Raw genomic sequence first — 57,671 nt, 5'->3', positions numbered from 1 at the left:
CGGAAAACGTCGCGAAGGAATACGGCATCACGCGCGAGCAGCAGGACGCGTTCGCGGCGCTGTCGCAGAACAAGGCGGAAGCCGCGCAGAAGGCGGGCCGTTTCGACGACGAAATCGTGCCGGTCGAGATTCCGCAGCGCAAGGGCGAGCCGCTGCGTTTCGCAACCGACGAGTTCGTGCGCCACGGCGTCACCGCTGATTCGCTGGCGGGCCTGAAGCCGGCCTTCTCGAAGGAAGGCTCGGTCACGGCGGCCAACGCGTCGGGTCTGAACGACGGCGCGGCGGCGGTGCTGGTGATGTCGGCGAAGAAAGCCGAGGCGCTCGGCCTCACGCCGCTTGCGCGCATCAAGGCTTACGCTACCTCGGGTCTGGATCCGAAGGTGATGGGTATGGGCCCGGTGCCGGCTTCGCGCCGCTGTCTCGAACGCGCGGGCTGGACGCCGGCCGACCTGGACCTGATGGAAATCAATGAAGCGTTCGCCGCGCAGGCGTGCGCCGTGAATCAGCAGATGGGCTGGGACACGTCGAAGATCAACGTGAACGGCGGCGCGATTGCGATCGGCCATCCGATCGGCGCGTCCGGCTGCCGGATTCTCGTCACGCTGCTGCACGAAATGCAGAAGCGCGATGCGAAGAAGGGTTTGGCGTCGCTGTGTATCGGCGGCGGCATGGGTGTCGCGCTGGCGATCGAGCGCGCTTGAGCACGCCGCGCTGATCCGGCGCCGCCAGGCATCGGAGAACCGGCATCGGGCAGGTTGCCGCGCGCCGCGTCGACACAGTTGGCGCGCGGTGTCAGCAGCGGCCTCGCCGGCCGGTCGCCCGGCGGCAGCGACGAGGAAGCATCAGGCGAACAAGAGGTGGTCGGTCGGGGTGGCCGGTCGGCGCCTCGAAAACGATAACGGAGTGTGGTTTATGACACAGCGAATTGCGTACGTAACGGGCGGCATGGGTGGCATCGGCACGAGCATTTGCCAGCGGCTGCACAAAGAGGGCTTCAAGGTGGTCGCGGGCTGTGGCCCGAACTCGCCGCGCCGCGTAAAGTGGCTCGAAGAGCAGAAGTCGCTGGGCTTCGATTTCGTCGCCTCCGAAGGCAATGTCGGCGATTGGGAATCGACCAAGACCGCGTTCGAGAAGGTCAAGTCCGAAGTGGGCGAGATCGACGTGCTGGTGAATAATGCCGGCATCACGCGCGACGTCGTGTTCCGCAAGATGACGCATGAAGACTGGACAGCGGTGATCGACACCAACCTGACCAGCCTGTTCAACGTCACCAAGCAGGTGATCGATGGCATGGTCGAGCGTGGCTGGGGCCGCGTGATCAACATTTCGTCGGTGAACGGGCAGAAGGGCCAGTTCGGCCAGACCAACTACTCGACCGCGAAGGCCGGCATTCACGGCTTCACGATGGCGCTGGCGCAGGAAGTGGCGACCAAGGGCGTGACGGTCAACACCGTGTCGCCGGGCTACATCGGCACCGACATGGTCAAGGCCATCCGTCCGGACGTGATGGAAAAGATCGTGGCGACGATTCCGGTGCGCCGCCTGGGTCGGCCGGACGAAATCGGCTCGATCGTCGCGTGGCTCGCGTCGGAAGAATCGGGTTTCTCCACGGGCGCTGATTTTTCGCTGAACGGCGGCTTGCATATGGGCTGAGTCTACAGCGCGCCGCTCACAAGGCGGCGTGCTTCGGCTCAGATGGTTCGGCGGCGTGCCGGCTGCGCAATGGCCCGATTGCGCAGCCGGCACGACGCCGTTTTCGCGCTTAACTCGCGCTCAAAGGCGTTACATGACCACTACTACAAAGAAAACAGCCGAACGACTGATCAAGAAATATCCGAACCGTCGGCTCTACGATACTGAGACAAGCACGTACATCACGCTGACGGATGTCAAACAGCTCGTGCTCGATCAGGAGGATTTCAAGGTCATCGATGCGAAGAGCAACGAGGACCTGACGCGCGCCATCCTGTTGCAGATCATTCTCGAAGAGGAGAGCGGCGGCTTGCCGATGTTCTCGTCGTCGATGCTGTCGCAGATCATCCGTTTCTATGGGCATGCGATGCAGGGCATGATGGGCACGTATCTGGAAAAGAACATCCAGGCTTTCATCGACATTCAGGCGAAGCTCGCCGACCAGTCGAAGAATCTGTATGAAGGCAAGGCGATGAATCCGGAAGTCTGGTCGCAGTTCATGAACATGCAGGCCCCGATGATGCAGGGCATGATGACCAGCTATATCGAGCAGTCGAAGAACATGTTCGTGCAGATGCAGGAGCAGATGCAGAACCAGGCGAAGTCGATGTTCGCCACGTTCCCGTTCACGCCCGGCGGCCCGGTTAATGCAGGCAACGCACCAGCCGTGCCGCAAACGAATCCGGAGCCGGAGAAGAAGTAACGCCAATAATTGTGCGAGCGGCGGCGCGGGCGCCGTCGTTGTTGTCGTTGTCCCGGTGACGCAGACCGGCTCCGATTGCGCATGGCAGCGGCGCGGACCCGTGGGTTCGCGGCAGCCTCGCAGCCGATATGCACCGCAGCGCCAGGCAACGTGCGCACGCTTCACTTCAGCTCACCTCAGCGTGGTTCATCGCCGCCAGCGCGGTACAATCGCGACTTTCGCGCGCAGAGCGCTTTGCGCCACGGCCGGATTTTCACGGCCCTTGAACGTCTGTCGTTCCTGTCGCAGCGCTCTCCATCGCCGCTATCGTCATCGCTCCACGCCGGACCCACCCTATGCTGCAGATCATCTCCCTCACCGCGCCGTCCCCTTCGGCTTTGAAGGCCGGCTGGGTCTGCCACGCTTGACCCGCCGATCGCATAACCGGATTTGCGCATGAGCCGGCTGTTTCTCGCCCCGATGGAAGGGCTTGCGGACTACGTGCTGCGCGACGTGCTGACCAGCACGCGCGGCTTCGACGGGTGCGTGTCCGAATTCGTCCGCGTGACGGGTTCCCTGCTGCCTGCACGCGTCTACGAGCGGGAAGCGCCCGAAGTTCTCGACGCAAGCCGCACTCCCAGCGGCACGCCCATGGTGATCCAGTTGCTCGGCAGCGATCCCCAGTGGATGGCGCGCAATGCAAGGCATGCGGCGGCGTTGTCGCCGTATGGGGTCGACCTGAACTTCGGCTGTCCCGCCAAGGTGGTCAATCAGCACGGCGGCGGAGCCATGCTGCTGGCCGACCCTGAACAGCTGCACCGGATCGTTTCCGCGGTGCGCGCCGCGGTGCCGGCCGGCATCGCCGTGACGGCGAAAATGCGCCTTGGCGTATCCGACACGTCGCGGGCGATCGATTGCGCAGTGGCGCTCGCGGAAGGCGGCGCGGCCTCGCTGGTCGTGCATGCGCGCACGCGCGATCATGGCTACCGGCCGCCGGCGCACTGGGAGTGGATCGCGCGTATCGACGACGCGGTGGACGTACCGGTCATCGCAAACGGCGAAGTCTGGAGCGTGGCGGACTGGGAGCGGTGCCGGGCCGTCAGCGGGTGCGCGGACGTGATGATCGGACGCGGCGCCGTGTCGGATCCGTTCCTCGCATTGCGAATCCGCGGATTGATGGACCCGACCCCTTCTGCCGGCGAATTGCAGCGCGTGCTGCGCCAGATCGCCGGCTATCTGAGGAAATTGCAGGCGCGCGCCTCGTCCAGCCACGAGCACGGACGCGTCAAGAAGTGGCTGAGCTATCTGCAGCGCACCTGGCCGCAGGCAGCCGAACTGCATGCGGCGATCCGCCGGGTGCAGGATTCGCACGAAATTCTGCGGGTGATCGAGGCCGCGCTGGCATCCCGCGAATCCATCCGAAGCCAGCGATCCGACGCCGTCGAACAGTTCGATCCGGCCGAGGCCGTAGCCGGTTGAGGGCTAAAATTCAAAGACTTACGAGCGGTGGCCGTGCCGAACCGCTACAATTCAAGGTTTAACGTCTTCAAGCGGTCCCCCATGTCTGTCACCCCCACGATTGCCCCGATTGCCGCGCCGAAGGTCGGCTTCGTTTCGCTCGGTTGCCCTAAAGCCCTGGTCGATTCCGAACAGATCATCACCCAGTTGCGCGCCGAAGGTTACGAAATCTCCGGCACGTACGACGGCGCGGACCTCGTGGTCGTCAACACCTGCGGCTTCATCGACGAAGCCGTGCAGGAAAGCCTCGACGCGATCGGTGAAGCGCTCAACGAGAACGGCAAAGTGATCGTCACCGGCTGCCTCGGCGCGAAGAAGAGCGCGAGCGGCTCGGGGCTGATCGAAGAGGTGCATCCGAAGGTGTTGGCCGTGACCGGGCCGCACGCGGTGGGCGAAGTGATGCAGCACGTGCATTCGCATCTGCCCAAGCCGCACGATCCGTTCATCGATCTGGTACCCGCGGCGGGCATCAAGCTCACGCCGCGCCACTACGCGTACCTGAAGATATCGGAAGGCTGCAACCACCGCTGCACGTTCTGCATCATCCCTTCGATGCGCGGCGACCTCGTGTCGCGTCCGGTCGCCGAAGTGATGCTCGAAGCGGAAAATCTGTTCAAGTCCGGCGTGAAGGAATTGCTGGTGATCTCGCAGGACACCAGCGCTTACGGCGTCGACGTCAAATATCGCACGGGCTTCTGGAACGGCAAGCCGATCAAGACGCGCATGACCGATCTGGTCGCGGCTCTCGGCGAACTCGCCGCGCAATACGGCGCGTGGGTGCGTTTGCACTACGTGTATCCGTATCCGAGCGTCGACGAAGTGATTCCGATGATGGCCGAAGGGCCGTTCAAGGGTCACGTGCTGCCGTACCTCGACGTGCCGTTCCAGCACGCGCATCCCGAAGTGCTCAAGCGCATGAAGCGGCCGGCCAACGCGGAGAAGGTGATGGAGCGCGTGAAGGCATGGCGCGAGATGTGCCCGGATCTGACGATCCGCAGCACGTTCATCGCCGGGTTCCCGGGCGAGACCGAAGAGCAGTTCCAGACGCTGCTCGATTTCATCCGCGAGGCGCAGCTGGATCGGGTCGGCTGCTTTGCGTACTCGCCGGTCGAAGGCGCGAGCGCCAACGAACTCGACGGCGCGCTGCCCGATGAAGTGCGCGAAGAGCGGCGTGCCCGCTTCATGGAAGTGGCCGAGGAAGTGTCGGCCAAACGGATCGCGAAGAAGGTCGGCAAGACGGTGAAGGTGCTGGTCGACGAAATCAATGCCGACGGCGGCATTGGCCGCACTGCGGCGGATGCGCCGGAGATCGACGGCGTCGTGTATATCGCGCCGGCCACCAAGGCGTCCAAACGCTACAAGGTCGGCGATTTCGTGTCGGTGAAGATCACCGGCGCAGACGGCCACGACCTGTGGGGCGAGGTCTGAGCGATGACCATCAAGATGGCAGCCCGGCCTGAAGGCCGCCCCACGGATGGCCGTCCCGCCGCGATCCTCGCGCTCGGCGAGGCGATGATCGAATTCAACCAGTCCGGGAAAGATCAGCCGAACTACCTGCAAGGCTTCGGCGGCGACACGTCGAACTTCTGCATCGCGGCGGCACGGCAGGGGGCGCGCACCGGCTTCGTATCGGCGGTCGGCGCGGATCATTTCGGGCGCCTGCTGATCGATCTGTGGGAACGCGAGCAGGTGGATACGTCGCTCGTGCGCATCGATCCGGATGCGTCCACCGGCGTCTATTTCGTTTCGCATGGTCCCAACGGCCATGCGTTCGACTATCTGCGCGCGGGCTCCGCGGCGAGCCGCTATGCGCCGCGCGATCTGCCGCTCGAGGCGATCGCCGCGGCCAAGGTCGTCCATCTGTCCGGAATCAGCCTCGCGATCAGCCTGAGCGCTTGCGACGCCGCGCTCGCAGCGATCGCGCATGCCCGCGCCAACGGCGTGCGCGTCAGCTTCGACACCAACCTGCGCCTGAAGCTGTGGCCGCTCGCGCGGGCTCGCGCAGTGATGCTCGAAGCGATCCGCCAGACCGACATCTGCCTGCCGAGCTGGGACGACGTCACCGAGCTCACCGGCCTGACCGGCCGTGACGAGATCGTCGACTTCCTGCTGTCGCACGGCCCGCGCGTGGTGGCGCTGAAGCTCGGCAAGGAGGGCTCGTACATCGCGACGTCCGACGAGCGGCGCGTCGTGCCGGGCCACGTTGTCAATGCGGTCGATGCGACCGGCGCGGGCGACTGCTTCGGCGGCGCATTCATCGCGCGCATTGTCGCGGGCGACGATCCTTTTGCGGCGGCGCGTTACGCGAACGTCGCCGCGGCGCTGTCCACGCAAGGCTACGGCGCGGTGGCGCCGATTCCTTCGCGCGCGACCGTCGAACAACTGCTGGCGGGCTGACCGCCGCGCGCCACGACGCGCGACCCGCCGAGGTAAGATCATCCTGCAGATTTTCAGAGACTGGAAGAGGAGCTAGCGATGCAACGGGACGTAGTGGTGGTAAGCGGTGTGCGTACGGCAATCGGCGGATTCGGCGGCAGTCTGAAGGACTTTGCCCCAACCGATCTCGGCGCGCGCGTGGTGCGCGAAGCGCTGGCGCGCGCCAGCGTGTCGGGCGACGAAGTCGGTCATGTGGTGTTCGGCAACGTGGTGCATACCGAGCCGAAGGACATGTACCTGGCGCGCGTGGCCGCGATCAACGGCGGCGTCGCGCAGCATACGCCCGCGTTGACCGTGAACCGCTTGTGCGGCTCGGGCCTGCAGGCGATCGTGTCGGCTGCGCAAAGCATCCTGCTCGGTGACGCCGACATCGCGATCGGCGGCGGCGCGGAAAACATGAGCCGCGCGCCTTACTCGATGCCCGCCGCGCGCTTCGGTCAGCGCATGGGCGACGCGCGCCTCGTCGACATGATGGTGGGCGCGCTGAACGACCCGTTCCAGTCGATCCACATGGGCGTGACCGCCGAAAACGTCGCGCGCAAATACGACATCTCGCGCGAAGCGCAGGACGCGCTTGCGCTCGAATCGCATCGCCGCGCGGCCCACGCGATCACGAGCGGCTACTTCAAGGAACAGATCCTGCCGATCGCGCTTGCGTCGAAGAAAGGCGAAGTTGTGTTCGACACCGACGAACACGCGCGCATGAACGCAACGGCGGAAGACTTCTCGAAGCTCAAGCCGGTGTTCGCGAAGGAAAACGGCACGGTGACGGCCGGTAATGCGTCGGGCATCAACGACGCAGCCGCCGCGCTCGTGCTGATGGAGCGCAGCGTCGCCGAACAGCGCGGCATGAAGCCGCTGGCGCGGCTGGTGTCGTACGCGCATGCCGGGGTCGATCCGGCGTACATGGGCATCGGTCCCGTGCCGGCGACCCGCAAGGCGCTCGAACGGGCCGGCCTGACGGTGGCCGACCTCGACGTGATCGAGGCGAACGAGGCGTTCGCCGCGCAGGCCTGCGCGGTCAGCAAGGAGTTGGGCTTCGATCCGGCGAAGGTGAATCCGAACGGCTCGGGCATTTCGCTCGGCCACCCGATCGGCGCGACCGGCGCGCTGATCGCCGTCAAGGCGCTGTACGAATTGCAGCGGATCGGCGGGCGCTACGCACTGGTCACGATGTGCATCGGCGGCGGCCAGGGCATCGCGGCGATCTTCGAGCGGATCTGACGCTCGGGGGGAACCCGGGGGAAACTCCGGGTAAGCCGCCAGTAGATATGTATCAGGCAATAAGGAAGGAACGGATGCGGGAATCGAAAGCGATGAAGGGCGCGGTGAAAGATACGCTGAAGCACTCGGCGGCGCGGCGCGGTTGGGCAATCATCAGCGCGGCCTCGTTGCTGTGTGCCGGCACGGCGGCGTTGATGCCCGCGCCGGCCTGGGCGGAAAGCGATGCCGTCAAGGAACTGGCGGCGCCCCCGCCGATTCAGTTGCCGCTCAAGCCGAGCCCCGAGTTCGCGAAATTCCCGCGCTACGCCGGCATGCTGGGCAAGCGTCAGATCGTGCTGCGGCTCGGCGCGAAAACCGACGATCCGTCCGGCGTGCACGGCGAGTACCAGTTCACCGACAACGGCGAAGTGATCCTGATCGCCGGCGACCGCGACGGCGATACGCTCGAAGTGGAGGAGTCGAACGACGGCACCCACATCACCGGCAACTGGGTCGGCAAGTTCGCGACGGACGGCTCGGTTGCGGGCGACCGGATGAACGTCGACGATTCCGATCCGCAGCCGTTCGACCTGAAGCCGCTCGCGGCGGGGCAGGTGGTGCCGCCGCCCGGTGCGCCGGCGGCCGCACAGGCTACCCCGGCTACCCCGGCCGCCCCCGCAGCGGGGCCGGCGCCGCAAACGTCGGCAAGCGGCCACGCCGCTGCACCGGCTCCGGCTCCGGCCGGCGCGCACCCGGTGGGCGGCGTCAGCAACCTGCAAACCGGCGAGTGAAACCGCTGCCGCGCGAGCTGGCCGGCTCGCGCGCCGTCCGTCTGGTTCGGTCCCGCTGACTCGTCTACTCTTTCTCAAGCGGCGCACGCCATCACTGCGTGACCGCCGCTTCCTTTTCGCTCTGTCAGTTCCTGTCTGCTTTCACAGAACTTCATCATGACCCAATCCAAACTCAAACGCGCTCTGCAAACCCGCACCGTACGCGCCGAGGACCAGATCACGCCGGGCTTCGAGTCGTTTTCGACGCCGGTCACGCGCGCCTCCACGGTCGTGTTCCCCGATCTCGCCGCCATGCGCGCGCTCGACTGGAAAAACGACGCGCAATGGCGCTATGGCCTGCACGCTACGCCGACCTCGCTCGCGCTGGCACAGCGCCTTGCCGCCATCGAGGGCGGCAATCATGCGTTGTTGCAGCCGTCGGGGCTGTCGTCGATTTCGAACGTGTACTTCGGCCTCGTCAAGGCAGGCGACGACGTGCTGATTCCCGACAACGCGTACTCGCCGAATCGCGATCATGGCGACTGGCTGGCGCGCGATTTCGGCATCACGGTGCGCTACTACGATCCGATGATCGGCGCGGGCATCGCCGATCTGATCCAGCCGAACACGCGCCTCATCTGGATCGAGGCACCCGGCTCGGTGACGATGGAAGTGGCCGACGTGCCCGCCATCACGGCGGCGGCGCGCGCGCGCAAGGTCGTCACGGCGATCGACAACACGTGGTCCGCGGGGCTTGCGTTCCGGCCGTTCGACCACGGCGTCGACATCTCGGTGCAGGCGCTGACCAAATATCAGTCGGGCGGCGGCGACGTGCTGATGGGCGCGACGATCACGGTCGAGCGCGAACTGCATCTGAAGCTGAAGGCGGCGCGCATGCGCATGGGGATCGGCGTCTCTTCGGACGACTGCTCGCTGATTCTGCGCAGTCTGCCGTCCATGCAACTGCGTTTCGCGCAGCACGACCGCGCGGCGCTCGGATTGGCCACGTGGCTGAAGAGCCGTCCGGAAATCGCCGCGGTGTTGCACCCGGCATTCGCTGACTGTCCGGGCCACGAGTTTTTCAAGCGCGACTTCACGGGGGCGGGCGGGCTGTTTTCGGTCGTGTTCGACGGCCGCTACAGCGCGGCGCAGATCGACACGTTCTGCGAGTCGCTCGAACTCTTTTCGCTCGGCTGGAGTTGGGGAGGCGCGCACAGCCTCGCCATGCCGTACGACGTGGCGTCGATGCGCACCGCGGGGCAGTGGCCGCATCGCGGCACGCTGGTGCGGTTTTACATTGGCCTCGAAGAAGAGGCGGATCTGCGCGCGGATATCGAGCAGAGCCTCGCCGCGCTCGCCTGAACCTCTGAGCCTCATTTGTCACGACGATGAGTCGGCCCATCGGGATATTTTCCCGGTGAGTTTTTTTTGTCCAGATAGCCGGTAAGCCTAACCATTTGGCTGAATGGCCGAAGCCGGATCTCGACGCTACGATGGTGCGCATTCCGCCTCAGGGCTGCCGCACGAAGGTGAGCTTCGATGATTCTTTTCTTCTGGATGTTGCTGAATCTTGGCATGCCGATTATCGGCCCGATCTTCACGCTTGCGCTCGTCGCACCGGCGCACGGGTGGCGCGTCGCGAAGGCGTTGATCGCTGCGTCGGTGAAAGACGGTCAGCTGTTCTGGTGTGCAAGCGGGCTGTGCGCTTGCGCCGCTTATGAAGTGGTGGCGGCGTTGGAGCGGGGCGGTCGCGAGGTGCCGATTCTCGCCTTTTGCATGGTTGGACTGTGCATCATGGGGTTCGTCTGTTCGGTCCTCGTGATGTTGGGATCGGTGAACGCCTATCGCGATCGGATTGGCAAAGTCGTTCGCGAGGGAAACCCGCCAGTCATCGTCTATGCGTTCTCGCGTATCGAAGTGAGTTTATCCGTTTTGCTTACGCTCATTGCCGCCACTCTGTTTGCATTCCTACACGTGCACTTTTCCTGATTTATTAGATAGTGCGGCATTTATACTGGTCTGGTCTTTTCAAGGAGGCGTCGATGAAAAAGTTATCCCTTTATCTGGCATCCGACGAAATTTACCCGCGTGTTTTGAAGTGGTCCGGCATTGTCGTCAGTGTCTATGCAATTTTCCTGTTTGTAGTAATCCTGATCGACGGTCTAATGAGATAACGCGTCGCCGGCGCCGGGCCGCCGCTCAAGCGGCCCCACGCATCAAACAGACACTACACGGGCACCACCCCACGCGTTATCCGGGCTTCGCGCCGGCATCAGAACAACCGCAGCAAGCCGTCCAGTCCAACATGGTTGAACGCCACGCTGGCCGCTTCGCGCACCACCGGCTTCGCGCGGAATGCAACGGAGAGTCCCGCTGCGGCCATCATCTTCAGGTCGTTCGAGCCGTCGCCCATTGCAATCGCACGAGTCGATTCAATACCTAGCGTGGCGCATGTTTCGCGCAGCGTGCGCGCTTTCACGTCCGCGTTGACGATCTCGCCGATCACGTTGCCGGTCAGCTTGCCATCCACGATTTCGAGTGTGTTCGCGTGCGTAAAATCAAGACCCAGGCGTGCCTTCAGCTTTTCGGTAAAGAACGTGAATCCGCCCGACACCAGCAGCGTTTTCAATCCTGCTTCTTTCGCGCCGGCCAGCATCCGTTCCGCGCCCGGCGAGAGTTGCAGCCGCTCTTCGTAAACGCGTTCGAGCGCGCTTGCGTCAAGACCCTTGAGCAGCGCCACGCGGCGCGTCAGGCTTTCGTTGAAGTCCTTGATCTCGCCGCGCATCGCCGCTTCGGTGATCGCGGCCACTTCCGCTTTCAACCCGCAGAAGTCGGCAATCTCGTCGATACACTCGATCGTGATCAGCGTCGAATCCATGTCCATCGCGACGAGGCCGAAGTCACGCAGCTGCCGGCCGGGCTCGATAAACGCGTAGTCCAGTTGGTGAGTGCCGCAATAGACCTCGAGGTCGGCGCGCTGCGCGAGGTTCGCGTCGGCGATACGCAGCGCATGCGCGTCGATCATGGTGGCGCGCGAACCGCGTGCGAGCGCGACGAGCGTTTTGTGGTGGTCGGCGCTAAGGGGCGCGGAGCTTTGAATGACGAGGTTCATGGACGACGCAGTAACGCTGGAAAGATGAAGCGCGCGGCGCGCGCGGAAAATGCCGCTATTGTATCGGTTCTGCGCGATGCGCCGCCGCGCACGGCCGCGGTGCGAACTGTTGGGCGCGAGCCTATCGTGCAATCCCGCAAGGCCCGGTTCATACTGGCGCTTCCAACCGCGCCTCGCAGCCACTGCGTTTTCTGATCGCGTCACGCGCAACGCACAGCGTGTCTGACGGGAAGTGCATCGCACAAGCAAAAACGCCGCGCACGAGGCACATACAAGCACATACCAGCGCGCACCCAACGTGCACCCACGGAGACGACGCATGACCCAGGCGACCGCCAGCGACGCATCCCTGCTTGCACGCGACTTCGATCTGCGCCACCTGAGCCCCGCGTTCTACGCCGATCCGTATCCTGTCTACCATGCGCTGCGCGCCCACGAACCCATCAAGCGCATGCCCGACGGCTCGCTGTTTCTGACCCGGTATCGCGACGTGCAGGCGGTCTACCGCGACCCGAAAGCCTTCAGCTCTGACAAGACCGTCGAATTCAAGCCGAAATACGGCGACTCGCCGCTCTACGCGCATCACACGACCAGCCTGGTATTCAACGATCCGCCGCGCCACACGAGGGTGCGCAAACTGATCGCCGGCGCGCTCACGGCGCGTGCCATTTCGGCGATGGAGCCGGGTCTGGCGCGCCTCGTCGACGGCCTGCTCGACGTGGCCGCCGAACGTGGCCGCATCGACCTGATCGGCGAGTTCGCGGCGGCGATTCCCGTCGAGATCATCGGCAATCTGCTCGACGTGCCGCATGCCGGGCGCGGGCCGTTGCGCGACTGGTCGCTTGCGATACTCGGCGCGCTCGAGCCGTCGCTGACCGACGCGCAACTCGAACGGGGCAATCGCGCGGTGAGCGAATTCATCGACTATCTGCGCGGTCTGGTCGTGCGACGCCGCCGCCAGCCCGGCGACCCGCAGCACGACGTGCTGACGCGGCTGATCCAGGGCGAGGAAGGCGGCGAGCAGTTGTCGGAAGCGGAGCTGTTGCAAAACTGCATTTTCATTCTGAACGCCGGGCACGAGACGACCACCAACCTGATCGGCAACGGCCTCGTCACGCTCGCTGGCTGGCCCGAGCAGCGCGCCGCGCTGCTGCGCGAGCCGTCGCTGATCGAGTCGACGGTCGAGGAGTGTTTGCGCTTCGAAAGCTCGAACCAGCTCGGCAACCGCATGGCGACCGTCGACACTGAGATCGGCGGCGTCGCAATCGCGCGCGGCACGCCAATTACGCTGTGCATCGGCGCGGCCAATCGCGACCCGGAACAGCTTCCTGAGCCGGACCGCTTCGAGATTCGCCGCGCTCCGAACCGGCACCTCGCGTTCGGCTTCGGCATTCATCAGTGCGCGGGGCTGTCGCTCGCACGGCTTGAAGCGCGTATCGCGATCGGTCGGTTCGTGCAGCGCTTTCCGGCTTATCGCCTCGATGGCGAGCCGATGCGCGGCCCACGCGCGCGTTTTCGCGGCTTCGCGGCTGTGCCGCTCGAACTGGAGCCGCTGCCCGGGCAAGCCGGATAGCAAGCCGCTAGCGCCGCACGCCGTAGCTTTTGCCGGCCTGTCGCAAGACTTACAGCCCTGGTCGTTGGCCGCCCGCACGGCGCCACGCGTTGTCTCAGGCCTGAAAACCGTGGCACGCTTGCTGCTTCGCTTCAGTTCTCAGCCCCATGGGAGCGCACGATGGCACACATGATCTGGAAGGGCGCGATCAGCTTCGGGCTCGTCCATGTACCGGTGCAACTGTATCCGGCGACGCAGTCGGAGAAAGTCGGCTTCAATCTGCTCGACAAGCGCACGATCGATCCGATCGGCTACAAGCAGATCAACAAGCGCACCGGCAAGGATGTGACGCGCGAGAACATCGTGCGCGGGTTCGAGTACGAGAAGGACAAGTACGTGGTGCTCTCGGACGACGAGATCCGCGCGGCGAATCCCGAATCGACGCAAACGGTCGACATCCTTGCGTTCGTCGACGCGCCCGACATCTCGTTCCTCTATCTCGACACGCCGTATTTCCTGACGCCCGACCGCAAGGGCGACAAGGTGTATGCGTTGCTGCGCGAAGCGATGAAGGCGTCGGGCAAGATCGGCGTTGCGAGCGTGGTGTTGCACAACAAGCAGCATCTGGCGGCGTTGATCCCGGTTGGGCCGGTGCTGGCGTTGAACACGCTGCGCTGGGCCGCCGAGGTGCGCGACTTCGACGAATTCAAGCTGCCGCCCGAAGGCATGAAGGCCGCCGGCGTATCCGCGCGCGAACTCGACATGGCGAAAAAGCTGATCGACGACATGAGCGATAAGTGGGATCCGTCGCAGTATCACGACACGTTCCGCGACGACATTATGGCGCTCGTCGATCGCAAGATTCGCGCGGGCAAGACCGAGGAGATCACCGAGGTCGAAGCGCCGCGCGAGTCCCGTCACTCGGCCGACATTCTCGACCTGTCCGACCTGCTCAAGCGCAGCCTGGACCGGGGCAAGGGCAAGCAGCCGGCCAGCGGCCGCAAGCGCGCGGCTGACGATGACGACGAGAGCGACGCCAAAGCCGATAACGAAGCTGCTGCACCGGCTCGCAAGAAGCCGCGCGCGGCAAGCGCGGGGGGCACCTCGCGCAGCCGCGGCGGCACTTCCGGCGCTCGTGCCGCGACGAAGGCCGCAGCGAAAACCGCCGCTGCGCCGGCAGCCCGGAAGCGGCGCGCGGCGGCCTGAGCGCACAGCTGATGACAGCCGGGCGTAAGCGCCGCGCCCACCCACAAGCGACGATGTCACCGCCATGGACGAGAGACTCGATCTCTACCACCGCAAGCGCCGCTTCGATGAAACGCCGGAGCCTTCCGGCGCTCACGCGGCGCGCAAGCGCGCCGGCCGGAAAGCGGCGCCGTGCGCCGTGGACCACGCGCTTTCGTACGTGATTCAGGAGCATGACGCGCGGCGTCTGCATTACGACTTCCGGCTCGAACTGAATGGCGCGCTGCTGTCGTGGGCGGTGCCGAAGGGGCCGAGTCTCGACCCGTCGGTGAAACGGCTGGCGGTGCACGTCGAAGACCACCCGGTCGAATACGGTTCGTTCGAAGGAGAGATTCCGCCCGGCAATTACGGGGCGGGCACTGTGATCGTGTGGGACCGCGGCACGTGGGAGCCGGTCGGCAGCATTGACGACGCCGCGCGTTCCTATGCGGCCGGCAAGCTCAAGTTCAGGCTTCACGGCGAGAAGTTACGCGGCGGCTGGACGCTGGTGCGCAGTCATATGCGCGGCAGCGGCGACAAGGAGCAATGGCTGTTGATCAAGGAGCGTGACGACGAGGCGCGCGACGAGAGCGAGTACGACGTGCTGAAAGAGCGGCCGGGAAGCGTGCTGGGCGAGGGCGCGTCGGCGGGCAGGAGCGCGAAGGCAGGGGGTGTGGCGCGCGCGAAAGGGACCGGTAAAACCGCGAGCAAAGTTGCAGGCAAGCGCGCAAGCAAAGCCTCAGCGAACCTTGAAACCGCCGCCGCTTCGAACGCATCCACCACTGCCGCGAAAGGCGCCAGCAAGCGCGGCGCGTCAAGCGCTTCGTCAGGCCGGGCCGACCCGAAGCGCCCGGATATCGTCGCCACACGCACCACGCAGTCGCTGCGCGAACTGGCCGCATCCCCGTCGATCGAAGGCGCTGTCAAAGCCCGTCTGCCCGCCTCGTTCAAGCCTCAACTGGCGACCCTCGTCGACGCCGCGCCGCCCGGCGACGACTGGCTGTATGAAATCAAGTTCGACGGCTATCGGGTGCTGGCCCGCATCGACCGGTCGGGCAAAGGCGGCGCCGTCAAGGTGTTCACGCGCGCCGGCAACGACTGGACCGCGAAATTCAGCAAGCAGGTCGAAGCATTCGATCAGCTTGCCCTCGATAGCGCATGGCTCGACGGCGAAGCGATCGTGCTCGACGAACGCGGCGTGCCGAGTTTCCAGGCGCTGCAAAACGCATTCGACTCGAACCGCCCGCAGGACATCGTCATCTATCTGTTCGACGTGCCCTTTCTGAATGGCTATGACTTGCGCGGCGTGCCGCTCGAACAGCGCCGCGCGATTCTGCGCGCGCTGCTGGAGGGCTTCGACGACCGCGTGCTGCGCTTCTCGAACGACTTCGACTTCAGCGCCGACGAGCTGCTCAAAAGCGCCTGCGACATGTCGCTCGAAGGGATCATCGGCAAGCGGCGCGATAGCGGCTACCTGTCGGGGCGCTCGCAGACGTGGATCAAGCTGAAGTGTCGGCGGCGCCAGGAGTTCGTGATCGGCGGCTATTCGGAGCCGAGCGGCAGTCGTGCGGCATTCGGTGCGCTGCTGCTCGGCGCCTACGATGGCGAAGGCGAGCTGCGCTATGCCGGCCGGGTCGGCACCGGTTTCGACGCCGCCTTGCTGCGCTCGGTCAAGAAGGCGCTCGACGCGCACGAGACCTCGCGCATGCCGTTCGCCAGCGCACCGCGCGAGCGCAGCCGCACGCCGGTGCATTGGGTGAAACCCGTGCTCGTCGCCGAATGCAACTTCGCCGAATGGACGAGCGATGGGATTGTGCGTCAGGCGTCGTTCGTGAGTCTGCGCAACGACAAGCCGGCGCGTCAGATCGTCAAGGAAGCACCCCGTCAAGGAGCCGACGTGCAACAGCAAACCGACACCGGGTCCGATGCTGCGCCGAAGAAGCGTGCGGCGTCGAAGACCGCGACCGCCACGTCCACGGCCGCCAAGACCGCGATCGCCAAGTCCACGGCCGCCAAGACCGCGACCGCCAAGACCGCAATCGCAAAAACCGCGACCGCGAAGACCACAGCCGCAAAGTCCACCGCAAAAACAGCCGCCGCCGCCGAAGTCGCCGGCGTGCGGGTGTCTCATCCCGATCGCGTGATCGACAAGAGCACCGGCACGCGCAAAATCGATCTTGTGCAGTACTACGAATCGGTCGCCGACTGGATGCTGCCGCATCTGCAGGACCGGCCGGTGTCGCTGGTGCGCGCACCCGAGGACATCGGCGGCGAGCTGTTTTTCCAGAAGCACAGCCAGAAGCTGTCGATTCCCAACGTCACGCAGCATCCGGGTCTCGACCCCGGTCATCCGCCGCTGATTACGGTCGAAACGCTCAAAGCGCTGGTCGGCGCCGCGCAGATGGGCACGGTCGAATTTCACACATGGAATGCGGTCGCGTCGAACATCGAGAAGCCCGATCGCATGGTGTTCGATCTCGACCCCGACGCGTCGCTCGGCTGGGAGCGCATGATCGAAGCCGCGCAACTCACGCGCTCGCTGCTCGAAGAACTCGGCCTCGAATCGTTCTGCAAGACGAGCGGCGGCAAGGGACTGCACGTCGTCGTGCCGCTCGCGAAGCAGGCGGGCTGGGACGAGGTGAAGGACTTCTCGCAGGCCGTCGCGCGGCACATGGCGACGACCCTGCCCAAGTACTTCAGCGCGAAGATGGGCGCGCAGAACCGCAAGCAGAAAATCTTCGTCGATTACCTGCGCAACAACCGCGGCTCGAGCACGGTGGCCGCGTTCTCGGCGCGCGCGCGGCCGGGCCTGGGCGTGTCGGTGCCGCTTGCGTGGGACGAAGTCGCGTCCACCACGGGCGGCGATCAATGGAACATCGAGAACCTGCACGAGCGCCTCGCCAGTCTGAAGCGCGATCCGTGGGCGGACTATGCGAAGACCCGTCAGCGCATCACGGCCGCGATGAAAAAACGTCTGGACCAAGCGCAATGAGCGCTTGCCGGTGGACCTCACTCAAACGACAAGGAGCACGTCATGAAAACCGCACCGCAATCGTCGGATGGCGACAAGCAGGCCGATCCGCATGCGCAAAAGCAGCCGCGTTCGTTGCAGGAAGCCGGCGCGCCGCTGCCGAATGAAGCCGACCAGAATCCGGAGTCGCAGCACGAGGACGAGCCGCGCCATGTCGGCAAGCAGGCGCACCGCGACCTCGAGCGCGGCCTGAAGGACACCGACCGCCGCGGCGGTGACGAGTATCAGCAGATGACGCAGAACGATGCGCACAGCGACGTCAATTCGGACGAAAAGCGGGCTGGTAAAAAGCGGTAGCTCAGGCCCTGACGGATGCAGGGACGGACGGTGGCAGCGACAGTCGCAAAGCTTCGACTGTCGCCGGCCGGTTTGAGCCGGGGCCATCACTGGCGTTGGCGCCTGCGCGGCGCGATCCAGCTCGCGCCATCCTCAAGCCCAACAACCTCAACCCGGCTCCGCATCCCCACGCGCAATTCTGCCGCCGCGCGCATCAACTTCTCGAAGAAGGGCGCGCTCGGCAAGCTGGTGCCGACGGGGTTCTGAATCGCGCATTGTGTTGATCGAAGATGGCCGGCGTTGCAGCGAGGCGCGCCGGCCACGCATCGTTCGATGCCCGATGCATGATGCCAGGCGCCGCGGGGATCGCGGGCAAAGAGTCGGGCGTCTCGCCGGCCATCGCTCACGCACAACAAACACACACAGAAGAAAACACACGCAGAAAACGCGTCCCCGCAAGCGGGTTAACACCCGAGCGCGCGCGGCACGCGCAGCCTTAAGCTTGGCGTTAGACTGGCGGTGCATCATGCGAAAACGGTTGCGTGTCCCGCGACCCGGCTGGCCGCGCATTCACCGGCTCCAGTCAGGCGGTGCGCAGGCAGTAGCGCTGAAGCGGGCGCGCAGCGGCACAACAACGAGGTGACAGTATGAGCTCCAGCTTCAAACTCTCCGCCGTTTCAGTTGTGGCTTCTCTCGCTTGCGCGCTCGCGCCCGGCATGCTCACGCCGGTGGCGCACGCAGCCACGCCGATCACGGTGACGTCCCAGGCCGCGCTCGACGGTCCGATCCGCTATACGGTTCGCGTCACGTCGAAGCAGTTCGGCAATTCACAGGAAACCCGCACGATCCGCTCCGGCGAATCGGACGACTTCACGTGGAAGACCGTGCCGCCGGGCGGCCCGGTGGCGGGCACGGATGCGTGTCCGAACTATGCGTCGCTGCCGGTGGACGCCAACGGCGCGATGATTCGCCAGACGCAGATCCGCTTTGCGCCGGTCGTGTCCAGCGACGGCACGGCGAGTGTGCAGATGAGCTTCCAGGCGCAAACGCCGCACGGTGTGAAGACCGTCACGAGCGGCGGAAAAACGATCAAGTGTCCGAACGATGTGAGCGTGAGTCAGATTCTGCGCTTTACGATGCCGGTCAACGGCAGCACGAAAACGCTGACGCTCAACGACGGCACTGAAGTGGCGGTGAGCGCGAAGCGTTGAGGCGACGCGCCGCGAGAGCGGCGCAACGCGAGCAACGTCCACGAGGTAGTCGACGCGCAGGCGCCGCATGCAGCGTGCGGCGCCGGTTCTCGTCAGGCCGCGCCGCTCACCGCAGTTTCGCCGCGCGCTCCACCAGTCGCGCGGACAGAAACCGGTGCTCCGCCGAGAACAGCCGCCGGTACGTCAGCAGCACCGCGCCCACGGTCCCCAATGCCGACGCCGCGGCGATCAGAAACATGATGACGATCTGATAGCGCACCGCCTGCAACGGCGACTGCCCGGCCAGCACCTGGCCCGTCATCATGCCGGGCAGGCTCACCACGCCGACCACCGCCATCTGATTCAACACCGGCATCATGCCCGCGCGCACCGCCTGCCGCGCCGGCGCCTGCGCCGCTTCCCAACGCGTCGCGCCGAGCGCGAGCGCCATGTCGACGCGGTCGCGCCGCGCGGTCAATTCCTCGGTCATCCGCTCGATGCCGAGCGAGACGCCGGTCAGCGTATTGCCGAGGATCATGCCGAGAATCGGAATCGCATATTGCGGCTCGTACCACGGATGAATGCGGATCACGACGAAGAGCCCGACGGCCGCGACCAGCCACGAACTGGCCCAGATCGACAGCACGCTGTCCGCGCGCTGTCCGGCATAGGTGCGACTGCCGCGCTGCGCGCCCGCGAAGCCGGCGATCAGCGTCATCACGATCATCAGCGGCAGCACGACGAACCAGCGGTCGTTGCGGAACACCCAGCCGAGCACGTAGCCGATCGCCAGCAACTGGACCACGGTGCGCAGCGCGGCCCACGCGAGCTTGCGTTCGAGATCGAGCTTGAGCACGACCGACACCGCGCCGTTCACGAAGATCAGCAGCGCCGCAATCGCGACGTCCCACAGACTCAGGTTTTGCAAGGTCATTGGCCGGCCTCCTGATGCGCGGACGCTGCCTGCGCCGCTTCGTCGAGCACGCCGGCGCGCATCGTGAGATGACGCTCGCTCATGCGCGCGGCCTGCGCGGGATCGTGGGACACCCACATCGATGCATGGCGGCCGGGGTCGGCATCGAACCATGCATGCACGAGACCTTCGATCGCCCGCGACGACTCCGGGTCGAGCGACGCGGTCGGCTCATCGAGCAGCAAGACCTCGGGCGCCAGTTGCAGCACGCGGATCAGCGCGGTGATCTGCGCCTCGCCGCCGGACAGTTCGCTTGCGCGCTTGTCGAGAAAGTCGGCGGCGCGGCCCGCCTGGGCGGCAAGGCTCGCCGCGCGCGCGCGCTCGAAGCGCGAGTCGCGATAGGAGCGCAGCTCGAACGGGTAGCGCAGGTTGTCTTCGACGCTGCCGTCGAGCAGCGCGGGCCGTTGGCGGATATACGCGACGTTGCGCCGGTAGCGTGGAATCGCGGCGCGCTCGACTGCGGCGCCATGCCACAGTATGCGTCCGGCATCGAGCGGATCGAGCAAGGCGAGTGAGCGCAGAAATACGCTCTTGCCCGAGCCAGACGGTCCGGTGATCGCGACGCGGTCGCCCGCATGGAGTGCGAAGGTGGTCGACTGCAACAGCGTCTGGCCGCGCAGTGCATCGCGCCGGACGATGCCGTCGGCAAGGACGAGGGGAACATCGGTCATGAGTTGGATCGTATTGGGGTGGGCGTGACGGCGACGCGGCAACGCGTATTCATGGTGGCGCGCGCGCGGCCGATCTGTTGTCCGGCTGTGCAGCATGATAAAACGGCAAGCACAAAGGTGGCGCGCCACCGAGGTCCGGGCACGATATCTGCTGCTCGGTGCGCAACCAGAACAATCGCGGAGCCTCTCAATGGCAGGGTCGAGCAGTATCGGACGGCGGATCGGAAAAATCATCGTATGGCTGCTGGCGACCATCGTCGTCCTGATCGTCGCGCTCGCCATTTTCATCGTGACGTTCGACTGGAATCGCGCCCGGCCTTATGTCAACGACAAAGTCTCGCAGGCTATCGGCCGGCCCTTCGCGATCAACGGCGATCTGAAAGTGGGCTGGCGGCATCCGGTCGGCGAGACCGGCTGGCGCGGCTGGGTGCCGTGGCCGCGCTTTTCCGCGGCCAACATCACGGTGGCCAATCCCGACTGGAGCAAACAGCCGCAGTTCGCCACGCTCGACGAAATCGACTTCGAGGTGAAGGTGCTGCCGCTGCTCGCGCACGACATCGTGATCCCCGCGATCAACCTCGTGAATCCCTCCGTCGATCTCGAACGTTTGCTCGACGGGCGCGACAACTGGACCTTCAAGCTGGCGTCGTCGAGCGGGCCGTCGGAATGGAAGCTCGATCTGCACGACATCGCGTTTGCGAAGGGCAATATCGCGCTGTCCGATCAGCAGAAGAAGGTCGATCTGCAGATGGTCATCGACACGCTCGGCCAGCCGATCCCGATCGGCGAAGCGATGAAGCAGCAGGAAGCGGTCTCGCGCAGCGAGTCGGCGCAGGCAATCGGCAAGGCCGGCGCCAGCAAGCTGACCGCGCAGGCCAATGCGCAGGCGGCGTCCGAGGCGGCCGCCGCGTCGGCGGCGGCAGCGTCCGGCGCGTCGTCGACGGATATCAGTGCGTCGGGTACGACGGCGGCCAGTGGGGCGTCGGGGGCGCCGATGGCCGGTGGTTCGCGTGCGGCAAGCGAAGCGAGCCGCAGCGTGGCCGCGTCGGAAGCGAGCGGGACGAGCGCGGCGACTGGCACGCAACAGCAGACGCCGTCGTATGCGATCGGCTGGACGGTCAAGGGCACCTACGACAAAACACCGGTGGCGGGCAGCGGCAAGGTCGGCGGCGTATTGGCGCTGCAGGACGCGAACCGGCCGTTCCCGGTGCAGGCCGACGTGAAGGCCGGTGATCTGCACGTGGGCCTGGTGGGCACGATCACCGACCCGGCGCATCTCGCGGCGGTCGACCTGCGGCTCTGGCTGCAAGGCAACAGTATGGCGCGCCTCTATTCGCTGACCGGCGTGACCTTGCCGGACACGCCGCCTTATGCAACCGAAGGGCGGCTGATCGGCCAGTTCAAGTCGAGCGGCAACGTTTTCAAGTATGAAAATTTTACGGGTCGGGTGGGCGGCAGCGATCTGAACGGGTCGCTCATCTACACGGCTCGCGAGCCCCGTCCGCTGCTGCAGGGCGAACTGGTGTCGCACCTGCTGCAATTCTCCGATCTGGCGCCAGTGATCGGTGCGGACTCGAATGCGAGCAAGGCCAAGCGCGGCGACGCGACCCGGCAGCCGGGCGACCGCGTGCTGCCGGTCGAGGAGTTCCGCACCGACCGCTGGAAGGCGATCGACGCCGACGTGAAGTTCACCGGCCGACGCATCGTCAAGACCACGGACCTGCCGATCACGGACCTGTACACGCACGTCGTGATGACCAACGGCGTGCTGTCGCTGGAGCCGCTGAAATTCGGCGTCGCCGGCGGCTCGCTCGCGTCGGACATTCATCTGGACGGCAGCGGGGTGCCGTTGAAGGGCCGCTTCGCGACGTCGGCGCGGCATGTGAAGCTCAAGCAGCTGTTCCCGAACTTCAAGACGATGCAGAACGCGCTCGGCGAAATCAATGGCGACGCCGCGCTGACCGCGACCGGCAATTCGCCGGCGGCGTTGGCGGCCACCTCCAACGGCGAAGTGAAAGCGCTGATCACGGACGGCACGGTGAGCCGTCTGCTGATGGAAGCGGCCGGGCTGAACGTGGCGAACGTCGTGTATGAAAAGCTGTTCGGCAATCGCGACGTGAAGATCAACTGCGCAGCCGCCGATTTCGTCGCGACCGACGGCGTGCTCGAGTCACGCGTGTTCGCGCTCGATACCGACGACGCGGTGATCAACATCGACGGCCACATCAATCTGCGCGACGAGACGATGGACCTGGGTGTGCATCCGCATACCAAGGGCTTCCGGGTGTTTTCGCTGCGCTCGCCGCTGTATGTGAAGGGCACGTTCAAGGATCCGCACGTGGGTGTGAACGCGGCCGCGCTGGCGTTGCGCGGCGGCGCGGTGGTGGGGCTCGGCCTGATCAATCCGTTTGCCGCGTTGATTCCGTTGCTCGCACCGAGCAACAACAAGCCGCTGCCGTGCGCGCAGTTGCTGTCGCAGGTTCGTCAGTCGCCGACGGCGCCGCCGCCGGGCGTCAAGCAGCAGCCCAAGGCGGCGCTTTCGCTCGAAGGCGCGCCGGTCAACAAGTCGGCCAACGGGGCGGCCTCGTCGCCTGCCGCAGCTGATAAAAAGAAGCCCGCTGTCATGTCGCCGGCCAGCGCGGCCGAATACAAGGGGAGCTGATGTTGTCCACATTGCCCGCGGACTGGCTGAGTTGGAGCTTCGGCAGCGGCCTGTCGATAATTTTTTTGTGGCTGATCAGCGTGCCGCCCGCGCGCGGTCCTGCCGACGAGGCCATCGCGGAATAAGCAAGCGCTGCAGCGGCTCGACATGTGTGCCGTGCACGCAAATGTCCTGCCCGCCGCGCCAGCGCGAGTTCACGAATTCAAACCAAGGGAAAGAGATGCAGCGCTGCCGGATCGATGAAGGGTAGATGTAAGGCCGGCAGCGAATGCCGACCGTGTGCCTACCTTAACGACCTTGGCGTAGCATCACCGGCCGCATCCTGCCGGCGCACCCCGCGACGGGCGCCCACGCGCGTGGCGCCGAATTCGGTGAGGATCCTGCCGCGCGCCCGGCTGGCAAATACGAGGAAACCGAAGCCGTCCGCCTCGTACCAGTAACCGCCGTTCTCGAGCCCGTCGAGCGGCTGCTCCAACGCATTGGTGATCGATTCGATGCAGCGCCGCCGCAACTCCGCTGCGGCCGGATAAGGCGGTTGCGCGCCACGCACGCTGCACAGGAGCACATCGAGCCCTGGCAACACATGGGCATAAAGAACCGGCTCGTCTTGCGCGCGAGCGCGCGCAATCTTGGTGTCGAGCTGACCGAACGGCTTGAAATGCCGCAGTACCGCGAGGAACGACTCATCGCCGTCCACCTTCGCGCGTCTACGCTTTTTCGGGAAGGACATAAAAATTCGCCTGAAAAAGAATTGCAAGAAACGCAGCGTCCTCATGCGACAACTCCCGGCTTCGCGCGCCGCACGTCGATCTTTTATAGCATACGACAAGGCCGGATTCACGGTGATTCGACGACTGCGCCGCCTCCACCGCTTCCCGCACGAATCATGCCGAATCGCCTCGCCGCGCGCTTTCGCATCCCAGCACATCTGTCTCCATCATAGACGCACGAGCCGTCGAAAAAACATCCGATACCAATAAAAAAGTCATTTTTGTGTGGTCGAACGCATCTTGCAGTGTCGTTGAAATATCTCCCGTTCGCGTCGATAATGGCCCGTCCGGCCGCGCTGCGCCGCTTGTCTGGCCGCTGCAGCAGAGGTCCGGCAGCGCGGTGCGCAACGGCTGCTCGCGAGCCGCTTCGGCTTGGATGATCCCTCGACCCTTTGGGTGAACATGAAACTATTCACCAAGGGTCTGCTGCTGATTGCAGTGCCGAGCGTGGTGGAACTGGCGCTTCTTGGCGTCGTCTTCGATACCCAGGAACAGACAGCGCAGGCCGCGCAGTGGGTCGACAACAGCAAGCAGATCCTTTTTCAATCGTCGGCTATCGTCGATCCGCTGTTGCGCCAGGCCGCGCGAGTGCGCACGGCGATGGTGACCGGCGATGCGTCGCTGATCGATCGCCATGCGGTGTGGGTCGATCTCGGCGACCGGCTCGCCAAGCTCGACGCGCTGGTCGCGCAAACGCCACGGCAGGTCGAGCGCGTGCGCAACATGCGGCAGGCGATCGACGCCTATCGCGCGCACGCCGTCGAGATTTCGCAGGCCATGCACGAAGGACGCAGCCTGGCTTCGTATGTCGCGCTGGAGACCGGCGCGTTGCCCGAGCAGGTCGCGCTGTTTCGCGAGGAGCTGGCCGCGTTCGCCAACGAGGCTGCGCGGCTCGACACTGACCGCTCGGCCGCGCTCGAAAGGCGGCGCGAACGCGAGCAATACGCGCTGGTCGCCGCCGTGCTCGGCTCGATGCTGATCTGGGCGGGCACCGCGGTGGTGTTCGCGCGCAACATCGGCAGGCGGCTGGAAGTGTTGACCGGCAACGCGCAGCGGCTCGGCAGCGACCGGCCGCTCGCGCCGCCGCTGTCGGGCCATGACGAGATCGCCGCGCTCGACGCCGTGCTGCATCAGACCGGCACGCGTCTGCGCGAGGCGGACAAGGAGCAGGCCACGCTGAAGACGCGGCTCGAAGCGCGCGCCTATGAACTCGCAAGTGTCAACGAGGAACTGCGTCAGGAAACGCAAGACAACGAAATGTTCATCTACAGCGTGTCGCACGATCTGCGCTCGCCGCTGGTGAATCTGCAGGGTTTCTCAAAGGAATTGCAGGTGTCGTGCGACGAGCTGGACAGTATCGTCAGGCAGGCCGGCTTGCCGCAAACGCAACATCGGCGGATGGTGCATATTCTCGATGGCGACGTGCGCGAGTCGCTGCGTTATCTGCGCACCTCGGTCACGCGGGCCGCGGCAATCATCGACGCGCTGTTGCGGATTTCACGCGCGGGCCGGCTCGAGTATCAATGGCAGCGGGTCAGCGTCGGGCGCGTGGTGGGCCGCGTGGTCGAGGCGCTGCAGGGCGTGATCAGCCAGCGCGCGGCGGTGGTCCGCGTGCGCGAATTGCCGCCCGTCTGGGGCGATCCGGCCGCGGTCGAGCAGATCTTCAGCAACCTGATCGGCAATGCGCTGAATTTCCTCGATCCGGCGCGTCACGGGCGTATCGAGATCGGCGCGCTGGAGTCCGAGCCGGTCGACGAAAGCGATCCGCGCGCGGTGCGCATGCGCACGTATTACGTGCGCGACAACGGGCTGGGGATTCCGGCCGCGTATATGTCGAAGGTATTCCGCGCGTTTCAGCGCCTGCATGGCGATGTCTCGAATGGCGACGGCATCGGTCTCGCGGTGGTGCGGCGCACGGTGGAGCGACATGGCGGCCGGGTGTGGGTCGAGTCGGCCGAAGGCGCGGGGTCGACCTTTTTCGTGGTGCTGCCCGAGCAGCCGCTGCGCAACTGAAGCGGCGCGCGCGGTCGCGGCAACGGTGCGGACACGCCGAGCGGCGCGCATCACGAATCGTTAGCACGGAGAACATATGAGTCACGGGGAAACGGTCAGCATCGTGCTGATCGAAGATGACGACGGCCACGCCACGCTAGTCGAACGTAATCTGCGCCGCGCGGGCATTTCGAATCAGTTTCTGCGCTTTCGCGACGGCCAGCAGGCGCTCGATTATTTCTTCGGCGCGCAGCCGGCCGATGTCGATGCAGTTGGCGGCTCCCCTGCGAGTGCCATGGCAAATGCTTCCACCGCGCGCGAGAATCTGACGAATTTCGTCGTCCTGCTCGATCTGAAAATGCCGCGCGTGGACGGCTTCGAGGTGCTGCGCCGTCTGAAGGAGTCGCCCAGCACGGCCGCCGTGCCGGTGATCGTGCTGACCACCACCGATGATCCGCGCGAAATCGCGCGCTGCTACGAACTCGGTTGCAACGTCTATATCTGCAAGCCGGTCGAATACGATGCGTTCATCGAAGCGGTGCGCCGGCTCGGCTTCTTCCTGCAGGTGGTCAAGCTGCCGCCTGGCCATCGGCTCGCGGCGCCTTGAGCGCGGGCTCACGAGAAGCTGTCCGAAAGCCGCTCGTGACAAGATAGATCATCCGACCGACCCATCGACACAGCCAGAGAATGCTCCGCATGACCGAAGAAGTGTCCACGCCGCATGCCGCGTATGTGCTGGTCGTCGATGACGACGCAGGCATCCTGCGGCTCGCGCGCAAGTCGCTCGAACGCGCCGGCTGCCGGGTCGCGCTCTGCGCCGGCGTCGAGGTCGCGCGCGAGCGGCTCGCAAGCGGCAATCCCGATCTGCTGGTGCTCGACTATCAACTCAGCGGACCGGAGACCGGGCTCGACTTCTTCCGCCGTCTGCGCGCGCAAGGCGTACGGATTCCCGCGATCCTCGTGACCGGCTTCACCGACGAATCGCGCGTGATCGAAGCGCTGCGCGCGGGCGTGTCCGACGTGGTGCCGAAGTCCGGCGATTACCTCGATTACCTGCCCGAAGCCGTCGAGCGCGTGCTGTCGCAGGTGCGGTTGCAAAAGGCGTCGGACGAAGCCTTGCTGCTGCGCGATCGCGAAGAGCACTACCGCACGTTGTCGGAAGCGTTGCCGCACCTCGTGCTGACGTACGACGCGGCGGGCGACTGCGATTTTCTGTCGAAGCAGTGGTACGACTACACCGGGCTCGCATGCAATAGTTCTCACGGTCTCGCGTGGCTCGACGCCGTGCATCCGGACGATCGTGAAGGAGTCCGCCGCAACTGGCTCAAGGCGGTCGCGAGCCAGGCCGGCGACTACCGGCACGAGATGCGGATTCGCCGCCACGACGGCGAATACCGCTGGTTCGACGCACGCGCGGTCGCGATGCGCGACGCCGAACGCAACGTCACCAAGTGGTTCGGCACGTGCACGGACGTGCATGCGCAGCGCGAGGCGATCGAGGAACGCGAGCGGCTGCTGGCGTCGGAGCAGGCGGCGCGCCAGACCGCCGAAGAGGCGAACCGCGCGAAAGACCGTTTTCTCGCGATGCTGTCGCACGAATTGCGTACGCCGCTCACGCCGGTATTGGCAGGCGCCCGCGTGCTGGAGATGATCCCTGATCTGCCGGATCAGGCGCGCAGCAGCGTGCGCATGATCCGCCGCAACGTCGAACTGGAAGCGCGGCTGATCGATGATCTGCTCGATCTGACGCGGGTGGCGAACGGCAAGCTGCGTCTGTCGCTCGAAACGGTCGACGTGCACGACGTGCTGGACAGCGTGCTCGAACTCTTTCTCAGCGAGATTCAGGTCAAGCAGCAGGATGTGCATGTCGACAAGCGCGCGACGCACCACTACGTGCTGGCTGATCGCGCACGCTTGCAGCAGATGCTGTGGAACCTGATTCGCAATGCCGCGAAGTTTACGCCGGACGGCGGCCACATCTATGTGCGCACGCGCGACGAACGGATGCACGTGCAGCTATCGGTCGAAGATACCGGCATTGGCATCGAGCCGGAACAGATCGGCAAACTCTTCAATGCGTTCGAGCAGGGCAGCCAGAACATGACGCGGCAGTTTGGCGGGCTGGGACTCGGTCTTGCAATCACCAAGGCGCTGACCGACGTGCACGGCGGCACGGTCAGCGCGCACAGCCCCGGCCCGCACTGCGGCGCGACCTTTACGATCACGCTGCCGACCGCGGCCGCACCGGCCGGCATGCAGCCGGTCGCCGCACCGGACGAAGCGCATCCGGCCGGACTGCTGACCATTCTGCTGATCGAGGATCACGTCGATACCGCCGAGGTGATGGCGCAACTGATTCGCAGCCTCGGCCACGACGTGACGGTGGTGGGCCGGGTCGACGATGCGCTTGCCGCCAGCCAGCAGCGGCGTTTCGATCTGATCGTGAGCGACGTCGGCTTGCCCGACGGCACGGGCCTCGATTTCGTCAAGACGTTTCGCGAGCGCTCGGACGCGCCGGCGGTCGCATTGACCGGCTTCGGCACCGACGAGGACGTGCGCCGCTGTCTGAGCGCGGGCTTCACTTCGCATCTGACGAAGCCTGTCAATTTCGGCCAGCTTGAAATGATGATCGAAGCCGCGGTGAGGCTGAAGGCGCAGAAGCATGCGTGACGCGTGCGCTGCATGAACGCATTTTTGCGCTCAAGAAGATGAAAGGCCTGTTGCGACAACAATCGCAACAGGCCTTTTTACTGGACCCGGCCAATGCGCCGGATCGCTATCTTCAACGCGGTGAGTTCTTCAACGCATCGCGGATTTCACGCAGCAGCAGCACGTCTTCCGGCGTCGGCGGCGGCGCCGCTTCGGCCGGCGCGGGTTCAAGTGTTTTGCGCAGGTTGTTGATGAACTTGACCATCAGAAAAATGATGAACGCGAGAATCACGAAGTTGATCAGCACGGTGATGAACGAGCCATAACCGAACACTGCAACGCCGGCCGTCTGCAAGTCTTTATACGACGTAGGGTTGCCGTGGTAGGTGGCCGGAATCTCGCCGAGGCGGACAAACTTGTTGGAGAAATCGAGGCCGCCGGTGACAAGCCCGACGACCGGCATGATCAGGTCTTTAACAATTGAATTGACGATGGTGGAAAAGGCGCCGCCGATAATCACACCGACCGCGAGATCCATCACGTTGCCCTTGAGGGCAAATTCCTTGAATTCCTTGATCATGCTCATAGAGATCCTCCCAGATGTCGATGTTCGAATGATACCAACCTGAAATGGATAGGCTAGTGTTTCGGCCTGGGAATCGCTGAATGCGTCTATTGAGGAAACTGTGACTGGCTATGACGCGCCCGTTCCAGATGCGCAGCAAAACTGACTGGATCGGTATTGGTGCCGCACAACAGCACGCCGACGCGCTTGCCCTGCAACTGCTCGCGCAGCGGTCCGAGCAGCGCTGCGGTGGCGGCGGCGCAGGCCGGCTCCACGGCAAGTTTCAGTTGTGCGAACAGGATCAGCATGGCCGCGCGCAGCTGATCGTCGGAGACTGTCACGAGCTGGTCGATATGGCGGCGGCATAACTCGTAGCTGTATTCCTCGGTATGCGGCGACATCAGCGAGTCCGCGATGCTGTGCATCTTGCCCATCTTCACCGTGTGATTGGCCGCGAAGCTCTTGCTCATCACATCCGCGCCCTCGGGCTCGACGCCGTACACGTGGACCATCGGATTGGCGAGCCGCATTGCCGTGGAGACACCGGCGGCGAGACCGCCGCCGCCGACCGGCACGATGACCGCTTCGAGGTCCGGCGTTTGCGTGGCCCACTCGTAGCCGAGCGTGGCCGAGCCCAGCACCGTGCGATAGCCGTTGAACGGATGCACGAAATAGCGGCCTTCTTCGGCCTCGATACGGCGCACCAGTTCGAACGCTTCGGCAATGTCTTCGGCGAACACGATGTCGGCGTGATATTGCCGGCACAACGCGATGCGCGCTGGATTCGCCGAGCGGAACAGGACGACCTTCGCGCTGATGCCAAGCCGCTTGGCCGCATAGGCGAGCGCCACCGCATGATTGCCGCCCGACACGCAGGTGACACCGGCGCTGCGCTGTGTTTCGTCGAGCGCGAGCAGGTTCGTGAACGCGCCACGTGCCTTGAAGCTGCCACCCGCCTGCAACAATTCGAACTTGAAATTCACCACCGTGCTTTGCAGCGATGAAAAGTCGAGCCGGTCGAACACCGGCGTTCGCATGACCCACGGTGTCAACGCAAAGTGTTGCGTGGCGATGTCGTCGAGCGTGGGGATCGGCTCGCCGTCGATCGTGTGGTCGGTGTGCTGCGGGGTGGCGGTAGACATGGCGGCAGCCTGTTGTCCTCGATATGCGTAAGACCTGTTTTGCAGCGCTCAGTTTCAGTGTGCGTGAGCTTCCACCGACATGCTGTAAATGAATTTATGCAGGAAGCGCTCGCACGCCACCAGCTGATCCAGCGCGACGAACTCGTTGGCCTTGTGCGCCTGCTGGATGTCGCCGGGGCCGCACACGATGCTCGGAATGCCCGCCAGCGAGAAGAGCCCGGCTTCGGTGCCGTACGCGACCTTGCGTTTGTCCTGGTCGGCGGTCAGCGCGCGCACGAGCTGCGTGATCGCGGCTTGTTCAGACGAATCGAGTCCGGGCGCCGCGGCGATCTTCGTGATCTCGATGGCCGCCGACGGATGTTCGCGCAGCATCTTCGGCAACAGCGTTTCACGCGCGTATTGATCGATGCGCGCGAAGATCGATTCGGGATCGAGTGTGGGCAGATTGCGGAATTCGAACTGGAACCTGCATTCGGCCGGCACCGTGTTGAGCGCATTGCCGCCGCTGATCGTGCTGGTTTGCGCGGTGGTGAAGGGCACGTCGTACAGTTCGTCGAACGGGCCTTGCTCGCGGAACTGATCGGCCATGTCGCGGATGTAGCAGATCAGACGCGCCGCGTATTCGATCGCGTTCAAGCCCTGCGGCGTCAGCGACGAATGCGCGGCCTGGCCGCGCACGCAGCACTGATACGCGTTGATGCCCTTATGCGCGACGATCGGGCGCATGCTGGTCGGCTCGCCGACGATGCAGCCGTCCGGTTTCACGCCACGCTTCATCAGGTCGGCAATCAGAAGCGGGGCGCCCGCGCAGCCCACTTCCTCGTCGAACGACAACGCGAGGTGAATCGGCTTGGCCAGCTTCGTGCGCTGCATCTCCGGCACGAGTGCCAGCGCCGCGCCGATGAAGCCTTTCATGTCGCAGGTGCCGCGGCCATACAGCTTGTCGCCGCGAATTTCCGGTTTGAACGGATCGCTGTCCCATTGCTGGCCGTCCACCGGCACGACGTCCGTATGACCCGACAGCACCACGCCGCCATTGGTCTCGCCATCGTGTGCGGGGATGGTGGCGAACAGGTTCGCCCATTTGCCGCGGGTGTCGTGTGTGAGCGTGGCTTCGACACCGACCGCGCGCAGTTCGTCGCGCACGGTTTCGATCAGGCCGAGATTCGGATTGCGGCTGACCGTGTCCATCGACACGAGGCGGGTGACCCAGGGCAGCGAGACGGGAGAGGCAACCGAAGCGGAGGCGGACGATTGTGACGAGGACTTCGCTGATTCAGCGACGTGAGACATGACCAGGACTCCGGCATTTAAGTCTTTCGATCATACCCAAAAAAAATGCGCTCGTATGCTGCGGCGGCGCATTGGCGCACCGCAGCATGAACGGAAAAACGCAGGACGTACCCCGGTTTTCTAACGCAACGCCAACGCGCGTGACAGACGGACTCAGCGCGCTGCGGCAGCAGGCGCGGTGCCGCGGCTCGGCGTTCCGAGCGCGCGCAAGGTCTCCTTGACCGTCGCGACACGCACCGCGAGATCGGGGCTGCGCGTTTCGATACGCAGCTTGTCCTGACCCGCGAGCTTGATGTGCTTGTGCTTCTGCACCATCTCGATGATCCGCATTGCGTCAATCGGCGGATTGGGGATGAACTGCAAGCCGATTACCGCTTCACCCGCATCGATCTTCGAAATGCCCAACGGCTTCGCGGCGAGCCGCAGACGATGCGTTTCCACCAGCGCATGCGCTTGCGGCGGCAATTTGCCGAAGCGGTCGATCAGCTCCTCCTGAATGCCGTCGATCGAGTCGTTGTGTTCGCAGTTGGCGAGCCGTTTGTAAAGCGACAGACGTTCCTGCACGTCGCCGCAATAGTCGGCGGGCAGAATCGCCGGCGCGTGCAGATTGATTTCCGTGGTCGCGGCGAGCGGCGCGGTGAGGTCGGGCTCCTTGCCTTCCTTGAGCGCCGTCACCGCGTCGTTCAGCATATCCGTGTAGAGCTGGAAACCGATCTCCTGGATCTCGCCCGACTGCTTGTCGCCGAGCACTTCGCCGGTGCCGCGAATCTCGAGGTCGTGCATTGCCAGATAGAAGCCCGAGCCGAGTTCCTCCATCTGCTGGATCGCTTCGAGCCGGCGTTGTGCCTGCTTGGTGAGCCCTTGCGGATCGTGCACCAGCAGATACGAATACGCCTGGTGATGCGAGCGGCCGACCCGGCCACGCAACTGATGCAATTGCGCGAGGCCGAACTTGTCGGAGCGATGAATCAGGATCGTGTTGGCGCTCGGTACGTCGATGCCGGTTTCGATGATGGTCGTGCAAAGCAGCACGTTCGCGCGCTGTGCCACGAAGTCGCGCATCACACGTTCGAGTTCGCGTTCATGCATCTGTCCGTGCGCGACCGCGATACGCGCTTCGGGCACGAGCCCTTCGAGCATCTGCCGGCGATTCTCGATGGTCTCGACTTCGTTGTGCAGGAAGTAGACCTGGCCGCCGCGCTTGAGCTCGCGCAGCATCGCCTCGCGAATCACGCTGTCTTCCTCGCGGCGCACGAAGGTCTTGATCGCGAGGCGCTTTTGCGGCGCGGTGGCGATCACCGAGAAATCGCGCAGCCCTTCGAGCGCCATGCCGAGCGTACGCGGGATCGGCGTGGCGGTCAGCGTGAGCACGTCCACTTCGGCGCGCAAGGCCTTCAGCGCCTCTTTCTGACGCACGCCGAAGCGATGTTCCTCGTCGATGATCACGAGCCCGAGGCGCTTGAACTGCACATCCGACGACAGCAGCTTGTGCGTGCCGATCACGATGTCGACCGTGCCTTCGTTGATCTGCTGGATCGCCGCGTTGACCTCTTTGGTCGACTTGAAGCGCGACAGTTCGGCGATGCGCACCGGCCAGTCGGAGAAGCGGTCGGTGAAGGTCTGCGTGTGCTGTTCGGCGAGCAGCGTGGTGGGCGAGAGCAGCGCCACCTGCTTGCCGCCCATCACCGCGATGAACGCCGCGCGCAACGCGACCTCGGTCTTGCCGAAGCCGACGTCGCCGCACACGAGCCGGTCCATCGGCTTGCCGCTCGTCATGTCGCCGATCACGGCCGCGATCGCGGCGGCCTGGTCGGGCGTTTCCTCGAAGCCGAAGCTCTCGGCGAACTTCACGTAGTCTTTCGGTTCGAGCGCGAACGCATGGCCGGCGCGCGCGGCGCGGCGGGCGTAGAGATTGAGCAACTCGGCGGCCGTATCGCGAATCTGCTGGGCGGCACGGCGCTTGGCCTTTTCCCACTGGCCCGAGCCGAGCGCGTGCAGCGGCGCGCTTTCCGGATCGGCGCCGCTGTAGCGCGAGATCACGTGCAATTGCGCGACCGGCACGTAGAGCTTGCTGTCGCCCGCGTATTCGAGGTGCAGGAACTCGGTCTCGCCTTCGCCCAGGTCCATCGTGACGAGACCCATGTAGCGGCCGATGCCGTGCTGCGAATGCACGACCGGATCGCCGAGCTTCAGCTCGGACAGGTCGCGCACCATCGAGTCGACGTTGCTCGCCTGTTCCTGGCGGCGGCGCCCCGCGCGGCGCGCGAGCGGTCCGTACAGCTCCGTTTCGGTGATGATCGCGATGCCGTCGGCCGGCACGGCGAACCCGTTGGCGAGCGGCGCGACCCCCAGCGAGAAGCGCGCGTCGCCGAGCAGCCAGTCCTGGAAGCTGTCGCTCGAAGCGGGCTTCAGATGATTGTCGGCCAGCAGCTGCAGCAGCGTTTCGCGCCGGCCCGCCGATTCGGTGGCGAACAGCACGCGGTTCGGCGTGGTGTTCAGATACGCGCGCAAGGCCAGCACGGGGTCGTCCGCGTGACGGTCGATCGCGAGATCGGGCAGCGGCGTCGACCAGCCGCCGCCCGCGTTGGCAGGCAGCGCGAGCCGCGCGAACGGCTTGGCGAACGTGAAGAAGTCCTGGTCGGTCAGGAACAGCCGCTCCGGCTCCAGGATCGGCCGGTCGCGATCGTGTGAGAGGAAGTTGTACCGCTGTTTCGTGTCGGCGCTGAAACGCCGGATCGCGGCCTCGAGATCGCCGACCAGCGCCAGTTGCGCGCCTTCGGGCAAATAGTGGAACAGCGTCGCCGTCTCCTCGAAGAAGAGCGGCAGATAGTATTCGATGCCCGCCGACGGCACGCCGTTGCCGATGTCCTTGTAGACCGACGCGCGGCTCGGATCGCCTTCGAAGGTTTCGCGCCAGCGGCTGCGAAACGCGGTGCGCGCGGCTTCGTCGAACGGGAATTCGCGGCCTGGCAACAGGCGCACGTCTTTCACCGGGTAGAGACTGCGCTGCGTGTCCGGATCGAATGCGCGGATCGAATCGACCTGGTCGTCGAACAGATCGATCCGGTAAGGCAGCGGCGAGCCCATCGGATAGAGGTCGAGCAGCGAGCCGCGCACGCAGTATTCGCCGGGACGCACCACCTGGCTCACGTGCTCGTAGCCGGCCAGCGTCAGCTGCGCCTTCAGGCGCGCTTCGTCGAGGCGCTCGCCTTGCGAGAACGAGAACGTGTAGGCCGCGAGGAACGACGCCGGCGGCATCCGGTAGAGCGCCGTGGTGGCGGGCACCAGCAGGATGTCGCAGCGGCCTTCGCCGAGATCGTGTAGCGTGGCGAGGCGCTCGGAGACCAGATCCTGATGTGGCGAAAAGGTATCGTAAGGGAGCGTCTCCCAATCGGGCAGCAGGCGCACCCTTGCTTCGGGCGCAAAGAAGCCGATTTCCTGCGACAGACGCTGTGCATCGACGGCGCTTTCGCACACGACCGCCAGCAACGGCACTTTGTCGCGATAGGCCAGATGGTAGCGGGCGATCAGCAGCGCGTCGGACGACCCATGCGTGCCGTCGAAGGCGAAGCGCTGGCCGGCCTTGACGAGCGCGACGGGCGGGGAGTACTGCGATGATGCGGCGATGTCTGGCATAGAAGAGAGAAAGCGGCCTCGGGCTCACACGTGATCGGCAAGTTTACGCGCGTCGGGGCGTGGATGCGAAGGACCTATTATAAAATCCGTCCTTTACTTTGACTTCGCGGCATCCGCACTCGTGACTTCCCGTCTATTTGCCCTGATTCCGTGCGCAGGCACCGGCAGCCGTTCCGGCGCCGCGATGCCCAAACAATATCGCACTGTCGCCGGTCGCGACATGTTGCATTACTCGCTGGCCGCGTTCGACGCGTGCAGCGAGTTTGCGCAGACCCTGGTCGTGATCGCCCCCGACGACCAGCACTTCGACGCGCGCCGCTTCGGCGGGCTGCGGTTCGCGGTGCGCCGCTCGGGCGGCGCGTCGCGCCAGGCGTCGGTGCTCAACGGCCTGCATGCGCTCGCCGAGTTCGGCGCGCGCGACGGCGACTGGGTGCTGGTGCACGATGCGGCACGCCCGGGCATTACGCCCGCGCTGATCCGCACGCTGGTCGCCGCGCTGAAGGACGACCCGGTGGGCGGCATCATGGCGTTGCCGGTCGCGGATACGTTGAAGCGGATCGACGCTACATCCGCGGATGGCCGCATCGCCCGCACCGAGGCGCGCGACGGCTTGTGGCAGGCGCAGACGCCGCAGATGTTCCGCATCGGCATGTTGCGCGAAGCGATCCTGCGCGCGCAGGCCGACGGTCACGATCTCACCGACGAAGCGAGCGCAATCGAATGGTTGGGGCATGCGCCGAAGCTGGTGCAAGGCAGCTTGCGCAACTTCAAGGTGACGTATCCGGAAGATTTCGATCTGGCCGAGGCGATTCTGAGCCGGCCTGCGGCTTCGTGATGGATTCCAATTTTTGTAAGCGGACTTGAGGACTTGACGCATATGGATTTGAGAGTGGGGCAAGGGTACGACGTGCATGCGCTGGTGCCGGGGCGTCCGTTGATCATCGGCGGCGTGACGATTCCTTATGAGCGCGGGCTGCTCGGCCATTCGGACGCGGACGTGCTGCTGCACGCGATTACCGACGCGCTGTTCGGCGCGGCGGCGCTGGGCGATATCGGCCGGCACTTCTCCGACACCGATGCGAAGTTCGCCGGCGCGGACAGCCGGGTGCTGCTGCGCGAGTGTGTTGCGCGTGTGAAGGCGGCGGGCTTTGCGATCGCCAACGTGGATAGCAGCGTAGTCGCGCAGGCGCCCAAGCTCGCGCCGCATATCGAAGGGATGCGGGCGCATATCGCCGGCGATCTCGACTTGCCGATCGAGCGGGTCAATGTCAAGGCCAAGACCAACGAGAAGCTCGGCTATCTCGGCCGGAGCGAGGGGATTGAAGCGCAGGCCGTGGTGCTGCTGATCAGGAATTGATCGGGTTGTGCGGGTGGCCTTCGGTTCGCCCGAGGGTGACGACCGAAGGCCACCAATCACGGCGTCCAACGCAGAAAGAGAAGTTGCGCGCCGCGCGCGGCAAAACCGCTATTGATCCTCGGCGGCGATACACTGCGCGGCCGCGTTGATCACGGCCGCGATGCGGCCCACGTCGCGCAATTGCGTGGAACTCATGCCTTCGGCGACCAGCGTATCGAAGTGCGACTTCACACAGAAATGGCATTTGCCGATGATCGAAGCCAGCAGCGCATACATCTCGAAGCGCCGCTTGTCCACGCCGCCATCCGACGCTAAGCGTTCATCCGTAACTGCGCCGGTTGCGATTTGAGGTCCGCGCTGTCCGTCATCTCGACGTACGGATACCAGACGTTGTTCATCCCCATCCGCGCGGCGGCGGTCAGCGCGCCATTCGTCTCTTCCGCAGACAACACGCTGGCATTGCGAATCGCGTCGACGATCACCGTGCTTTTCGCGGCGAACGCCGCTGCGAGCGCGACGCCAACCGCTTCGTTTCCTTCGAGGGATGAGTGTGCAATGGTCCCATCGAGATTCAGCCGGATGTCCTTCGCATAGTCGGGCACGCGCGCCTTGATCGAAGACAAGAATTTCATTGGCATCTTCTATCGGGTTGTCGATAAAAAAGCCCGCGGCTTTTTCAAGCGAGGCGGGCTTCTGACGGCACGGCTTACAGCGTTGCGCCGCCGACGGCGCGGTTGGAAGGACACAGTTCGTCCGTTTGCAAGCCGTCCAGAATGCGCAGCACCTCTTCCGGATTGCGGCCCACGTTCAGGTTGTTCACCGACACGTGCTGGATCGTATTGTCCGGATCGACGATGAAGGTGGCGCGCAGCGCGACGCCCGCTTCCTTGTCGCGCACGCCGAGCTGGTCGATCAGCTCGCCCTTGACGTCACCGAACGAATAGTGGTTCAGCTTGCTCAGGTCCTTGTGCTCGCGGCGCCATGCCAGCTTCACGAATTCGTTGTCGACACTGCCGCCCAAGAGCACCGCGTCGCGTTCTTCGAAGTCCTTCACAAGCTTGCCGAACTCGACGATTTCGGTCGGGCACACCAGCGAGAAGTCCTTCGGGTAGAAGTAAATGATCTTCCACTTGCCCGGAAACGACTGCTCCGTGATCTCTTCGAACGCCGATGTGCCGTTTTCTTCGTGGTTGTTGAAGCCCGGCTTCGCAGCAGTGACGGTGAACGCGTCGACTTTATCGCCAACGGTTTTCATGCAAGTTCTCCTTCGTGTGCTGGAAAAACAGCATGTTGAGGCCACCAGCCAGTGGTAACGAACGCGTTACCGCTCCACTATAGTTCTATGAATTTGTCTTATCAATAGTTTTTTTCTAACGAGGTGGAGAGTTTATTATTCAACAAGGCGCGGGGGCGCAATGGTTGCAAGGGTCACAAACGGCTGTCGTGGTCAGGCGCCCCTTGCCAGCGGAAACTCGATCGTGACTTCGAGTCCCGGCCCTGGCGTGCGATTACGCAAGCGCAGCGCCCCGCGGTAGCGGCCGACCAGCCGCTGAACAATCGCCATGCCCAGGCCCGTGCCGTTGGCCTGCGTGCGCGCCGAATTCACGCGATAGAAAGGGCGCGTGACGAGCGCCAACTGATCCTCCGGAATGCCCGGGCCCTCATCGACCACCGACAGTTCGACGCGGGAGTGCGACACGCGGGTCTCCAGAATCACGTGCGGGATGCCGTCGCCGTCGCTCAGGCCGTATTTGCGCGCGTTCTCCAGCAGATTGCCGACCACGCGCCGCATATCGGTCTCGTCGGCCTCGATCACCGCCGACGGCGCCAGCCGCGTGATCAGGCGCATGCTGTCCTCGCTTTGCATGCGCGCGGCCAGTTCGCCGGCGATCACGGACAGGTCGACAGGCTCCGGCACCCGCTGCACCGGGCGTGCGTAATCGAGGAACCGGCCGATGATCATGTCCATCTGCTCGATGTCGTCGACCATCGCGTCTTTCGTGCTTTGGTCCGACGGACTCATTTCGGTTTCGAGCCGCAGCCGCGCTAGTGGCGTTCGCAGATCGTGTGAGATACCCGCGAGCATTAGTGCGCGATCGGCTTCGAGCTGCTCGAGATCCTGCACCATCTGGTTGAAACTGCGGTTGGTTTCGGCGGCCACGCCCATGCCGCGCTCGGGCAGCGGCTCGGGCGACTGGCCCGAGCCGACTTTGCGCGCGGCCATCGCGAGACGCGCGAACGGCCGGTTCACCAGACTCGTGATGAACGCCGCGCCGAACAGCGAGAGCGCCAGTGCGAACACGCCCCAGCCGGCCCATTGCAAGCCGGTCGCGTTATCGAGCTGATCGCGGTCGAGCGCGACCCAGTAGTCGTCGTCGTCGATCTTGAAACTGATCCACACACCGTTGATGTCGTTCACGCTTTGCGCGATGACGGTGTCGTCGCCGAGGCGGCCGCGAATGTCGTGCTCGATCAGACGGTTCAGCGACTCGTCGGGCTGGAGCTTGTACTTGTCGGTTGCTTCGCGCGGGTACACCCGCACCCCTTCATTGCTTTCCAGATCCTGCAGCAGCGCACGCCGCAGGTCGGGATCGGAATAGAGGAGGGCGGTGCGTGTGAGCTTGACGATCGCGACGAGTTGCAACGCCACGCGCTGCGCGCGCGGCTCGCGTTCGATCACCCGGAAGCTCTGGAACCACGCGGCGAGACTGACTGCGATCAGCAGTGCGATCAACAGAAAGGTCCGCCAGAAAAGGCCGCCGAACGCGAGCGTCAGGAGGCGCCGGTCGATCCGCATGGGCCCTTCTTATCTGAAATCAAAGACAGCAACTGTTTTGAATGGGACCAGAGTAAGTGCTAAAGCGCCAACTCTGGTCGATGCGGGGCATGGGACCAGAGTAAGCGCTAAAGCGCCAACTCTGGTCGATGCAGGGCATGGGACCAGAGTAAGCGCTAAAGCGCCAACTTTGGTCGACATCGGAGATGGAAACAAACTCAGGCTGCACCGTCGGGGATGAAGACGTAGCCCAGACCCCACACGGTCTGAATGAAACGCGGGCTGCCCGGATCGGGTTCGATCAGCTTGCGCAGGCGCGAAATCTGCACGTCGAGACTGCGGTCGAACACTTCATATTCCCGGCCACGCGCGAGTTCCATCAGCTTTTCGCGCGACAGCGGCTGGCGCGGATGACGCGCGAACACCTTGAGCACCGAGAACTCGCCCGTGGTCAGCGGGATTTCCTGGCCGGCCTTGGTCAGCGTGCGGGTGGCGAGGTTCAGCGCGAATTCGCCGAATTCGAACACTTCGGTGGTTTCGGACGGCGCGCCCGGTAACTCCGACGGCGACTGACGGCGCAGCACCGCGTGGATGCGCGCGACCAGCTCGCGCGGATTGAACGGCTTGGGTAGATAGTCGTCGGCGCCCATTTCGAGGCCGACGATACGATCGACGTCTTCACCCTTGGCCGTCAGCATGATGATCGGCGTGCGGTCGTTGCTGCCGCGCAAGCGGCGGCAGATCGACAGGCCGTCCTCGCCGGGCAGCATCAGATCGAGCACCAGCAGATCGAAGCGCTCGCGCACCCAGAGCTTGTTCATGGACGGCGCGTTCTCGGCGACATAGACATTGAAGCCCTGTTCACCGAGGTAGCGGCGCAGCAGATCGCGCAGGCGTGGATCGTCGTCGACGACGAGGATTTTCGAAGGGTTTTTGGTTTCCATGGTCGGCATCTTAGCGCGATTAGAAAGTGGTGCGCGGGTGCATCGTTTACCGGGTTACAGTCAGTTACAAAATTTACCCGCACTGTGGCACGACGTAAAGCATGGGCAGTTAGACTCCTTTACTGCAGGCGGCTGTTCGGTGGATACTTCACTCGACAATAACTCTCGCACCCGGCTCGTTACCGGGGTTTGTATACGCATTTGAGGTAGCCGGTTGCCGCGCCACGAAGGGAACAACATGAAGGGAGGGGTTTGGCCGAATGTGCGCCTGAGCGTCATTGCACTGGCAGTAGCCGGTGCGCTCGCAGGCTCGCTGGGACCAACGCTCGCCCATGCCCAGCCTTCTGCCGACAGAGCTGCGAGTGAGCACGCGCCCAAGCCCGGCAACTCCCGGGCTAACCACCGCAACCCGACTCCCGACCACCCCGCATCAGACGTGATGTTGCGCACGGCAGTTCCCCCCGATCTTGATCAACGTCGTCGCGATGGCCATATGACACCCGACGAACGGCGTCTGTTGCGACAGCACATTGAAGATGCTGTCCGCGAACTCTACAAGCGGTAGCTTTTTTCGTGCCTGCTCGAGGCGCGTGTGTCGCGCGGACATCTTGCGTGAAATATTCCGGTGCACTTCCATGGTCAGTTTCTTCCGTGCGGACGGCCGCTGAGCGGTTTGTGCGACCCGTATACCCGTTTGGAGGCTTCTCTGTGACGGTCCGTCAATTCTGGCGACTGGGCGTGGGGCGAGAGAGGTGCGGTCATCGCGGCCGATAGCTTGTAATCTCGGCGTACTGCGTGCGTGCTCAGCGTTACGAAACATTACATGCAAGGTGAGTGCGCAAGTGGCTGAGCGTGCATCAAAAGTTGGTCGTGTGCCGTTGCAAGTGTGAAATAGCGGGCGTCGACCAGGTAGCGTACGCTTCAATGTCACAACCGGGCACACTCATTCCAGAACTGCGTCGACGGCGGCCCGGCTCACGCCATCGCAATCGAACGAGGAGCAGGATGAAACGACGCAGCTTTCTTTCGATGAGCGCAGCCGCCGGCGCAACACTTTCGCTGCGGAGCGCGTTCGGTGCGCTGGCGCCCACGGCGCGCGCATGGTCGAGCTGCGGCTCCGACAACCTGCTGATTCTCGTCGAACTGAAAGGCGGCAACGACGGTTTGAATACCGTGATTCCGTTTGCCGATCCTGGCTATTACAAGCTGCGCAAGAACATCGGTATCAAACGCGAGCACGCGATTGCACTCGATGAGCGCACCGCGCTGCATCCTTCGCTGCTGCCGTTGATGCCGCTTTGGCGCAACCGGCAACTCGCGATCGTGCAAGGCGTCGGCTACGCGCAACCGAATCTCTCGCACTTCCGCTCGACCGAGATCTGGGATACCGCGTCGCGCTCCGATCAGTATCTGCGCGATGGATGGCTGACGCGTGCGTTTGCGCAGATGCGGGCGCCCGCCGGTTTCGCCGCTGACGGGGTACTGATAGGCAATGCCGAGATGGGGCCGTTCGCGAACGGCGCACGGTCGATTGCGCTGAGCGCTTCGACACAACACGGCAACGCATCGCGCCTCGTAAGTCCCGCGCTGCTGCACGAGCGCGATGTCGCGGCGTCGCGGATTCTCGACGTCGGTAAAGAGATCGGGAACGCCGACGGTGGTCTGGGCGCCGCGCGGCACCACGTGCAGTTGAACACCGTGTTCCCCGGCGGTGTTTTCGGCAACTCGGTCAAGGCTGCAATGCAGATGCTCGCCGTGTGCGGCGCGCCGCAAGAACAACGGCGAAGCGGGCGGGACGTCGCCGCGATCCGTCTGACGCTGAGCGGTTTCGATACACATCACAACCAGCCGGTGCAGCAGGCCGCGTTGCTAGGACAACTCGCTGAAGGATTGGCGTCGATGAAAGCGGCGCTCGTCGAACTTGGCCGCTGGGACCGCACGCTGGTGATGACTTATGGCGAGTTCGGGCGTCGTGCGCAAGAGAACCACAGCAACGGCACCGACCATGGCACCGTGGCGCCGCATTTTCTCATGGGCGCACGCGTGCGCGGCGGTTTGTACGGGCTGCCGCCGACGCTTGCTCGGCTCGACGGCAATGGCGAATTGCCGCTCGGCATCGATTTTCGACAGCTGTATGCGACCGTGCTTGGGTCCTGGTGGGGGCTCGACGCATCGGCGATTCTGCAGCAACGGTTCGAGCCGCTGCCACTACTACGCGTTTGATGCTGCCCAAAGCGCGCCTGTTTTAAGCGGCGCTACTGCAAGACCTGGCCGCAACACGTGAGGCGATTGCCAGCTTCAAGTCGGCGTCAACGCGAAGCGGCGCATCGAGCCGCCTCGGATATCCATCTACTTCGCGCGCCAAGCGATCCAGAATTTGCGGATCGGCGTCAACGCGATGCGTTGATGCAGAACGTGATAACCGTCGCGTTCGATTTCATCGAGCAGCGCCAACGCCAGCGCCGCCAGCGCAAGCAAGGTGCGCTGCGCGCGGCGCTCGGCGGCGGGCACAGCGGCGAGCGCGGTCTGCAACGCATCGCGGGCACGCCGGGTTTCGAAGCGCATCAACTCGGTGAAGGCATCGCTATATTTTCGATTGATCAGATCGGCAGCGGTGACGTTGAAGCGCTGCATCTCGTCGATAGGAATGTAGATGCGGCCGTGACGCGCATCGTTGCCTGTCTCGACGACGAACTGTGCAAGCAGCAGCGCCTCGCCCAGCGGCGCCGACCAGTCCTGCGCCCGCGCCGCGTCTTTCGCCGTGGCGCGCGCGGCCAGCGACGCGAAGGTGCCGCCCACGCTTTGCAGATAGCGCCGCAGATTCGGATAGTCGAGGTAACGCGCCTGGTCGAGGTCGATTTCGAAGCCGGCGAGCAATGCCTGCAGCGCCGGATATTCCGCCTTCACATCGGACAGATGAGCCGCGAGCGCATTGGAAACCGGATGCGAGGGCGAGCCCGACGCGAGCGCAGCGATTTCGTTTTGCCACCACGCGAGTTTCGTGCGGCCGATCGTCGGATCGCTGATCTCCTTGACGGTCTCCTCGAATTCGCGGCGCAACGCGAACAGCGCCGTCAGCAGCGGTTGACTTGCTGTGGGCGCCTGCCGAAGCGCATAGTAAATGCTCGATCCTGGCGGCGCCGCTTTCTGCTGGCAATATTCGTCGAAATTCACTGGATTGGAAATGTGGGGAAGGGCAGGCGAAGAAGGGGCACGGCATGCCTGCGTCAAGCCAAAAATTGTAGCATCGGCGTTGCTTCTACAGATGAGGCGAAGGTGCAGACAAGCGCGAATCAATCGGTTAGAATCTCGCGCTTACGCTTTCGGGCGCCTGTTTCTGGCGCGCTCGCGAGTAGGCAGGACATCGGGCAGACGCACAGCGGCTTGCCCGGCTGCGAGGGTGGCGAAATTGGTAGACGCACCAGGTTTAGGTCCTGACGCCCGCAAGGGTGTAGGGGTTCGAGTCCCCTCCCTCGCACCATTTTTATCTGTAGCGAAGAACCCCGTTAAGTCATTGGACTGACGGGGTTTTTCGTTTCTGGCGCAGGTCGGGCAGGACCTGCCCAACATCGCTCAGACGCCGGGCGTGTCGGATTGCCCCCGTGCGCCTGGCAGTTCTGCCTGCGCCGCGCCTTCGAGGAAGCGGCGGGTCGATTCGAATGCTTGCAGCATCGGATCCGGCCACGGCGTTTGCAACATGACCGCCTGATGGTTGTCGAATGCCGACGCCAACAGTTTTGCCAGCTCGGGCGAGCGAAGATGACGCAGCAGCACGCTGACCGCGATCGCCGTCGCCTGGCTCGCGCCGGCGGTCTGGAGTTCCGAAGCGGTAAGTGCCGCGACCTGCTTGTTGATGTCCACTGAAACTTCCTTGGATGAAAAGTGGGGGTGTGAAGGCGCAGTGGCCAATCGCGAATTTTGACATGGTTGACGGCTTGTCGCGAATTCGGGCGGGGTGCGGCGGCTCTGCGGCGGCGCGATGGCGTGCGAATGCGCGCATGTGCGTACGCCAATTTAGGTAATCTGGACGCCCAGCGCGCACGCGGCGATGATTGGGGCGACGCGGCTGTTTTTGCATCATCGGCGGCTTGCTGCTGACGGCAAACCGCCGACGGGTTGTTGCTGTTCGACCCGTCACCCGCCACTAGCATCGAGCGGCTCGCGTCTTTTGTCGGTATCGGTTCGAGGTGGCCGCTGGCCGGCCACTTCTCGCCGTTGCCATCCAAGTTTGTGCTCCCGGAAACTGAGCGATGAAGCGTCTCTTGAGACTGACCGGCGGGTGCCTGGCGCTCGCCGCCCTATGGACGTCGGCGCCCGCGGCGGCCGCCGATGCTTTCGCGCAGCGTTTCGCGCTCGAGCTCGAAGACGGCGCCGCGTTTTACAGCGTGACGCTGTCAGCTTCTGTGTATGAGGCCAGCCGCCGCAGCGATCTCGGCGATCTGCGCGTCTTCAACGGCGCCGGCGAAGCCGTACCGTATTCGCTCGACGCGCCGCGCGAGCCCGCGCGCACTCCGCCTGTTCTGCGCCAGGTGCGCTGGTTTCCATTGCCACCTGCCGCTGCGAACGGCAATGGCCCGCCTCCAGGGGTCGCAATTTCGACCGACGGCTCGTTGCGCGCGACCTCGGCGCCGCCGCCGCGCGCCCAACACGATGTGGACCTGATCGATGCCGGCCGTGCGGCGCAGGCCGGCCGTGTCGGCGCGTTGGTCGTGCATCTGCGTGACGACAATTACCAGGGCCGCGTGCGCGTCGAGGCCAGCGACGATTTGCATCACTGGCGGCCAGCCGGCGATGCGCAACTGCTCAAGGTCAACTACAACGGCAGCACCCTGAGCCAGAACCGGATCGAACTGGACGCCGTTCACGTGCGTTACCTGCGTCTGCACTGGCTCGACGGTGCGCCGTATGTCGATTCGATTGATGCCGAGGTGCTTGCAGCTGGCGTCGACGCCGCGCGCCGGGCGGACACGCAGCGGGAATGGCGCAAAGGCCTCGTCGCTCAGGCCAGCGTGAAGCCCGGCGAATATTTCTTCTCGACGGGCCGGCCGTATCCGGTCGACCGGTTGGTCATCGGTTTGCCTCAGCCCAATACGGTGACCCAGGCGGTCGTCTACTCGCGGGCCGGGCTGAACGCGCCGTGGCGGGAGGTCGCCCACGCGACGCTGTTCCGCTTGCATAACGGCGATGTGGAGCAGAGTAACGCCGCACTCGAATTGAAGCCCGACACAGATCGTCAATGGCGCATCGTGGTCGACACGCGCAACGGTGGAGTCGGCGTCGGCGCATTGACGGTTGCGGCGGGCTGGCATCCGGCGACGCTGACTTTCGCCGCGCAAGGGAGCGCGCCGTTCACGCTGGCGGTGGGGAGCGCGACGACGACGTCGGCGGCGGTGAGTCGCGACGCGTTGTTGAAGGACGCGTCGTCGGTTGCCGCGACGGCGCGTCTGGGCGATGCGCTGCACGCTGCGCAGCAGGCGGGCGCAACACCTGTGGCCGGCGATCCGGCGGTGTCGCGCCGGTATCTGCTATGGGCGGCTTTGGCGCTGGCGGTTGGTTCGCTCGGGGTGTTCGCGTGGTGGCGCGCGCGCGTCTTGCAGACGCGGCCCGGTGAGGTGGCCGGTGGTGTGCCGGGCGGCGCCGGCACGGTGGGGACTACGGCCGACAATGCGGGAACGGCTGGTGCCGATGCAGATGGACCCAGTGAAAAGGGACCCCGCGACGAAAAGGGGTGATTCTGGTGGTCGGGCGGACGCGCCGCGAAGAGTCGCGGCGTCCGCTGAAGCGGGCGCTGCATACTTGCCAACCGTGAGCAGTGCGAGGAGTGCCTGAGCCGATCAGCCAAAAGGTTCAGGAATCAACCACCAAGCGCAACGACGTTGAAGCAGACGGCGCCAGCAGCGGCCCCGTACGTCCATCAACATGGCAGTGCACCTGCCACTCGCACGCGCCACGCATCATTGCGCGCGCGCTGTCATCGTTTCGATGATCTTGTCGAGCGCGGCGCCGAATGCGGCCTTTTCCTGCTCGTCGAGACAGTCGAACATATCGCCGTTCCACTTGCGCGCGATCGGCATCACCTTCCGGTATAGCGCACGGCCGTCCGGTGTCAGCGAAACCAGCACCACGCGGCCGTCTTCGGCGCTCGGCTGGCGCTGCACGAGTCCTTGCCGGATCATCGCTTCGGCCGCGCGGCTCGCCTGGCTTTTGTCGAGATTGGCGTGTCTCGCCAGATCCATGATCGAGAACGGTCCGAACGAGCCCACCGACGCAATCACCCGTGCCTCGGGCAGGGTCACGCCGAGCTTCGCCTGATAGCGCTCGCTGATGCCACGCTCCGCGAGTTTGTTCAGCACATGCAGCCGGTACGTGAGGAATTGTTCGAGCCCGGCTTTAGCGGAGTCCTTCATGGTCATCCCGTGGTGAGTGGATCGGTCGCGGCGCTGTGATTGTTGCCGCAACCGTTCCGCCGGTCAACGCGTGCCGTATTTGAGGCGCGTCAGCTGTTCGGCCTCGTTGGCGAGCAGGCGCGCCGCGTCGCTGATCGCGACTTCGAGCGTGATCGGGCCGGGCGCCGGCGAGAAGCAACCGCTGAAGTATTCGGCGAGGCGCGGCAGGGCCGCGGAATCGACCGCACCGGACAGCAGCGTGGCGGGCAAACCGGCCGCTTGCGCATGACGGCAGGCGATGAAGGGCGCCTTGCCGTGCAGCGTTTGCACGTCCGAGCGGCCTTCGCCGGTAATCAGCCAGTCCGCGCCTGCAAGTGCGGCATCGAGACCGATTTGCCGCGCGACCGTTTCCGCGCCCGGCTCGAACTGCGCGCCGAGCATATGCAGCGCGAAGCCGAGGCCGCCCGCTGCGCCTGCGCCTGGCAGCTCGCGCGCGGTGCGCCCGAGCGCGGCTTCGAGCAGGTCGGCGAAGCGGGCGAGGGCGGCGTCGATCGCCGCCACCTGATCCGGTTTGACGCCCTTTTGCGGACCGAACACCGCGGTCGCGCCGTGCTCGCCGGTCAGCGGGTTGTCCACGTCCGACATGCCCACGAACTGCGTGTCGGCGAGCCGGGCGTCAAGTTGCGAGGCGTCGACGCGCGCCACGCGCGCGAGCTGTTCCGGGGTGCCGTCGAGTTCGTTGTCTTGCGCGTCGAACAGTTTGAGGCCGAGGCCGGTCAGCAGGCCGGCGCCCCCGTCGTTCGTGCTGCTGCCGCCCAGTGCGACGAAAAAGCGCCGCACGCCGGCATCCAGCAGCGCGCGAACCGCCTCGCCCATCCCGCGCGTGCTGCGCGCCTGGACCGGCACGCCCATCCCCACCGGGTCCGTGATGCCGACGATCTCGGCCGTTTCGATGATCGCGCTGCCGTCCGCGAGCAGGCCGGTCAGCGCTTCGCGCAGCGGACCGGCCGCGCCGCGCACGCTCAGCGTGCGGCGTTCGCCGCCGCTCGTGAGCATTGCGTCGAGCGTGCCTTCGCCGCCGTCGGCCATTGGACAGATGCGCACGCTGGCGTCGGGGCGGGCGCGCTGGATGCCGGTCGCGATCGCCTGCGCGACCTGTTCGGCGCTAAGCGAGCCTTTGAAGGAATCGGGAGCAATGACGACGACAGGCGAGGACGACGAATTCGGCATGGTGTCTCTGGATGGTTGGAATCGTTGCGAGGATGGGGGAGCGGATGTGGGTGCAGCCCCGAGCGCGTTCGTTAGCTTATCAGCATGGGCGCGCTGACTGAATATGTCGAACGGCATAGCCGGAATGGTCCGCGGCGAGGCGTGCCCCGCCCGCTGCCCGCCTAGGTCGTGCGAGCGACGCAAGGCTGTTGACACGGCTGCGCGAGCCGGACGCGCACAAGCAGCGAAAGGCGCTGGCAATCCCGTAAGCGGACGCTGGAAATCGCGCGCGGCCCAGACGGAAACCGCGCCGAAACAGCCTGGAAAGCAGCCGGAATGCCGATAAAAACGCGCGCATTCATCGAATCCCGGCTGGGCGCGCAAATAGTTTGCTAAAATATTCGGCTCTTTGGACCCAACCGTGCTGCCGGCGGCCTGCAAGCCCGCGGCGCAGGCGCGCAATCGACGCGAAGCGACGTCGAAAAGCGGCACGGAGAAGATAACTGATTCGCTCGAATAATTTTAGGACGATTGAAGCCATGGCTAACGTTGTTGAAAACCTCGGCAAGCTCGAACGCCGCGTAACGATTTCCCTGCCGAAGGACGCCGTGCAGAAGGAAGTGGACTCGCGTATCCGTCAACTCGCGAAGAACGTGCGCATGCCGGGTTTCCGCCCGGGCAAGGTGCCGCTCAAGATGGTGACGCAACAGTATTCGGGCCAGGTGGAAGCCGAAGTGCTGAGCGACAAGGTCGGCAAGGAATTCTTCGACATCAGCCGCGCCGAAAACCTGCGCGTCGCCGGCCAGCCGAGCTTCGCGCCGAAGGCCGACGCGGTCGAAGGCGACTACGCGTTCGACGCGACCTTCGAGGTGTACCCGGAAGTGAAGCTGGGCGACGTCGCCACGGCTGAAATCGAGCGCACCACGACCACCATCAGCGAAGCGGAAATCGACCGCACGCTGGAAATCCTGCGCAAGCAGCGCGTGCACTTCCACGCTCGCGGCGAAGCCGGCGAGCACGGCGACGGCGGCGCGGACACGGCTGCGAAAGAGGGCGATCGCGTGACGGTCGACTTCGTCGGCAAGATCGACGGTGAAGTGTTCCAGGGCGGCAGCGCGGAAGACTTCGCGTTCGTGCTGGGCGAAGGCCGCATGCTGCCGGAATTCGAAAAGGCGGCGCAGGGCCTGAAGGTCGGCGACTCGAAGGAATTCGATCTGGCCTTCCCCGAGGACTACCACGGCAAGGACGTGGCAGGCAAGACCGCGCAATTCACGATCACGATGAAGAAGATCGAGTGGCCGCACCTGCCGGAAATCGACGCTGATTTCGCTAAGTCGCTCGGCATCGAAGACGGCGATCAGACCAAGATGCGCGCCGAGATCAAAGACAATCTCGAGCGCGAAGCGAAGCGCCGCACGCAAGCCATCGTCAAGAACCAGGTGATGGACGCGCTGCTGAAGATTTCAGACCTCGACGTGCCGAACGCGCTGATCGAACAGGATCAGGAGCGCCTCGTCGCAATGGCTCGTCAGGATCTGGAGCAACGTGGCGTGCCCAACGCCAAGGACGCACCGATCCCGGCCGCGATGTTCAAGGAACAAGCAGAGCGCCGCGTCAAGCTGGGCCTCGTGCTGGCCGAGCTGGTCAAGGCCAACGAACTGCAAGCGAAGCCGGAACAGATTCGCGCCGAAGTCGACGAATTCGCGAAAAGCTACGAAGACCCGAAGGAAGTCGTCCGCTGGTATTATTCGAACCAGCAACGTCTTGCTGAAATGGAAGCGTACGTCGTTGAAGCCAACGTCGTCGAATTCGTCCTCGGCAAGGCCAAGGTGACGGACAAGGAAGTGAGCTTCGAAGAACTGGCAAGCGCAACGGCGCAAGCGTAAGCGTCGCTGCAACGGCGTGCCGGCTGTCGGAGCGACGGCCAGCACGCCGTTTTTTTGTGCTGTTTTTGTGCTGTTAATGTGCACGACGTGTTGCGTTCTGTAGCACAACGCGTTCGTACTGATCGCGCACTTGAATACGGGCTCGCCGCACACACCTGTCTAGCATCCAATATCCAGAGTATTTCCAGACAAGGATCCATTGCATGACCTTTCGCGCCCAAATGCTGGACACGTTGACCTCCCAGTCGTCCAGGGATCTCGAAGCGCAGGCGCTCGGACTGGTGCCGATCGTCGTGGAAACGAGCGGCCGGGGCGAGCGCTCGTATGACATTTACTCCCGTCTGCTGAAGGAACGCATCGTGTTCCTCGTCGGTGAAGTGAACGACCAGACGGCCAATCTCGTCGTCGCGCAGATGCTGTTCCTCGAAAGCGAGAATCCGGACAAGGACATCAGCTTTTACATCAACAGCCCGGGCGGCTCGGTGTCGGCTGGTATGGCCATCTACGATACGATGCAGTTCATCAAGCCGGACGTCTCCACGCTGTGCATGGGTCTTGCGGCCAGCATGGGCGCGTTCCTGCTGGCGGCCGGTGCGAAGGGCAAGCGTTTCGCGTTGCCGAATTCGCGCGTGATGATTCATCAGCCGCTCGGCGGCGCGCGCGGTCAGGCGTCGGACATCGAAATCCAGGCGCGCGAAATCCTGTATTTGAAGGAACGGCTGAATCATCTGCTCGCGCACCATACGGGCCAGCCGGTCGAGCGCATTGCGCGCGACACCGACCGCGATAACTTCATGTCCGGCGACGACGCGCAAGCGTATGGGCTGGTTGACCAGGTCGCACACAAGCGTCCTTGATCTGGTGCGGCTTTGCCCCGAATTGGGGCGAAGCCGTCGGCGGATCCGTTGTGAAACAATCGAGAATCGTCCGAGCGCCTGCGGCAAGCGCCGTCACCTTGGCTCAAGTCCCGCCGCGCCCAAACTGCGAGGCGGGGGCAAACGGCGTATTATGTAACTGAGTGTCCGGAGGCTCACACATCTATGGCGGACAAGAAAGGTTCTAACAGCGAAAAGCTGTTGTATTGCTCGTTTTGCGGCAAGAGCCAGCATGAAGTCAAAAAACTGATTGCCGGCCCGTCGGTGTTCATCTGCGATGAATGTATCGACCTGTGCAACGAAATCATTCGTGACGAAGCTGCGGGCGCGGGTATCGAGGCGGGCTTGTCCAAGTCCGATCTGCCGAGCCCGCAGGAAATCCGTGAAATCCTCGACCAATACGTGATCGGTCAGGAACGTGCGAAGAAGATTCTCGCGGTCGCGGTGTACAACCACTACAAGCGCCTCAAGCATCTCGACAAGAAGGACGAGATCGAACTGTCCAAGAGCAACATCCTGCTGATCGGCCCGACCGGTTCCGGCAAGACGCTGCTCGCGCAGACGCTCGCGCGCCTTCTGAACGTCCCGTTCGTGATCGCCGATGCGACCACGCTGACGGAAGCCGGCTACGTCGGTGAAGACGTCGAGAACATCATCCAGAAGCTGCTGCAGAACTGCAATTACGAAGTCGACAAGGCCCAGCGCGGTATTGTCTACATCGACGAAATCGACAAGATCAGCCGCAAGTCGGACAACCCGTCGATCACCCGCGACGTGTCGGGCGAAGGTGTGCAGCAGGCTTTGCTAAAGCTGGTCGAAGGCACGATGGCATCGGTGCCGCCGCAAGGCGGCCGTAAGCATCCGAATCAAGACTTCATCCAGGTCGACACCACCAATATTCTGTTCATTTGTGGCGGCGCGTTCGACGGGCTCGAGAAGGTCATCGTCGATCGTACCGAGAAAACCGGTATTGGCTTCGGCGCGAGCGTGAAGAGCAAGCAGGACCGTGACGCCGGTGAAGTGCTGCGCGAAGTGGAACCGGAAGATCTGATCAAGTTCGGCCTGATTCCCGAACTGATCGGCCGTCTGCCGGTGGTCGCCACGCTCGGCAAGCTGGACGAAGCGGCTTTGATGAAGATCCTCGTCGAACCGAAGAATGCGTTGGTGAAGCAGTACCACAAGCTGTTCAACATGGAACGCGTCGAGCTTGAGATTCGCCCGGCGGCGTTGCAGGCCGTGGCGCGCAAAGCAATCCGTCGCAAGACGGGCGCGCGGGGTTTGCGCTCCATCCTGGAACAGGCATTGCTTGATGTGATGTACGACCTGCCGCAAATGAAAGGTGTCAGCAAGGTCATCATCGACGACAACGTGATCGACGGCGACGGCAAACCGCTACTGATCTACGAAGACGCGCCCAAGGTCGCGGGTTCGAACTGATCGGCTTTCGGGTTCTGCAAAAAAGCCGTTCATGGCGACGTGAACGGCTTTTTCGTTTATCGTGTGGTCAGCATGGTTGTTTTCACTATGGAGTCACTGAACCTTCGGAGTCACTGAACTTTTCCCACACGCGGAGGCTTGCAATATTTTCTGCTGGCCTCACCTATCGAACGAACTGATTCCACTCATGGGGAAATGAAATGTCAGGAACCCAACTCCTCCCGCCGGAACGCATTACGCTCCCGCTGCTCCCGCTGCGCGACGTAGTCGTCTTCCCGCACATGGTGATTCCGCTCTTCGTAGGCCGCCCGAAGTCGATCAAGGCTCTCGAAGCAGCGATGGAAGGCGGCAAGCACATCATGCTAGTCGCCCAGAAAACGGCTGCGAAAGATGAGCCGACCGAAAAGGACATGTACGAAGTAGGGTGCGTTGCCAACATCCTGCAAATGCTGAAGCTGCCCGACGGCACCGTGAAGGTGCTCGTCGAGGGTTTGCAGCGCGCGAAGACGCTTTCCATCGAAGAACAGGAAACGCAGTTCTCGTGCGAAGTCATGCCGCTCGAACCCGACCATGCCGACAGCGCTGAAACCGAAGCGCTGCGTCGCGCGATCGTGTCGCAGTTCGACCAGTATGTGAAGCTGAACAAGAAGATCCCGCCGGAGATCCTGACGTCGCTGTCGGGTATCGACGAAGCCGGGCGTCTGGCCGACACGATCGCGGCACATCTGCCGCTCAAGCTCGACCAGAAGCAGCACATCCTCGAGATGTTCCCGGTGATCGAGCGACTCGAGCATCTGCTCGCGCAACTCGAGGCCGAGATCGACATCCTGCAGGTCGAAAAGCGCATCCGTGGGCGTGTGAAGCGTCAGATGGAGAAGAGCCAGCGCGAGTACTACCTGAACGAGCAGGTCAAGGCGATCCAGAAGGAACTCGGCGAAGGCGAAGAAGGTGCGGACCTCGAAGAACTCGAGAAGCGCATCACGGCTGCCCGCATGCCGAAGGAAGCCAAGAAGAAGGCCGACGCCGAACTGAAGAAACTCAAGCTGATGTCGCCGATGTCGGCTGAAGCGACGGTCGTGCGCAACTATATCGACACGCTGATCGGCTTGCCGTGGCGCAAGAAGAGCAAGGTCAACAACGACCTCTCGAATGCAGAACGCGTGCTCGACGAAGACCACTTCGGTCTCGAGAAGGTGAAGGAACGCATTCTCGAGTATCTCGCGGTCCAGCAACGTGTCGACAAGGTCAAGGCGCCGATTCTGTGCCTCGTCGGGCCTCCGGGTGTCGGTAAGACGTCGCTGGGTCAGTCGATCGCTCGCGCGACGAACCGCAAGTTCGTGCGTATGGCGCTCGGCGGCGTGCGCGACGAAGCCGAGATTCGCGGTCACCGTCGTACGTACATCGGTTCGATGCCCGGCAAGATTCTGCAAAGCCTGACCAAGGTCGGCGTGCGCAATCCGCTCTTCCTGCTCGACGAAGTCGACAAGATGGGCCAGGATTTCCGCGGCGATCCGTCGTCGGCGTTGCTCGAAGTGCTCGATCCGGAACAGAACCATACGTTTGCCGATCACTATGTCGAAGTGGACTTCGATCTGTCGGACGTGATGTTCGTGGCGACGTCGAACTCGCTGAACATTCCGCCGCCGTTGCTCGATCGGATGGAAGTGATCCGCTTGTCGGGTTACACGGAAGACGAGAAGGTCAGCATCGCGCAGCGTTATCTGTTGCCGAAGCAGAAGAAGAACAATGGCCTCAAGGATGGCGAGGTCGATGTGACGGAAACTGCGATCCGCGACATCATTCGTTACTACACGCGCGAAGCGGGCGTCCGTTCGCTCGAGCGTGAAATTTCGAAGATCTGCCGCAAGGTCGTGAAGATGCTTCTGCTGAAGAAGGCGGAAGGCGCGGTGAAGGTCGACGGCACCAATCTCGACACCTTCCTCGGTGTGCGCAAGTACGACTTCGGTTTGGCTGCGAAGGAAAATCAGGTTGGCCAGGTTACGGGTCTCGCGTGGACAGAAGTGGGCGGCGATCTGTTGACCATCGAAGCCGCTGTGATGCCGGGCAAGGGCAACGTGATCCGCACGGGTTCGCTCGGCGACGTGATGAAGGAATCTGTCGAAGCAGCGCGCTCGGTCGTGCGCTCGCGTTCGCGGCGTCTTGGCGTCAAGGACGAAGCGTTCGAGAAGCAGGACATTCACATTCACGTGCCGGAAGGCGCTACGCCGAAGGACGGTCCTTCGGCCGGTATCGCGATGACGACCGCGCTGGTGTCGGTATTGACCGGTATTCCGGTGCGCGCCGACGTCGCGATGACGGGCGAAATCACGTTGCGTGGCGAAGTCCTGCCGATCGGCGGCCTGAAGGAAAAGCTGCTGGCGGCGCATCGCGGCGGCATCAAGCTGGTGCTGATTCCGGAAGAAAACGTCAAGGACTTGACGGAGATTCCGGACAACGTGAAGAACGCGATCGAAATCGTGCCGGTCCGCTGGATCGACAAGGTGCTCGAGCTGGCGCTCGAACGTGTGCCGCAAGCGTTGCCGGAAGAAGAGCCCAAGCCTGCTGCGCCTGTTGCGGCCGAGGCGGGCAAAGACGCCGCCACGGAGTTCGTGAAGCACTAAGCACACTGAAATAATCGGCAACGAAACTGTTTGCTGAACGAAAACCCGCGGTCCAGGCCGCGGGTTTTTTTTGTCCGCGCGATCCTGGTAGCGCGCTTCGTAGCTGGCGTTTTCCCATCTTTTGAGTAATGCGCGCTGTCTGTGCCGCCCGTTTCCATGCGTATCGCTTGCAAGCAACATCTGGTGATAAAAATCCTCTTAAAAAACGTGCCGGATCAGGCTCAACCCGGCTTGACACAAGGGTTTCGGCCAATTCTAATGAGGCGGCTCGGCGTTACCCGCCAGCCGCGTGATGCCAGGTGCTAAAGAGCACCATCGCGATTGCCATAAAACATTCTCGGGGGTTGGAATGAACAAGACGGAATTGATCGATCACATTGCACAGCAAGCCGACATTTCGAAGGCTGCGGCAGGCCGTGCACTCGATGCAGTGATCGGTGGCGTCAAAGGTACGTTGAAGAAAGGCGGTTCGGTCACGTTGGTCGGTTTTGGCACGTTCGCGGTCGGCAAGCGGACCGCGCGCACCGGGCGCAATCCGCGCACCGGCGCTGCGATCAAAATCAAGGCAGCAAAGGTTCCTAAATTTAGGCCTGGCAAAGCTCTGAAGGATGCGCTAAACTAATGGGCTTGCTGCTTGAGGAATGTCAGTCAGCGAACTCAAGTAGCAAATTCAAGCAGTAAGTCAGGCAGTAAGAAGCACACTGAATCGGAAACGGGTGCTTAGCTCAGTTGGTAGAGCGGCGCCCTTACAAGGCGTAGGTCGGGAGTTCGAGCCTCTCAGCACCCACCAGTTTCAGATTCAAGCCAGTGTTTCATGCAGTCAGCGCAGTATAAGGAGTGGTAGTTCAGTCGGTTAGAATACCGGCCTGTCACGCCGGGGGTCGCGGGTTCGAGTCCCGTCCACTCCGCCAGTATCCACGAAAGGCGAACTCCGGTTCGCCTTTTTTATTGCCCGCTGTTGTAAGATCGGGCGTTCTGTTTTTGGCACTCCTCACGCATGCTCGATTTTTTCCGCAATCACAAACGCCTGATGATGTTCATGCTCATCCTCGTCATTGTGCCGGGGTTGGGTTTTGTGGGTATTCAAGGTTTCCGCGGCTTCTTTGACGAAAGTGCAAACGTCGCGAGCGTCAACGGTCACAAGATCACGCGCGCCGAGTATGACGACGCAATGCGTCAGCAACTCGACCGCGCCCGTCAGATGCTTGGCGCGCAGTTCGACGCGAAGTCGTTCGATACGCCGGAGCGCCGCCGCGAAATGCTCGACGGTCTGATCGAACAGCGCGTGCTGGCCGATGAAACGCAGCGCCTGCATCTGACTGCATCCGACGACGCCGTGCGCCGTGTGCTGCTCAACGATCCGGTGATCTCGTCGCTGAAGAATCCCGACGGCTCGATCGACGTCGAACGCTACAAGCAACTGCTCGCGATGCAAGGCATGACGCCCGACCAGTACGACGAACGTGTGCGCTACAGCCTCGCGATGCAGCAGTTGCCCGCGAGCATTCAAGGTAGTGCGTTCACGTCGAAGGTGCTCGCGCAGCATCTGACGGAGCTGGCCGAGCAGCAGCGTGAAGTGCAGGGCATTGCGTTCCATCCGCGCGACTATGCGGCGAAGGTCCAGCCGACCGACGCGCAACTGCAAGCGTATTACGATGCGCATCGCAACGAGTTCGCGACGCCGGCCACGGCGACGATCCAGTACCTGGTGATGTCGCCGGCAACGCTCGCCGCATCGATCCAGCCGAGCGACGCGGATCTGAAAAAGTACTACGACGACAACATCGCGCACTACCGCACGGACGGTGAAGTGCGTGCGAGCCACATCCTGATCTCCGCGCCGAAAGATGCGAGCGCGGCTGACAAGGCCAAAGCGAAACAGAAGGCCGAAGAGTTGCTCGCTCAGATCAAGGCGCATCCGGATCAGTTTGCGCAAATCGCGCAGGCCAATTCGCAGGACCCGGGCTCGGCGTCGAAGGGTGGCGATCTCGGTTACTTCGGCCGCGGCATGATCGCGGGCGGCCAGGCGTTCGACGACGCTGTGTTCGCTCTGAAGAAGGACGAAGTCAGCGGCATCGTGCAGACCGACTTCGGCTTTCACATCGTCAAGGTGACGGACGTGAAGCCGGCAGTCACGAAGCCGTTCGACGAAGTGAAGGATCAAATCGCGAAAGACCTGAAGACGCAGCTGGCAAGCAAGGCATTCAGCGACAGTTCGGAAGGCTTCACGTCGCTCGTGTATGAGAAGGCGAAGAGCCTGCAGCCGGCCGCCGACAAGTACAAGCTGCAATTGCAGACCGCTACGGTGACGCCGCAACCGGATCCGAAGCTGCCGCCTGACAGTTCGTTGAACAACGCGAAGTTCCTCGCGGCAGTGTTCGCGAACGACGCGGCCGTGCAACGCAACAACACGCAGGCCATCGACGTTGGCGGCAACACGTTGGTCGCGGCGCACGTCACCGACTACAAGGCCGCAGCCGTGCCGGCGTTCGACGCTGTGAAGGACGCGGTGCGTCAGAAGGTCATTGCGGCGCAGTCGAACGAAGCGGCGCACAAAGACGGTGTGGCGAAGCTGGCCGAGCTTGAAAAGTCGAAGGCCACGACCGGTTTCTCGTCGCCGTTGAAGGTGTCGCGCAACGACGCGCAAGGCGTGCCGCCGGTTGCATTGAGCGCAATCTACAAAGCAGATGCGCAAAAACTGCCGGCCTACGTAGGTGTTGACCTCGGCGACGACGGCTATGCGATCTATCGTGTGAACTCGGTGGTGGCGGCTGCGCCCACCAATCCGCAGCGTCTCGCCGCTGCTCAGCAGCAGATCGCGCAGGTCAATGCGCAATCTGAAGCCGAGGCTTATGTCGAAGCGGTGCGTGCGCGCTCGAAGGTGAAGTTCTACGGTTCGCTCGACAGCAGCAACGCGCAAGCGAACGACCAATAAGCGTCAGCAGAACGAAGCTTGCGCGCAGAGCAACAGGGCTAAACCCAACACGCGCAGACACAAAAAAGCCCCGCCATTGCGGGTAATGCCGTTCAGTTAAGGTTCTTCTTCAAGAATCGAACGGTGTAACGGTGAGGGCGAGATTTGACGACCCGGTCGCATGTGCGGCCGGGTCGTTTTTCATTGGGCAGCGACTTGAGGCGCTC

46 protein-coding genes, 3 tRNA genes and 1 pseudogene (1 of these 50 running past the window's edge) are annotated in these 57,671 nt (G+C 63.8%); 34 read left to right on the top strand and 16 right to left on the bottom strand.

Going from position 1 to position 57,671, the window contains the following annotated elements:
• The 10 genes from FVF58_RS28550 to FVF58_RS28505 form a co-directional block, all read left to right on the top strand.
• Window positions 1-701: the 3' portion of an acetyl-CoA C-acetyltransferase gene (locus FVF58_RS28550; protein WP_149673138.1), read on the top strand. The gene continues 481 nt to the left of window position 1, outside the view; the window shows 701 of its 1,182 coding nt (coding positions 482-1,182); its start codon lies off the left edge, out of view; its stop codon occupies window positions 699-701.
• A 211-nt stretch (window positions 702-912) separates the two neighbouring features.
• Window positions 913-1,653 (top strand): 3-ketoacyl-ACP reductase, encoded by a 741-nt coding sequence (locus tag FVF58_RS28545; RefSeq protein WP_149673137.1) that lies wholly within the window; start codon window positions 913-915, stop codon window positions 1,651-1,653.
• Between the two features lie 133 nt (window positions 1,654-1,786).
• Window positions 1,787-2,395: a polyhydroxyalkanoate synthesis repressor PhaR gene (gene phaR, locus FVF58_RS28540; RefSeq protein ID WP_149673136.1), complete on the top strand. Its 609-nt coding sequence runs from the start codon at window positions 1,787-1,789 to the stop codon at window positions 2,393-2,395.
• Between the two features lie 435 nt (window positions 2,396-2,830).
• Entirely contained in the window at window positions 2,831-3,853 is a 1,023-nt protein-coding gene (locus tag FVF58_RS28535; protein WP_149673135.1) for a tRNA dihydrouridine synthase, read from the top strand.
• Window positions 3,854-3,934: 81 nt separating this feature from the next.
• On the top strand, window positions 3,935-5,320 hold the full coding sequence (rimO, locus tag FVF58_RS28530; RefSeq protein ID WP_149673134.1) for a 30S ribosomal protein S12 methylthiotransferase RimO: 1,386 nt from the start codon (window positions 3,935-3,937) through the stop codon (window positions 5,318-5,320).
• A 15-nt stretch (window positions 5,321-5,335) separates the two neighbouring features.
• Window positions 5,336-6,289 (top strand): sugar kinase, encoded by a 954-nt coding sequence (locus FVF58_RS28525; RefSeq protein WP_425468979.1) that lies wholly within the window; start codon window positions 5,336-5,338, stop codon window positions 6,287-6,289.
• Between the two features lie 78 nt (window positions 6,290-6,367).
• The gene (gene bktB / locus FVF58_RS28520) at window positions 6,368-7,552 is read left to right on the top strand and encodes a beta-ketothiolase BktB (RefSeq protein WP_149673132.1); all 1,185 of its coding nucleotides are present in this window, start codon (window positions 6,368-6,370) and stop codon (window positions 7,550-7,552) included.
• A 74-nt stretch (window positions 7,553-7,626) separates the two neighbouring features.
• Window positions 7,627-8,322 carry a hypothetical protein gene (locus tag FVF58_RS28515; protein ID WP_149673131.1) on the top strand — a complete coding sequence of 232 codons (696 nt, stop codon included), beginning with the start codon at window positions 7,627-7,629 and terminating at the stop codon, window positions 8,320-8,322.
• 156 nt (window positions 8,323-8,478) lie between these two features.
• Window positions 8,479-9,663, top strand: a complete 1,185-nt coding sequence (locus FVF58_RS28510) for a cystathionine beta-lyase (RefSeq protein ID WP_149673130.1) — start codon at window positions 8,479-8,481, stop codon at window positions 9,661-9,663.
• Between the two features lie 177 nt (window positions 9,664-9,840).
• A complete protein-coding gene (locus tag FVF58_RS28505) occupies window positions 9,841-10,290 on the top strand; it encodes a hypothetical protein (protein WP_149673129.1) in 450 nt (149 codons plus the stop codon).
• Between the two features lie 283 nt (window positions 10,291-10,573).
• Here the strand turns inward: FVF58_RS28505 and serB are convergent, their stop codons facing one another.
• A complete protein-coding gene (gene serB / locus FVF58_RS28500; protein ID WP_149673128.1) occupies window positions 10,574-11,413 on the bottom strand; it encodes a phosphoserine phosphatase SerB in 840 nt (279 codons plus the stop codon).
• Between the two features lie 319 nt (window positions 11,414-11,732).
• On the opposite strand from serB, the gene FVF58_RS28495 reads away from it, so the two are divergent.
• The 6 genes from FVF58_RS28495 to FVF58_RS28470 all read left to right on the top strand — a co-directional run bounded on the left by FVF58_RS28495 (window position 11,733) and on the right by FVF58_RS28470 (window position 18,707).
• Window positions 11,733-12,986, top strand: a complete 1,254-nt coding sequence (locus FVF58_RS28495) for a cytochrome P450 (protein ID WP_149673127.1) — start codon at window positions 11,733-11,735, stop codon at window positions 12,984-12,986.
• Window positions 12,987-13,145: 159 nt separating this feature from the next.
• Window positions 13,146-14,171, top strand: a complete 1,026-nt coding sequence (ku, locus tag FVF58_RS28490; protein ID WP_149673126.1) for a non-homologous end joining protein Ku — start codon at window positions 13,146-13,148, stop codon at window positions 14,169-14,171.
• 64 nt (window positions 14,172-14,235) lie between these two features.
• Window positions 14,236-17,181, top strand: a complete 2,946-nt coding sequence (gene ligD / locus FVF58_RS28485; protein WP_149673125.1) for a DNA ligase D — start codon at window positions 14,236-14,238, stop codon at window positions 17,179-17,181.
• Between the two features lie 42 nt (window positions 17,182-17,223).
• Window positions 17,224-17,517, top strand: coding sequence for a hypothetical protein (locus FVF58_RS28480; RefSeq protein ID WP_149673124.1), 294 nt, complete (start codon window positions 17,224-17,226; stop codon window positions 17,515-17,517).
• 30 nt (window positions 17,518-17,547) lie between these two features.
• Window positions 17,548-17,763 carry a hypothetical protein gene (locus tag FVF58_RS28475; RefSeq protein WP_149673123.1) on the top strand — a complete coding sequence of 72 codons (216 nt, stop codon included), beginning with the start codon at window positions 17,548-17,550 and terminating at the stop codon, window positions 17,761-17,763.
• 380 nt (window positions 17,764-18,143) lie between these two features.
• Window positions 18,144-18,707 carry a DUF6013 family protein gene (locus FVF58_RS28470; protein ID WP_149673122.1) on the top strand — a complete coding sequence of 188 codons (564 nt, stop codon included), beginning with the start codon at window positions 18,144-18,146 and terminating at the stop codon, window positions 18,705-18,707.
• A 106-nt stretch (window positions 18,708-18,813) separates the two neighbouring features.
• Here FVF58_RS28470 and FVF58_RS28465 read toward each other — a convergent pair whose 3' ends face one another.
• Entirely contained in the window at window positions 18,814-19,620 is an 807-nt protein-coding gene (locus tag FVF58_RS28465) for an ABC transporter permease (protein WP_149673121.1), read from the bottom strand.
• Window positions 19,617-20,330, bottom strand: a complete 714-nt coding sequence (locus FVF58_RS28460) for an ABC transporter ATP-binding protein (RefSeq protein ID WP_149673120.1) — start codon at window positions 20,328-20,330, stop codon at window positions 19,617-19,619. Before FVF58_RS28460 ends, FVF58_RS28465 begins: the two co-directional genes overlap by 4 nt.
• A 190-nt stretch (window positions 20,331-20,520) precedes the next feature.
• Between FVF58_RS28460 and FVF58_RS28455 the strand changes: the two genes are divergently transcribed.
• The gene (locus FVF58_RS28455; RefSeq protein ID WP_149673119.1) at window positions 20,521-22,992 is read left to right on the top strand and encodes an AsmA family protein; all 2,472 of its coding nucleotides are present in this window, start codon (window positions 20,521-20,523) and stop codon (window positions 22,990-22,992) included.
• Window positions 22,993-23,275: 283 nt separating this feature from the next.
• Here FVF58_RS28455 and FVF58_RS28450 read toward each other — a convergent pair whose 3' ends face one another.
• A complete protein-coding gene (locus FVF58_RS28450) occupies window positions 23,276-23,767 on the bottom strand; it encodes a hypothetical protein (RefSeq protein ID WP_149673118.1) in 492 nt (163 codons plus the stop codon).
• Between the two features lie 397 nt (window positions 23,768-24,164).
• Between FVF58_RS28450 and FVF58_RS28445 the strand changes: the two genes are divergently transcribed.
• The 3 genes from FVF58_RS28445 (at window position 24,165) to FVF58_RS28435 (ending at window position 28,424) form a co-directional block, all read left to right on the top strand.
• Complete coding sequence (locus tag FVF58_RS28445; protein WP_149673117.1) at window positions 24,165-25,775, top strand: sensor histidine kinase; 1,611 nt, start codon at window positions 24,165-24,167, stop codon at window positions 25,773-25,775.
• 76 nt (window positions 25,776-25,851) lie between these two features.
• Window positions 25,852-26,361, top strand: coding sequence for a response regulator (locus FVF58_RS28440; protein ID WP_149673116.1), 510 nt, complete (start codon window positions 25,852-25,854; stop codon window positions 26,359-26,361).
• Between the two features lie 89 nt (window positions 26,362-26,450).
• A complete protein-coding gene (locus FVF58_RS28435; RefSeq protein WP_149673115.1) occupies window positions 26,451-28,424 on the top strand; it encodes a hybrid sensor histidine kinase/response regulator in 1,974 nt (657 codons plus the stop codon).
• Window positions 28,425-28,536: 112 nt separating this feature from the next.
• On the opposite strand, the gene mscL is transcribed toward FVF58_RS28435, so the two are convergent.
• From mscL to mfd, 4 genes are all read right to left on the bottom strand, one after another.
• Window positions 28,537-28,989 carry a large conductance mechanosensitive channel protein MscL gene (gene mscL, locus FVF58_RS28430; RefSeq protein ID WP_149673114.1) on the bottom strand — a complete coding sequence of 151 codons (453 nt, stop codon included), beginning with the start codon at window positions 28,987-28,989 and terminating at the stop codon, window positions 28,537-28,539.
• An 86-nt stretch (window positions 28,990-29,075) separates the two neighbouring features.
• Window positions 29,076-30,110 (bottom strand): threonine/serine dehydratase family protein, encoded by a 1,035-nt coding sequence (locus FVF58_RS28425; protein WP_149673113.1) that lies wholly within the window; start codon window positions 30,108-30,110, stop codon window positions 29,076-29,078.
• Window positions 30,111-30,164: 54 nt separating this feature from the next.
• The gene (argE, locus tag FVF58_RS28420) at window positions 30,165-31,403 is read right to left on the bottom strand and encodes an acetylornithine deacetylase (RefSeq protein WP_149673112.1); all 1,239 of its coding nucleotides are present in this window, start codon (window positions 31,401-31,403) and stop codon (window positions 30,165-30,167) included.
• Between the two features lie 153 nt (window positions 31,404-31,556).
• Window positions 31,557-35,039: a transcription-repair coupling factor gene (mfd, locus tag FVF58_RS28415; protein WP_149673111.1), complete on the bottom strand. Its 3,483-nt coding sequence runs from the start codon at window positions 35,037-35,039 to the stop codon at window positions 31,557-31,559.
• A gap of 121 nt (window positions 35,040-35,160) precedes the next feature.
• On the opposite strand from mfd, the gene ispD reads away from it, so the two are divergent.
• The gene (gene ispD / locus FVF58_RS28410) at window positions 35,161-35,874 is read left to right on the top strand and encodes a 2-C-methyl-D-erythritol 4-phosphate cytidylyltransferase (protein ID WP_149673110.1); all 714 of its coding nucleotides are present in this window, start codon (window positions 35,161-35,163) and stop codon (window positions 35,872-35,874) included.
• Window positions 35,875-35,916: 42 nt separating this feature from the next.
• Window positions 35,917-36,396 (top strand): 2-C-methyl-D-erythritol 2,4-cyclodiphosphate synthase, encoded by a 480-nt coding sequence (ispF, locus tag FVF58_RS28405; protein WP_149673109.1) that lies wholly within the window; start codon window positions 35,917-35,919, stop codon window positions 36,394-36,396.
• 108 nt (window positions 36,397-36,504) lie between these two features.
• On the opposite strand, the pseudogene FVF58_RS28400 reads toward ispF, so the two are convergent.
• From FVF58_RS28400 to ompR, 4 genes and pseudogenes are all read right to left on the bottom strand, one after another.
• A pseudogene (locus FVF58_RS28400) lies at window positions 36,505-37,028 on the bottom strand (carboxymuconolactone decarboxylase family protein).
• Window positions 37,029-37,102: 74 nt separating this feature from the next.
• Window positions 37,103-37,651, bottom strand: coding sequence for a peroxiredoxin (locus FVF58_RS28395; RefSeq protein ID WP_149673108.1), 549 nt, complete (start codon window positions 37,649-37,651; stop codon window positions 37,103-37,105).
• A gap of 192 nt (window positions 37,652-37,843) precedes the next feature.
• Window positions 37,844-39,193 (bottom strand): ATP-binding protein, encoded by a 1,350-nt coding sequence (locus tag FVF58_RS28390; protein ID WP_149673107.1) that lies wholly within the window; start codon window positions 39,191-39,193, stop codon window positions 37,844-37,846.
• A 197-nt stretch (window positions 39,194-39,390) separates the two neighbouring features.
• Window positions 39,391-40,125: an osmolarity response regulator transcription factor OmpR gene (gene ompR / locus FVF58_RS28385; RefSeq protein WP_006048917.1), complete on the bottom strand. Its 735-nt coding sequence runs from the start codon at window positions 40,123-40,125 to the stop codon at window positions 39,391-39,393.
• A gap of 229 nt (window positions 40,126-40,354) precedes the next feature.
• On the opposite strand from ompR, the gene FVF58_RS53090 reads away from it, so the two are divergent.
• On the top strand, window positions 40,355-40,681 hold the full coding sequence (locus tag FVF58_RS53090; protein ID WP_149673106.1) for a hypothetical protein: 327 nt from the start codon (window positions 40,355-40,357) through the stop codon (window positions 40,679-40,681).
• A 440-nt stretch (window positions 40,682-41,121) separates the two neighbouring features.
• Window positions 41,122-42,339, top strand: a complete 1,218-nt coding sequence (locus FVF58_RS28375) for a DUF1501 domain-containing protein (RefSeq protein WP_149673105.1) — start codon at window positions 41,122-41,124, stop codon at window positions 42,337-42,339.
• A 126-nt stretch (window positions 42,340-42,465) separates the two neighbouring features.
• Here the strand turns inward: FVF58_RS28375 and FVF58_RS28370 are convergent, their stop codons facing one another.
• On the bottom strand, window positions 42,466-43,290 hold the full coding sequence (locus tag FVF58_RS28370; RefSeq protein ID WP_149673104.1) for a squalene/phytoene synthase family protein: 825 nt from the start codon (window positions 43,288-43,290) through the stop codon (window positions 42,466-42,468).
• A gap of 220 nt (window positions 43,291-43,510) precedes the next feature.
• Between FVF58_RS28370 and FVF58_RS28365 the strand changes: the two genes are divergently transcribed.
• A tRNA-Leu gene (locus FVF58_RS28365) sits at window positions 43,511-43,597 on the top strand.
• Between the two features lie 92 nt (window positions 43,598-43,689).
• Here FVF58_RS28365 and FVF58_RS28360 read toward each other — a convergent pair.
• Window positions 43,690-43,977 carry a hypothetical protein gene (locus FVF58_RS28360; RefSeq protein WP_149673103.1) on the bottom strand — a complete coding sequence of 96 codons (288 nt, stop codon included), beginning with the start codon at window positions 43,975-43,977 and terminating at the stop codon, window positions 43,690-43,692.
• Window positions 43,978-44,366: 389 nt separating this feature from the next.
• Between FVF58_RS28360 and FVF58_RS28355 the strand changes: the two genes are divergently transcribed.
• The gene (locus FVF58_RS28355) at window positions 44,367-45,848 is read left to right on the top strand and encodes a DUF3999 domain-containing protein (protein ID WP_149673102.1); all 1,482 of its coding nucleotides are present in this window, start codon (window positions 44,367-44,369) and stop codon (window positions 45,846-45,848) included.
• A 222-nt stretch (window positions 45,849-46,070) separates the two neighbouring features.
• On the opposite strand, the gene FVF58_RS28350 is transcribed toward FVF58_RS28355, so the two are convergent.
• Together FVF58_RS28350 and FVF58_RS28345 are read right to left on the bottom strand one after the other, a co-directional pair.
• Window positions 46,071-46,523, bottom strand: coding sequence for a MarR family winged helix-turn-helix transcriptional regulator (locus FVF58_RS28350; RefSeq protein WP_149673101.1), 453 nt, complete (start codon window positions 46,521-46,523; stop codon window positions 46,071-46,073).
• 63 nt (window positions 46,524-46,586) lie between these two features.
• Window positions 46,587-47,732 (bottom strand): glycerate kinase, encoded by a 1,146-nt coding sequence (locus tag FVF58_RS28345; RefSeq protein ID WP_149673100.1) that lies wholly within the window; start codon window positions 47,730-47,732, stop codon window positions 46,587-46,589.
• Between the two features lie 518 nt (window positions 47,733-48,250).
• Between FVF58_RS28345 and tig the strand changes: the two genes are divergently transcribed.
• From tig to FVF58_RS28305, 8 genes are all read left to right on the top strand, one after another.
• Window positions 48,251-49,597 carry a trigger factor gene (tig, locus tag FVF58_RS28340; protein WP_149673099.1) on the top strand — a complete coding sequence of 449 codons (1,347 nt, stop codon included), beginning with the start codon at window positions 48,251-48,253 and terminating at the stop codon, window positions 49,595-49,597.
• A gap of 203 nt (window positions 49,598-49,800) precedes the next feature.
• On the top strand, window positions 49,801-50,454 hold the full coding sequence (gene clpP, locus FVF58_RS28335; RefSeq protein ID WP_007182010.1) for an ATP-dependent Clp endopeptidase proteolytic subunit ClpP: 654 nt from the start codon (window positions 49,801-49,803) through the stop codon (window positions 50,452-50,454).
• 183 nt (window positions 50,455-50,637) lie between these two features.
• Window positions 50,638-51,909, top strand: a complete 1,272-nt coding sequence (gene clpX, locus FVF58_RS28330; RefSeq protein ID WP_006048928.1) for an ATP-dependent Clp protease ATP-binding subunit ClpX — start codon at window positions 50,638-50,640, stop codon at window positions 51,907-51,909.
• Window positions 51,910-52,109: 200 nt separating this feature from the next.
• Entirely contained in the window at window positions 52,110-54,530 is a 2,421-nt protein-coding gene (lon, locus tag FVF58_RS28325; protein ID WP_149673098.1) for an endopeptidase La, read from the top strand.
• Window positions 54,531-54,879: 349 nt separating this feature from the next.
• Window positions 54,880-55,152 (top strand): HU family DNA-binding protein, encoded by a 273-nt coding sequence (locus FVF58_RS28320; RefSeq protein WP_007585907.1) that lies wholly within the window; start codon window positions 54,880-54,882, stop codon window positions 55,150-55,152.
• A gap of 92 nt (window positions 55,153-55,244) precedes the next feature.
• Window positions 55,245-55,320 (top strand) — tRNA-Val (locus tag FVF58_RS28315).
• A gap of 44 nt (window positions 55,321-55,364) precedes the next feature.
• Window positions 55,365-55,441 (top strand) — tRNA-Asp (locus FVF58_RS28310).
• Window positions 55,442-55,527: 86 nt separating this feature from the next.
• A complete protein-coding gene (locus FVF58_RS28305) occupies window positions 55,528-57,465 on the top strand; it encodes a SurA N-terminal domain-containing protein (RefSeq protein WP_149673097.1) in 1,938 nt (645 codons plus the stop codon).
• Window positions 57,466-57,671 lie beyond the last annotated feature (206 nt).

It is taken from the genome of Paraburkholderia panacisoli (assembly GCF_008369935.1).
Lineage (GTDB): Bacteria > Pseudomonadota > Gammaproteobacteria > Burkholderiales > Burkholderiaceae > Paraburkholderia > Paraburkholderia panacisoli.
The sequence above is the reverse complement of the archived record's forward strand: the minus strand, read 5'-3'. Positions and strand labels throughout refer to the sequence as shown.

Bases quoted from the DNA above. Each gene is read 5' to 3' on its own strand.
- FVF58_RS28545 (WP_149673137.1), top strand. From the start codon at position 913: ATGACACAGCGAATTGCGTACGTAACGGGCGGCATGGGTGGCATCGGC.
- phaR (WP_149673136.1), top strand. From the start codon at position 1,787: ATGACCACTACTACAAAGAAAACAGCCGAACGACTGATCAAGAAATAT.
- FVF58_RS28535 (WP_149673135.1), top strand. From the start codon at position 2,831: ATGAGCCGGCTGTTTCTCGCCCCGATGGAAGGGCTTGCGGACTACGTG.
- rimO (WP_149673134.1), top strand. From the start codon at position 3,935: ATGTCTGTCACCCCCACGATTGCCCCGATTGCCGCGCCGAAGGTCGGC.
- FVF58_RS28525 (WP_425468979.1), top strand. From the start codon at position 5,336: ATGGCAGCCCGGCCTGAAGGCCGCCCCACGGATGGCCGTCCCGCCGCG.
- bktB (WP_149673132.1), top strand. From the start codon at position 6,368: ATGCAACGGGACGTAGTGGTGGTAAGCGGTGTGCGTACGGCAATCGGC.
- FVF58_RS28515 (WP_149673131.1), top strand. From the start codon at position 7,627: ATGCGGGAATCGAAAGCGATGAAGGGCGCGGTGAAAGATACGCTGAAG.
- FVF58_RS28510 (WP_149673130.1), top strand. From the start codon at position 8,479: ATGACCCAATCCAAACTCAAACGCGCTCTGCAAACCCGCACCGTACGC.
- FVF58_RS28505 (WP_149673129.1), top strand. From the start codon at position 9,841: ATGATTCTTTTCTTCTGGATGTTGCTGAATCTTGGCATGCCGATTATC.
- serB (WP_149673128.1), bottom strand. From the start codon at position 11,413: ATGAACCTCGTCATTCAAAGCTCCGCGCCCCTTAGCGCCGACCACCAC.
- FVF58_RS28495 (WP_149673127.1), top strand. From the start codon at position 11,733: ATGACCCAGGCGACCGCCAGCGACGCATCCCTGCTTGCACGCGACTTC.
- ku (WP_149673126.1), top strand. From the start codon at position 13,146: ATGGCACACATGATCTGGAAGGGCGCGATCAGCTTCGGGCTCGTCCAT.
- ligD (WP_149673125.1), top strand. From the start codon at position 14,236: ATGGACGAGAGACTCGATCTCTACCACCGCAAGCGCCGCTTCGATGAA.
- FVF58_RS28480 (WP_149673124.1), top strand. From the start codon at position 17,224: ATGAAAACCGCACCGCAATCGTCGGATGGCGACAAGCAGGCCGATCCG.
- FVF58_RS28470 (WP_149673122.1), top strand. From the start codon at position 18,144: ATGAGCTCCAGCTTCAAACTCTCCGCCGTTTCAGTTGTGGCTTCTCTC.
- FVF58_RS28465 (WP_149673121.1), bottom strand. From the start codon at position 19,620: ATGACCTTGCAAAACCTGAGTCTGTGGGACGTCGCGATTGCGGCGCTG.
- FVF58_RS28460 (WP_149673120.1), bottom strand. From the start codon at position 20,330: ATGACCGATGTTCCCCTCGTCCTTGCCGACGGCATCGTCCGGCGCGAT.
- FVF58_RS28455 (WP_149673119.1), top strand. From the start codon at position 20,521: ATGGCAGGGTCGAGCAGTATCGGACGGCGGATCGGAAAAATCATCGTA.
- FVF58_RS28450 (WP_149673118.1), bottom strand. From the start codon at position 23,767: ATGAGGACGCTGCGTTTCTTGCAATTCTTTTTCAGGCGAATTTTTATG.
- FVF58_RS28445 (WP_149673117.1), top strand. From the start codon at position 24,165: ATGAAACTATTCACCAAGGGTCTGCTGCTGATTGCAGTGCCGAGCGTG.
- FVF58_RS28440 (WP_149673116.1), top strand. From the start codon at position 25,852: ATGAGTCACGGGGAAACGGTCAGCATCGTGCTGATCGAAGATGACGAC.
- FVF58_RS28435 (WP_149673115.1), top strand. From the start codon at position 26,451: ATGACCGAAGAAGTGTCCACGCCGCATGCCGCGTATGTGCTGGTCGTC.
- mscL (WP_149673114.1), bottom strand. From the start codon at position 28,989: ATGAGCATGATCAAGGAATTCAAGGAATTTGCCCTCAAGGGCAACGTG.
- FVF58_RS28425 (WP_149673113.1), bottom strand. From the start codon at position 30,110: ATGTCTACCGCCACCCCGCAGCACACCGACCACACGATCGACGGCGAG.
- argE (WP_149673112.1), bottom strand. From the start codon at position 31,403: ATGTCTCACGTCGCTGAATCAGCGAAGTCCTCGTCACAATCGTCCGCC.
- mfd (WP_149673111.1), bottom strand. From the start codon at position 35,039: ATGCCAGACATCGCCGCATCATCGCAGTACTCCCCGCCCGTCGCGCTC.
- ispF (WP_149673109.1), top strand. From the start codon at position 35,917: ATGGATTTGAGAGTGGGGCAAGGGTACGACGTGCATGCGCTGGTGCCG.
- FVF58_RS28395 (WP_149673108.1), bottom strand. From the start codon at position 37,651: ATGAAAACCGTTGGCGATAAAGTCGACGCGTTCACCGTCACTGCTGCG.
- FVF58_RS28390 (WP_149673107.1), bottom strand. From the start codon at position 39,193: ATGCGGATCGACCGGCGCCTCCTGACGCTCGCGTTCGGCGGCCTTTTC.
- ompR (WP_006048917.1), bottom strand. From the start codon at position 40,125: ATGCCGACCATGGAAACCAAAAACCCTTCGAAAATCCTCGTCGTCGAC.
- FVF58_RS53090 (WP_149673106.1), top strand. From the start codon at position 40,355: ATGAAGGGAGGGGTTTGGCCGAATGTGCGCCTGAGCGTCATTGCACTG.
- FVF58_RS28375 (WP_149673105.1), top strand. From the start codon at position 41,122: ATGAAACGACGCAGCTTTCTTTCGATGAGCGCAGCCGCCGGCGCAACA.
- FVF58_RS28355 (WP_149673102.1), top strand. From the start codon at position 44,367: ATGAAGCGTCTCTTGAGACTGACCGGCGGGTGCCTGGCGCTCGCCGCC.
- FVF58_RS28350 (WP_149673101.1), bottom strand. From the start codon at position 46,523: ATGAAGGACTCCGCTAAAGCCGGGCTCGAACAATTCCTCACGTACCGG.
- FVF58_RS28345 (WP_149673100.1), bottom strand. From the start codon at position 47,732: ATGCCGAATTCGTCGTCCTCGCCTGTCGTCGTCATTGCTCCCGATTCC.
- tig (WP_149673099.1), top strand. From the start codon at position 48,251: ATGGCTAACGTTGTTGAAAACCTCGGCAAGCTCGAACGCCGCGTAACG.
- clpP (WP_007182010.1), top strand. From the start codon at position 49,801: ATGACCTTTCGCGCCCAAATGCTGGACACGTTGACCTCCCAGTCGTCC.
- clpX (WP_006048928.1), top strand. From the start codon at position 50,638: ATGGCGGACAAGAAAGGTTCTAACAGCGAAAAGCTGTTGTATTGCTCG.
- lon (WP_149673098.1), top strand. From the start codon at position 52,110: ATGTCAGGAACCCAACTCCTCCCGCCGGAACGCATTACGCTCCCGCTG.
- FVF58_RS28320 (WP_007585907.1), top strand. From the start codon at position 54,880: ATGAACAAGACGGAATTGATCGATCACATTGCACAGCAAGCCGACATT.
- FVF58_RS28305 (WP_149673097.1), top strand. From the start codon at position 55,528: ATGCTCGATTTTTTCCGCAATCACAAACGCCTGATGATGTTCATGCTC.